Source organism: Erwinia sp. PME.40.26/001, from assembly GCF_055556675.1.
This window is the reverse complement of record NZ_JBVHNP010000003.1, coordinates 472,758-517,182: the sequence shown is the minus strand read 5'-3', so window position 1 is coordinate 517,182 and position 44,425 is coordinate 472,758. Positions and strand designations below refer to the sequence as shown.

Genomic DNA, 44,425 nt, shown 5'->3' with positions numbered 1-44,425 from the left:
CGGTTCAGAGACTTCCTGAACCTCCTGAGCCGCTGGCCTGTAAGCCGTTGTGCCGTCTCAGTGGTTGCGCATTATAGGGAGTTCTGGACGGGTGACAAGGGTTTATTGCAAAAAAATGACTAAGCGCGTCATTTTTCACCAGAAGCGTTAAAAGCATACGTATTCGGCGCAATAAATCAGCATTTCTGCCCATAAAACTGATAAAGCACCACGCTGAACGCTGAAAGGGAATGCTATGCTTTCTCTACTACATGGGCCTGCCCTGAACTTTCTTCCAAAATAAAGGGATAACAATGATTAAATCCGCGCGCAGTATGGCCGGACTCCCGTGGATTGCCGCTATGGCCTTCTTTATGCAGGCGCTGGATGCCACTATCCTGAACACGGCCCTACCCGCCATCGCTCACAGCCTGGAGCGCTCTCCGCTGGCGATGCAGTCTGCCGTGATCAGCTACACCCTGACCGTAGCGATGCTTATTCCGGTCAGTGGCTGGCTGGCAGACCGCTTCGGAACTCGCAAAGTCTTTATTGCCGCCGTGTTTCTTTTCTCCCTGGGATCGCTGGCCTGCGCACTGTCCGGCTCGCTGACGATGCTGGTTACGTCCCGCGTCATTCAGGGCGTGGGCGGCGCGATGATGATGCCGGTGGCTCGCCTTGCTCTGCTGCGGGCCTACCCGCGCAGTGAACTGCTGCCAGTGCTCAACTTTGTCACCATGCCAGGGCTGATTGGCCCGGTGCTGGGGCCTTTGCTCGGCGGTGTGCTGGTCACCTGGGCTACGTGGCACTGGATTTTCCTGATCAACATTCCGATTGGCATCCTCGGCATCATTTATGCCCGTAAATATATGCCGGACTTCACCACGCCAAAGCGGCGTTTCGATATGCTGGGGTTCCTGCTGTTTGGTTTAGGTCTGGTCGGTATCTCAAGCGGTATTGAGCTGTTCGGTGAACAGGTGGTTTCCAGCCTGATTGCCCTGGGCGTTTTACTGGCCGGCATTGTGCTGCTGCTTCTCTATATAGTGCATGCCCGTCGCCACCCTTCTCCCCTGCTGCCGTTACCGATGTTCAAGACCCGAACCTTCTCGGTAGGCATTGTCGGTAATATCGCCTCACGACTGGGCACGGGGTGTATTCCCTTCCTGATGCCGCTGATGCTTCAGGTCGGTTTTGGTTACACGGCCCTGCTGGCCGGGTGCATGGTTGCGCCAACCGCCCTCGGTTCCATTCTGGCGAAATCAACGGTCACTCAGGTACTGCGCTGGTTTGGCTACCGTAAAACCCTGGTCGGGATCAGTATGATTATTGGCGTACTGATCGCCACCTTTGCCCTCCAGGTGCCGGGCTGGAATATGCTGGCGCTGCTGATCCCCCTCTTTATTCTGGGTATGGCAATGTCAACGCAGTTTACCGCGATGAACACGATTACCCTGGCTGACCTGACGGATGCCAACGCCAGCAGCGGTAACAGTATGCTGGCGGTGACTCAGCAGCTGGCCATCGGTTTTGGCGTGGCGGTCAGCGCGGCTGTTCTGCGCTTCTATCAAAACTTTGATGGCACCACGCTTCAGCATTTCCACGCAACCTTCCTGACGATGGGGGGGATCACGATACTGTCCGCGCTGGTATTCCTGCTGCTGAAACCGGGAGATGGCCGCAATCTGATCAGCGACCGGGAGAAGAAAAAGCGCGAGGGGGCCGTGACGTAAGCGCTTACGCTTCGCGCAGATCGCCGACGGAGGCGCGTTCCATCAGTTCCGGCGTCAGCACCAGCAGCTGAGGACCGGCGCTGGGATCGGCCAGGCGGTGCAGCAGAGCGTCTATTGCCAGTTCGCCTAACTCATCTTTAGGCTGATGAACGGTGCTGAGGGGAGGCGTCATATAGCGCGCCAGCTCGATATCATCGTATCCGACGACGGCGATATCCTGCGGAATACTCATCCCTGCCAGATAGAGCGCATGATAGACCCCGACGGCCATCGCATCATTACAGGTAAATACGGCCTGCGGCCGCGGGTTGAGAGCCAGCAGCGTATTCATGGCGTTAAACCCGCCCTGGAACTCAAAGTCACTGCTGACTATATACTCTGCAGGAACCGTTAAACCGGCGCGGGCCATGGCCTGCTGATAGCCTTCAAGGCGCAGGCGCGCGGGCGTTTTGTCCTGAGGGCCGGCAATACAGGCAATGCGCGTATAACCACGAGAGATCAGATGCTGCGTGGCCATCTCCCCGCCCAGTAGTGAATTATCCTGGATAATGTCGCTACTGCCTTCGAACGGTGCCCAGTCCATCATCACAGAAGGGATGGACGGATATCGATGCAGCAGTTCTGCGGAAGGAAGATGGCTTTCGGTACACATAATCAGCAAGCCATCGACGCGCTTTTGCAACAGCGTCTCCAGGCTGCGGTTCATACGATCTTCATCACCCTCGGTATTACACAATACCAGGCTGTAGCCCCGTTCATAACAGCTACGCTCTACCCCCCTCACCACCTCAGAATAGAACGGGTTGCTGCTGGCGGTCAGTAACATGCCGATGGTGTGGGTCTGATTAAGCTTGAGGCTACGCGCCAGTGCAGAAGGCGCATAGTTCAGCTGGCTTACCGCTGAGGTCACTTTTTCACGTACCGCTTCACTGACGAAGCGGTTGTTATTAATGACGTGCGATACGGTGGAGGTCGAGACGCCCGCCAGGCGGGCGACATCTTTCATGGTTGCCACATCTACTCCTGCTGCTGCAAGAAGCGATCTATCTCTTCACGCCACGGGACGGAAGGTTGCGCACCGTGACGCGTGACGGCAATGGCGGCCGCCGCATGGGCAAAACGCACCGCTTCTGCCATTGGACGCTGTTCCAGCAGCGCGGTGATCAGCGCACCGTTGAAGGTGTCACCCGCCGCAATGGTATCCACCGCCTCCACGCGGAAGCCGGGAACACGCTGCCCTTCACCCTGCTCACTTAACCAGACACCACGGCTGCCGAGCGTGATCAGTACGGTACGGATGCCTTTATCATGCAGCACCGCAGCGGCCCGGGCCGCGTCTTCATCACTGTTGACCGCCACGCCGGTGAGGATCTGCGCTTCCGTTTCATTCGGGGTGATCATATCCACCAGCGAGAGCAGTTCATCAGAGAGCGCGGTTGCCGGGGCGGGATTTAATATCACCTGGGTCTGATGCTGATGCGCAATACGCGCGGCTGACAGCACGCTTTCCAGCGGCGACTCCAGCTGCATCAACAGGGCGGAAGCATCGGCAATCACCTGCTGATGCTGCTCAACGCGGACAGGCGTCAGAGCGGCATTCGCGCCGGCGTGAATACCAATCGTATTTTCACCTTCTCCGTTGACGAAGATCAGCGCCACGCCGGTTGATTCACCGGATACCACTTCGATTGGACTGACATCAATCCGGTCATTCATCAGCTGCTGGCGGATACGCTCGCCGGTATCGTCGTCACCCACACAGGCAATAAAAGCAATGTCTGCACCACTGCGTCCGGCGGCAACCGCCTGGTTCGCGCCTTTCCCACCAAATGCGACCTGATACTGCTTCCCGATCACCGTTTCACCCGGACGCGGAAAATGCGCCAGATTCAGAATATGATCGGCATTAATGCTACCGAGGACGGCCAGTTTGCCAGTTTTCATCATAAGGGGATTGTCCACATAAGTGCGCCACCCGAAGGGTGGCGCGTGCCATGCTTTTCTTTGATTTATTGGGTGACCAGCTTCAGATCAACCGGATTGATAGCTTTAACTTTCTCGCCTTTCAGCACTTTATCAGCCGTCTGAACGCCGATAACGCCAATCTGCTCCGGTAACTGAGCAACGGTCGCAGCCAGTTTGCCGCCTTCAACCGCTTTAATCCCATCAGGGGTGCCGTCGAAGCCCACAACTACCACATCAGATTTACCCGCAGTTTGCAACGCACGCAGGGCACCCAGCGCCATTTCGTCATTCTGAGCGAATACCGCCTGCACATCCGGGTGAGCCGTCAGCAGGTTCTGCATTACGTTCAGGCCCTTGGTACGGTCGAAATCAGCCGGCTGGCTGGCCAGGATGTTAAATTTGTGCGCATCGGCAGCCTGCTTGAAGCCTTCGCCACGTTCACGTGCCGCAGAGGTACCGGCAATGCCCTGCAGTTCAATGATTTTGGCATTATCGCCGACTTTCTTGGCGATGAAATTACCCGCCATTTTGCCGCCAAAGCGGTTATCAGAAGCAACGTGGCTCACCACGGTGCCCTGTGAGGCAACACGGTCCAGGGTGATCACCGGGATGTTAGCCTGGTTTGCCATTTTCACGGCATTACCTACCGCGTCAGAGTCGGTGGGGTTAATCAACATCAGTTTAGTGCCACGGACGGTGAGGTCCTGCACGTTCGCCAGCTCTTTCGCCGGGTTGTTCTGAGAATCCAGCACGACCAGGTTGTAACCCAGTTTGTCGGCTTCCTTCTGCGCACCGTCTTTCAGCGAGACAAAGAACGGGTTATTCAGGGTCGATACCACCAGAGCAATCGTGTCTTTTGCCAGCGCGTTAGCACTCAGGGTGGCGCCTAACAGTACAGCCAGTGCAGTCAGTTTTTTCATGTTCATATCCTGTAAGGGTAAAGAGTTTTATTTACTGCTTTTGTTATCTACCAGCACCGCCAGCAAAATCACCACAGCTTTGACGATCATTTGGTAGTAAGAGGAAACACCAAGCAAATTCAGCCCGTTATTCAGGAAGCCTAAGATCAGTGCACCAATCAGCGTGCCCATAATCCGGCCTTTACCGCCAGCGAGGCTGGTCCCACCCAGCACTACCGCGGCAATGGCATCCAGCTCATAGCCAGTCCCGGCGGTCGGCTGCGCCGAAGAAAGACGCGCAACTTCAATGGTCCCCGCCAGTGCCGCTAACATGCCACACAGCGCATAAACGATGATCTTGACGCGATTAACGCTGATACCGGACAGGCGCGTTGCTGCTTCGTTACCGCCCAACGCATAAATATAACGGCCAAGGCGAGTGTGATGCAGCATGTACCACGCGGCAAGGAACACCAGGCCCATTAACCACACTGGCGTCGGGATCCCCAACGGGCGACCAATGCCAAACCAGCCGAACAGATCGGCGTTCTCATTGAAGCCGGTATTTACCGGGCTGCCGTTGGTGTAGACCATCGTCACCCCGCGCAGCAGCAGCATCATCACCAGCGTGGCGATAAACGCCTGCACTTTACCTTTTGCCACAATCGAACCGGTAATCGCGCCAATAAAGGCACCCAGCGCCAGCGATGCGGCTACGGCAACCAGCGCATTCACTTCCAGCCCGACAATAGAAGCCGCAACCGCGCCGGTCAGTGCCAGCAGCGACCCGACAGAGAGGTCGATACCGGAGGTGAGGATCACCAGCGTCATGCCCACGGCCATAATGGCGTTAACCGAGGTCTGTTGCAGAATATTGAACAGGTTTGCCACGGTGAAGAAATTCGGACTCATGCTGGAAACGATGGCAATCAGTACCACCAGCGCAATCAGCGATTTCTGCTCAAGCAGCCATGCCTTACTGATCAGGCGGCGTGAAGGAATTGTTTGCGTACTCATAGTGTTGCCAGCTCCGCGCTGTAATGTTTACCCACTGCCGCCGCCATCAAAATTTCCTGCGAGGCTTGTTCAATCGGGAAGTCACCGCTCAGACGACCTTCGTGCATCACCAGCACGCGGTCACTCATACCCAGCACTTCCGGCATTTCGGACGAGACGAGAATGATGCTCAGCCCTTCCTGTTTAAACTGGTTAATCAGCTGATAGATCTCTTTTTTCGCACCCACGTCGACGCCGCGCGTCGGCTCATCAAGGATCAGCACTTTAGGACGCGTCATCAGCCCGCGGGCTATCGCGACTTTTTGCTGATTACCGCCGGAAAGCAGGCCAATGGGCTGGTTCATTGATGGGGTTTTAACGTTAAACAGCTTGATAAAGTCCCCGACCGCCAGCTGCTCTTCCGCATGTTTTAAACGGCCGCCGCCGTAGCTGAAGTAGTTAAGCGCGGTCAACGACATGTTCTCTTTAACCGTCATTCCCAGCACCAGACCATCGCGTTTACGATCTTCCGAGATATAGACGATACCGTTAGCCAGCCCCTCTTCCGGGGAACGGGCCACCACATTTTTGCCGTCCAGCGTCACCGTACCGCTGCGGCGGGATAATGCCCCGTAAAGCACTTTCATCAGTTCGGTACGTCCCGCGCCCATCAGCCCGGCCACACCCAATATTTCACCTTTGCGCAGCGTAAAGCTGACGTCCTCAACGCCGGAGCCACAGAGGTGTTCAACGTTAAGACGAACCTCACCTGGCGCCTTATCCAGACGCGGATATTGCTCTTCCAGCTTGCGGCCGACCATCATTTCAATCAGCGACTCTTCGGTCAGGGTGGCCACTTCACGCTCCGCGATAAACTGCCCGTCGCGGAAAATAGTGACATCGTCGCAAACCTCAAAAATCTCTTTCATGCGGTGGGAGATATAGACAATGCCGCAGCCCTGGGCTTTCAGCTCGTTGATCACCCGGAACAGCGAGGCGGTTTCGGTATCGGTCAGCGCATCCGTCGGTTCGTCCATGACGATCACCTTAGATTCGAAGCTCAGCACCTTGGCAATCTCCACCATCTGCTGGTCACCAATCGACAGGTCACCCACCAGCTTGTGGCTGTTGAAGCGCAGATTAAGGCGTTTCAGCAGCGCGTCTGCTTCTGCATACATTTTTTTCCACTGAATGCCGCCAAAACGATTAACGAACTCGCGGCCAAGGAAAATGTTTTCAGCAATACTCAGCTGTGGGATCAGGTTAAGTTCCTGATGGATAATGCCAATCCCGGCCGCCTGAGACTCTTTAGGTCCGTTAAAGGTGGTTTCCTTACCCAGCCATGCAAAAGACCCCGCATCACGGGCATAGATCCCGGTCAGCACTTTCATCATGGTGGATTTCCCCGCGCCGTTCTCACCGACCAGCGCCATCACGCGCCCCGGATACACCGAAATCGCCGCACCCGACAGCGCTTTCACGCCCGGGAAGGATTTGTCGATACCTTTTAATTGCAGTAAAGGTTGCATAACCGCCTCAGAAGGTCACGCCAGCGATCAGAATGACATTCGCATACGGGGAACACTCCCCGCTGCGAATGACTGCCTGACTGTGCTGTGTTTGTTGTTTGAACTGTTCGTGACTGACATAACAGATACTGATGGTATTACCCTGGTGTTGTTGCAGTAAGTCGAGCAGGGCGATCAGTTCACTGTGAAGCTGCGGATTATGCTGCTTAATTTCTTCCGCAATGATGGCACTCTCTACCTGCATCTCATGGGTGACCGCCTGGGCGACCTGTAAAAACGTCGGTATACCCTGCGTTACGGCCAGGTCAATACGCTGCGGACCCTGTGGGATCGGCAGACCGGCATCGCCAATTACAATGCTGTCAGTATGACCAAGCCGGGAAATCACGGATGAGATAGCAGAATTTAGTAAGGTGCCTTTTTTCATTATTCACTCCAGAGCGAAACGTTTCGCTGACAGGGAGTGTAAGAAATGCACAGGGGAAAACAATCATCGAATGTTGAAATTGTGATCGCCATCGAAACGTTTCGCTGACGCAGAGGAGGGATTTGTTTTAAGGATGAAAATGGCCCTCTACTGTTACCGGTAAAGGGCCAAAACAGGATTAATTAAAGACCATACCGCCATCAATAAGCAGTGACTGCCCGGTCATATAGTTCGAGTCCGGACCGGCAAGGAAGGCCACGCAGGCGGCAACATCTTCCGGTTCAGACAGACGGCCCAGCGTGATGTTTTTGGCAAACTCCGCCGTACCATAGCCGGCGGGTTTGCCTGCCGCTGCAGAGAACTGGCGGTCGATCTCGTCCCACATCGGGGTTTTTACTATGCCAGGGCAGTAGCCATTGACGGTTATCCCCAGCGATGCAAGATCCCGTGCAGCCGTTTGCGTCAGGCCGCGCACAGCGAATTTACTCGAGCTGTAGATTGCCAGCTCCGGATTCCCGACATGGCCCGCCTGCGAACAGGCATTGATGATTTTGCCGCCGTGACCTTCCGCTTTGAACGCCTTAACCGCCGCCTGGATGCCCCAGATCACCCCTTTAACGTTCACGGCATAAACCTTATCGATCACCTCTTCCGTAATCTCTTCGATCAGCGTGGTGGGGGCCACGCCGGCATTGTTGACGATGACGTTAAACCCTCCCAGCGTTTTACGCGCCTCTTCAACAGCGGCAAACACCTCATCGCGCTTTGAAACATCCACGGCGACCGCCAGTGATTTACCGCCTGCGCTGGCAATTTCATCAGCTACCTGGCGTGCTGTGTCCGGGTTAAAATCGGCGACGGCAACGGCAAAACCCTCCTTTGCCAGACGCAGGGCTATCGCACGTCCTATCCCCTGACCCGCACCGGTCACCAGGGCTACGTTGTTTTTCATATGAACTCCTTCTCGTTTAGGGTTAACAGAATTTACAAAATCTGGCTGAGGTGCAGCTGTCCCATCAGCAGCGGGTTATCGGCATAATCCACCGGGATCGCTACCACCGCCGGGCCCTGCACGTCCATGGCTTTCCGCAGCGTTGGCTCCAGCATCTCGGCACTTTCAACTGCGAATCCCGCTGCGCCAAAGGACTCCGCATAGGCTTTAAAATCAATCGGCCCGAATTTCACCCCGGAGACCCGCTGATATTTCTTCTCTTCCTGCATCGCCACCATGTTGTAGCACTCATCCACCCAGATGATATGCAGCAGGTTAGCACCCAGCCGTACCGCCGTTTCCAGCTCCATGCTCGACTGCAGGAAACCGCCATCACCGGAGACCGACACCACTTTGCGGGACGGGTCTACCAGCCAGGCACCGATTGCCCAGGGTAATGCCACGCCCATGGTTTGCTGACCGTTAGAGATCATGATCTGGCGGGCACGGAAGCTGTAGAGATAACGTGCGATCCAGATATGGAAGCTGCCCATGTCGACCGTCAGCGTAACGTCACTGTTAATGATGTCCTGCATGGCACGGACGATGCGTAACGGATGCAGGGCAAACTGATTAAGCTGATGGCCGCGCAGCGCCAGCAGTTCGCGCTGCTGCTGACGATCCTGCAGGATGGCTGCTGCCTGGGCGCTGAGGGTTAAGGGACCACCGATGCGCGCCGTCAGTTTGTCGAGCGTGGCTGCAATGTCGCCCACCAGCTCCGCATCCGGCTGGTAGCAGTTGTCAGTATCCGCCGGCAGCACGTCGATATGGACCAGGGTGGCCTTCCCGCTGTTCCACATGGCAGGCTCATATTCCACCGGGCTGTAGCCGATGGTGATAATCAGGTCGGCCTCACGCAGCAGACGGTCACCGGCCTGGTTATTAAACAATCCGACGCGTCCGGCAAAGCGGGAGAAGTGTTCCTGGCGCACCGCACCGGCCGCCTGGTAGGTGCTGGTGACCGGAATATGACTGCGCTCCAGCAGCCGGTGCAGCGCATCACTGTTCGCGGGCTGGCTGGCCATCAGACCCAGCAAGAGCACCGGATTTTTCGCCTGTGCGATTTGCTTTGCCACCGCCTCGATGGCCACATCGGGCGCTGCCCCCAGCAGCAGCTGACCGCTGGTATTCAGCAGATGGCCCCGCGCGGGTTCATTAACAATGTCCTGGGGCAGGCTGACAAAAGCCCCGCCGGGGCGTCCCTGTTCAGCGCTGCGGAACGCATTGGATAACACTTCGGCGATGGCATCGGACGATCCGACCTCAACCGCGTATTTGCTGACCGGACGGAACATCGCCACGGTATCCATGCTCTGGTGAACCTGTTTCGCACTGTCGGCGCGTTTAACCGCCCCACCCAGTGCTACCAGCGGATCCCCCTCGGTGGTCGCGGTTGCCATCCCGGTGATCAGGTTGGAACAGCCCGGCCCGGACGTCACCAGCGCCACCCCGGCCTTGCCAGTCAGTCTGCCGACCGCCGCTGCCATAAAAGCGGCATTGGCTTCGTGCCGCACCGGTATCGTCTGAATAGAGGTATCCAGCAGCGAATCAAACACTTTATCGATTTTAGCGCCGGGGATGCCAAAGACATGTTTCACCCCCTGCGCCTCTAACTGTGCCACCACCAGGTCGGCACCGTGTGCCCACTGCTGAACGTCGGTTACGTTTTTCATCTGTCTGCTCTTCCTTATTTCAGCTTTCTACGGAACGAATGGCGGAATCCAGATTATCCGGGCTGAGGTCGGCCCGCAGGAAATCGCTGTCTTCGGGCAGGTCAATCACCAGCTTGCTGATCTCACCAAAGGTGAGCGTGCCGCGATCGAGCTGATAATCCAGCAGATGCCCGCCCCCCTGGCGATCGTCAGTAATAAAGTGTTCATGGTAGCCAGCCACATTAATGCCCTGCATGTACTGCGGGGTGCGAAAACCAATCAGCACGCCGTTGCGCTGCTCAAAGTGAAAGGTCGGCTGCTGACCCAGGACTTCCGGCATCGATTTATACGGGCGGTGCTGGCAGGGAACAGTACGGGTTTCCGCACGGCTGAAGAGGCCATCAATACGCAGGGCGCAGAACTGGTTGTCGGAACGCACCTGCTGGTCGATCACCTGATGCACTTCAGCCCGGCTGGCAGGACCGGTGAAACGGTGCTGATACTGTGGGCGGAAGAAGGTCATTACCGCAAACGGCGATTTCTGATCGGGACTGGCCGCACGCGCGCTGCCATCCGAGCGCAGCTGGTACACCTCACGGTTAAAGGCGATCATTTCGCCGTCCAGTTGATTAAATGTCCCCAGACCAAAATCGCCTTTCTTCAACAGGTCGGCCACGGTGGTGGTGCCGTCATAAACACCACTGAGTAACGCACTCATCAAAGAGGTCTGATAGATTACACTTTCTGGCCTTTCTCTCTGCATCTCTTTGACCGTGGTGGTCAGCTGTTCCGTACATGAACAATCAGTTACAGAATGTGTCATTGCCCTCTTCCCCGCTAAACTGTTAAGAAGTATTGAATCAATGTTGACTCGATTCAGTCCGGGATTCCAATATAGAACACCCCCCACTTTGAGACGTTTTCGATATGGAACTGCGGTATCTACGTTATTTCGTTGCGGTCGCTGAGACGAAGCACTTCACAAAGGCGGCGGAAAGACTCGGCATCTCACAGCCACCGCTGAGTCAGCAAATCAAAAAACTGGAAGAGGAGATCGGTACACCGCTGCTGAAAAGGCTGACGCGCGGGGTGGAACTGACGGATGCGGGAGAAGCCTTCTATCAGGATGCGTGCCAGATACTGGCATTAACCGGCCACGCCCTGGAGAAAGCCAAAGGGATTGCACGCGGTATCAGCGGGCAACTGTCGATTGGTTTTGCCAGCTCTAATGCCTTTCATCCGCAGATATTCCAGCTGCTGCGCCGTTTTCAGCATCGTTTTCCGGCCATCACCCTGCTGCCGCAGGAGGAAAGTATGGCAACACTGATGCACAATCTGGAGGAGGGTTTACTGGATGCCGCCTTTGTCCGCCTGCCCTGTGAGAGCAGTAAGGCGTTTAATCTGAAGGTAATTGCGACGGAGAAGATGGCGCTGGTGCTGCCGGCCGGACACCCGCTGGGCGGAATGCCCTGCCTGCCGCTGGCACAGCTGCGGGAGGAGCCGCTGATCCTCTTTCCGCGAGAGGTCGCCCCCAGCCTGTATGAAGTGATCATCAGCGCCTGCCTGCGTGCCGGATTCCAGCCGGATGGCGTTCAGCAGTCCCCGCAGATTTCATCGGGCATCAGTATGGTCGCTGCCGGGTTTGGCATTACCATCGTGCCCGATTCCCTGCGCTGTATCAGCCTGCCCGGCGTCAGCTTCCATCAGATTGAGGATGCTGCGCTGGGCAGTGATGTCGCCCTGGCCTGGCGGCGCTGGGATCGCTCCCCCGCCGTCCATCACCTGGTGTCTATGCTGGCGGGTGATTAACCACCGATTTTACGCACCTGCTTGACGTCGAGCTCCAGCGAGTTAAAGTCTTTATCCAGCTTACCCTGCAGTTCAACGTTATCTTTCGGGCCAATGTTCTGACCGTCCCAGCGCTTATCGTCGATCTCCACGGTCATGGTGCCGGTCGCATCGCGGAACTGATAGTTCTCATCACCCACGCGTTTTTCAATGTGACCGCGCATTGTTACCCAGGCATCGTCGCTCATATCCTGAGCCTGTTTTACGGTTGCCACCGTGCCGTTCGGGCCGCTAAAGCCGCCTTTCTGTACCTGGGCTGTCGGCGCGTCGGGGTCAACAAAACCACCGGTCTGTGTGGCCAGTACGGGCATTGACATCAGGGCAGTGATCGCCAGTAACGCAGCTGTCTTCTTCATCATGTTCAATTTTCCTTATGGCGGTGGGCAGTTCGTTCTGCCCGTGAATGTCTGTCGGTAAGTATTACAGCAAAAGGTTCTTAACAGGATCTTAAGGCCACCGGCATCCTCACTTTATTGTGTAAAATTGACGAAAAGTCACGAATATCGCCGATCCTTGCTGTACAAGCCGCATCATGATTCCGTATAACTCGGTGAACTGCGAGGGATAAGCCAATGCGAATTTTATTAATTGAAGATGACCGCCTGATTGGCGACGGTATTAAAGCCGGGTTAAGCAAACTGGGATTTAGCATCGACTGGTTTACCCTGGGTAAAGAGGGGCTGCGGGCGCTGAGTGCCGCTCCCTACGATGCGGTGGTGCTGGATCTCAGCCTGCCGGAAATCGACGGACTGGATATTCTGCGCCAGTGGCGACAGCAGGGTCAGGATGAGCCGGTGCTGATCCTGACGGCGCGCGATGCGCTGGAACAACGCATCAACGGGTTACAGCTGGGAGCAGATGACTACCTGTGTAAACCCTTTGCCCTCAGCGAAGTGGCCGCTCGCTTACAGGCACTGATCCGCCGTCGCCACGGTCAACTACAGCCCACGCTGAAACACGGCAGCGTGATCATGGAGCCCGGCTCACATACCGTGACGCTGAACGGCGAACCGCTGGTACTGAAAGCGCGTGAAATCGCGCTGCTGGAACTCTTTCTGCTGAACGCCGGGCGCGTCCTGACCCGTTCCCAGCTGGAAGAGAAACTCTATGGCTGGGATGATGAAGTGTCCAGTAATGCCGTAGAAGTACACATCCATCACCTGCGTAAAAAACTGGGCAGCGAGTTTATCCGTACCATTCACGGCGTGGGATACACTCTGGGGGCGGCACCATGATCCAGCGCAGCCTGCGCGTACGCCTGATGCTGGGTTTTTTACTGCTCAGCCTGCTGTGCTGGGGGGCGGCGGCCGTGGGTTCCTGGTGGCAGACACGTAACAATATCAACGAACTGTTTGATACTCAGCAGATGCTGTTCGCGAAACGCCTGCTGCGCCTGACGCCTGAACAGTTCAGCCCGCAGCTCCCGCTGCCCAAAAGCAAAAAAATGCTGCGCCATCACCACGGCGATCAGGATGACGATGTGCTGGCCTTTGCCGTCTTTACCCGCGAGGGAAAAATGGTGCTCAATGATGGCGACAAGGGAAAGGATTTTATCTTTAATTATCAGCGTGATGGTTTTCTTGACGGGCGACTGAAAGATGACGATGACCGCTGGCGCATGGTCTGGCTGCATACGCTGGATGACCGGTATGTGGTGGTGGTCGGCCAGGAGTGGGAGTATCGCGATGATATGACCCGCGACCTGGTCAAAACTAATCTGATGCCGTGGCTGGTGGCACTGCCGGTGATGCTGATGCTGATGCTGTGGCTGGTCACGCATGAACTCTCGCCGCTAAAACACATTGCTCACCAGCTGCGACAGCGCGCCCCGGATGAAATTACGCCCCTCACCGCCCGCCGTGTCCCCCAGGAAGTGCGTCCCCTGCTGACGGAGCTCAACCAGCTGTTTGGCCGCATTGGCGACCTGCTGCTGCGCGAACGCCGCTTTACCTCGGATGCGGCCCACGAGTTGCGCAGCCCGCTGGCCGCGTTGAAAGTACAGACCGAAGTCGCTCAGTTAGCCCATGATGATTCGGTCGTGCGTCACCATGCGCTGTCCAGCCTCGATGCCGGGATCGACCGCGCCACCCGGCTGGTGGATCAGCTACTGACGCTGTCGCGCCTGGACGTCGGGGAGGATCTGGAAAAACAGGGCGTGCAGTGGCAGCAGATCGTCCGGCAGGCAGTGGTCGATCAGTATGCCGCCGCGCAGGCGGCTGGCGTGGAACTGGCACTGGATGCGCCCGATGCGCCCGTCATTCAGCAGGGTAACCCGCTGCTGCTGACGCTGCTGGTCCGCAATCTGCTGGATAACGCCATTCGCTACAGCCCGCCGGGCAGTGAAGTCTGGCTGAAGCTGGAACCGGGCCGTTTGCAGGTGCTGGACAGCGGTCCCGGCGTGACACCTGAAGCGCTGGCACGCATTGGCGAACGCTTTTATCGTCCGCCCGGTCAGCAGCAGTCCGGTAGTGGATTGGGCCTGTCGATCGTTCATCATATTGCGCACCTGCATGGCATGAAGGTGACAATGAATAATCGGGCTGAAGGCGGGTTTGCGGTGACTATAACACTGTAGGATTCGCCCTTCTGTTTCGGTCAGGCTTTTCAGCAGCGTGCAGGGCGATGAGGATACCCGGCCCGCCACGACGAAAGAAAGGGACGTGGGGGGCAGGATGCCCCCCGTTGCGGACTAAATTTCGACCTGGGTGCCCAGCTCAATGACGCGGTTAGGCGGGATTTTGAACTGGTCAGGTGCGCGCAGGGCGTTACGCTGCAGCGCAAGGAACAGCTTGCCGCGCAGGCGCAGATACCACGGACGTTTACCGATAATGAGTGATTCATGCGACATAAAGAACGAGGTTTCCATCATCCGGCAGCTTAAGCCTTCCAGCCCGCAGCGGTGGAAAATCTCCTCGACGTTAGGCGTTTCACGCCAGCCATAGCTTGCCACCACGCGCCAGAAGGTCGGCGAAAGCTGCTCGATGGTCACGCGCTTCACATTGTGCACATAAGGCGCATCTTCAGTGCGCAGCGTCAGCAGCACCACCCGTTCATGCAGCACCTTGTTGTGCTTCAGGTTATGCAGCATGGCAAACGGGATCACATTCAGCGCGCGGGACATGTACACGGCGGTGCCCGGTACGCGCACCGGCGGGGATTTCTCCAGGGAAGCGATCATCGCCTCCAGGGAGTTACCGTGTTCATGCATCCGGCGCAGCAGACGGAAACGCTCACTTTTCCAGGTGGTCATCACCACAAACATCACCAGCGCCAGCGACAGCGGCAGCCAGCCTCCGGCGAACACCTTCACCAGGTTTGCTGAGAACAGAGACACGTCGATACACAGCATGCCGATCAGCAGCGCGATCACCAGATAGCGATTCCAGTGCCAGTTTTTAATCGCCACAACGCTGCACAGGATCGCGGTCAGCACCATGGTTCCGGTCACGGCAATGCCGTAAGCGGCCGCCAGGTTGCTGGAGTGTTCAAAGCCGACAATGACGATCACCACCGAGACAAACAGCAGCCAGTTAATCACCGGAATGTAGATCTGACCCGACTCCTCTTCTGAGGTGTAGACGATACGCATCGGCGGCAGATAGCCCAAGCGCACGGCCTGACGCGTCAGGGAAAAGACCCCGGAAATCACGGCCTGCGAGGCAATGACCGTCGCCAGCGTAGCCAGAATCAGCATCGGGATCAGCGCCCAGTCGGGAGCCAGCAGGAAGAAGGGATTTTTTATGGCCTCAGGATTTTTCAGCAGCAGAGCCCCCTGACCAAAATAGTTCAGCACCAGCGAGGGCAGCACCACAATAAACCAGGCCAGGCGAATAGGGTATTTACCAAAGTGACCCATGTCCGCATACAGCGCCTCGACCCCGGTGATGGCCAGCACCACCGCGCCCAGCGCAAAGAAGGAAACCATTTTATATTCAATGAAGAAATGCACCGCCCAGTAAGGGTTCATTGCATGCAGCACTTCAGGGTTGCTGATGATGCCACGGGCACCCAGTACGGCCAGCACAATGAACCACAGCAGCATCACCGGTGCAAACAGCTTACCGACCAGCCCTGTGCCGTGTTTCTGGATCACAAACAGCAGCGTCAGTACACCAATCGCCAGCGGCACAATAAAGCGGTCCAGCGATGGCGCGGCGATCTCCAGACCCTCAATAGCCGACAGCACCGAAACCGCCGGGGTGATCACCACCTCTCCGTAAAAGAAGCTGCCGCCAATCAGGCCCATAATCACCAGCACCGCCGTAGAACGCGCGCCAGTATTACGTCCCGCCAGCGACATCAGCGTCAGGATCCCGCCTTCCCCGGCGTTGTCGGCACGCATCACGTAACTGATATATTTCAGCGATACAGTGAGCAAAAGCAGCCAGAAAATCAGCGACAGAAAGCCAAATACCGCATCACGCTCCACGCCAAAACCAAACTGCCCGGAGAGACACTCGCGCAGGGTATAAAGCGGGCTGGTACCAATATCACCATACACGACACCAATGGCAGCCAGCGTAACGGCGCCCAGGGACTGCTTCTTTTCTGAACTCATAGACTTGTCTTTTGTTGCGGTAGACTGACGCGGGATTGCGCACGGCTCAACGGCCCGTCAAAACGCGCACAGTATGCACGATTAAGCATGAATGCCTATCCTTAATTGCCGGTTAAATGACAACATCAATGGTCAGTGTCACCCTTTGATAATAAAAAAGCTGACTGCAATCAACTCTTTCAAGCATCATAGCCAGTAGTGTTTGCGCTCGCCAGACAGCAATCTGGCCTGACCGTAGAAAAAGGATGAATGTTTGATTATGGCCCACTCTCAATTACTGGCGGAACGCATCGCCCGCCTCAGCAATGCCTTAGAGAAAGGACTTTACGAACGCCATCATGCGATTCGCCTTTGCCTGCTCGCCGCGCTGTGCGGCGAAAGTGTCTTTTTACTCGGCCCACCGGGCATTGCTAAAAGCCTGATCGCCCGTCGACTCAAGTTTGCTTTCCAGCATTCACGCGCTTTTGAATACCTGATGACGCGCTTTTCCACCCCGGAAGAAGTGTTTGGCCCCCTCTCTATTCAGGCACTAAAAGACGAAGGGCGCTACCAGCGTCTGACGAAAGGTTATCTGCCTGATGCGGAGATCGTGTTTCTCGACGAAATCTGGAAAGCCGGCCCGGCCATTCTGAATACGCTGCTGACGGCAATTAACGAACGCCGATTCCGTAACGGTGACAGCGAAGAAAAAATCCCGATGCGCCTGCTGGTCACCGCCTCCAATGAACTGCCGGAGGCCGACAGCGGACTGGAAGCCCTGTATGACCGTATGCTGATCCGGCTGTGGCTGGACAATGTTCACGAAAAACAGAACTTCCGCAGCCTGCTCACCCACCAGCAGGACGAGAATCAAAATCCGGTCTCTGATTCACTCTGCATCAGCGATGAAGAGTATCTTGAATGGCAGCAGGGTATCAGCAAAGTCAGCCTGCCCGATGATGTTTTTGAGCTGATTTTTCAACTGCGTCAGTGCCTGGAAAATCAGCCTGAAGCCCCCTATATTTCGGATCGTCGCTGGAAAAAAGCTATTCATCTGCTGCAGGCCAGCGCCTTCTACAGCGGCCGCAACACCATCGCGCCCATCGATCTGATCCTGCTGAAAGACTGCCTGTGGCATGACGTCGGATCAATGAAGCTGCTGGATCGTGAGCTGGATAACCTGATCACCCAGCAGGCCTGGCAGCAGCAGCCCATGCTGTTCAGACTCCAGCAAATTAATACCCGCCGTCTGGCCCTGCAGCAGCAGCAAAGCGTCGAACAGGCGATCCGCCTGGAGAAACATGGCGGGATGTTCAGCCGCAAACCGCACTTTGACCTTCCCGCCACGCTGGCCGCAGATGCGTTAACGCTGATGCTGCAAAAACCGCTAACCCTGCACGAGATTCAGGTCACGCACATCACCCTCGCCCGTGAGGCGCTGCACCACTGGCTGCAGAAAGGCGGGGAAGTCCGCGGGAAGCTCAATGGGATTGGCTTTGCCCAGACGCTGGATCTGCACGTCGATGGCCAGGACTGCCTGACCCTGCGTGATGTCAGCCTGCAGGCCACCCGCCTGATGCTGCCGGGAAAACCTCAGCAGGGACTGCCGGAAGAGATTACGCTGGCACTGGATGAATTAGAGACTCAGCTTCGCGCCCAGCGCACCCTGTTCAGCCAGCATCACCGCTGCCTGTTCATCAGCGATGACTGGCTGGCGCGCGTGGAAGAGAGCCTGCAACAGGTGGCAGAGCAGCTGAAGCAGGCGCGGCAGTGATCTCCCTTGATACCCTGAGTATGTTTCTGGCGGTCAGCGAAAATGAGCTGATTGAAGAGCTGGTGATCGGGCTGCTGGCGTCCCCCCAGCTGGTGGCCTTTTTTGAAAAATTTCCCAAACTGAAAAACGCGCTTACCCGCGACCTTCCTCACTGGAAGGCAGAGATCCTGCAACAGATAAAATCCACTCCGGTGCCGGAGGATCTGGCGGAGGAATTCAGCCGCTTTCAGCAGTGTCAGACGCTGCGATTGCCCGATTTCAGCGCACAGATGCCCGCCCTGCTGAGCTGGCTCGAACAACAGCACTCGCCGTTTGCGGAAAAAGCGCGAACGCTGGTCGACAGTCATGAGGGGCAGCCGCTCAACAGCGCCCGGCAAACGCTTTTTTTACAGCGCTGGCGACTGAGCCTGACGCTGCAAACGCTGACGCTTAACCAGCAACTGCTCGATCGTGAACGCGACAGGCTGCTGGCCGAACTGCAACAGCGGCTGGCAATGAGCGGCCAGCTTGCGCCGGTGCTGACCGGTGATGACGACGCCGCCGCCGGCCGGCTGTGGGATCTGACCCGCAGTTCGCTCCAGCGCAGCGACTATCAGCTTATCGTGCAGTATGGCGATTTTCTCGCCAGCCAGCCGGAGCTGCTGAAACTGGCGGAACAGCTGGGCCGCAGCCGTGAAGCAAAGGCGGTACGGTCAGAAGAAGCTCCGCCGGAGGTCTTCCACCAGCTGGTACGTGAGCCGGAAAGCGTACCGGAAGAGGTCAACGGGCTTCATCAGAGTGACGATATTCTGCGCCTGCTGCCGCCGGAGCTGGCGACGCTAGGCATCAGCGAACTGGAGATGGAATTTTACCGACGCCTGGTGGAAAAACGCCTGCTGACCTATCGTCTGCAGGGTGAGAGCTGGCATGACAAAGTCACGCTGCGCCCGGTGGCCCACCAGCATCACGATGAACAGCCGCGCGGTCCGTTTATTATCTGCGTTGATACGTCCGGCTCAATGGGCGGCTTTAACGAGCGCTGCGCCAAAGCGTTCTGCCTGGCCCTGCTGAAAGTCGCGCTGGCGGATAACCGTCGCTGCTACATCATGCTGTTCGCTCACGAGGTCGTTGGCTATGAGCTGACGGCAGAAGATGGTATCAGCCAGGCCATTCGTTTTCTCAGCCAGCGTTTTCGCGGCGGCACCGATCTGGCCGCCTGCCTCGATGCGGTACTGCAAAAACTTGCCGGCCCGCTGTGGCAGGATGCGGATGCAGTTATCCTTTCTGACTTTATCGCCCAGCGCCTGCCCGATACGCTGGTTAAACGCGTACGCGACCACCAGAGTCAGCAGCTTCAGCGCTTCCATGCCGTTGCCATGTCCGATCATGGAAAACCCGGCATCATGCGTATCTTCGACCATATCTGGCGTTTCGATACCGGGCTGAAAAGCCGCCTGCTTCGCCGCTGGAAACGCTAACCCCGTCTTTCGCCTCGTCCCGCAAAGCTTATTTGCTATAGTGATGTATACGCTTTAGCCAAATGGCAAGATGGGAGCACCACGTGACTTTGCAACAACACCAGACAGGATTACCAGCGCCAACCTGCACGCCGCTGTTAAGCGGCAACGATCCAGAACAAAAACGTCAGGAGCTGCTCAACTACTTCCGCCAAACGTGGGAGTTATATGAAAGCCTGTTTGACTGCCTGGCAGATGAACGGGCGTGGACGACGAAGGCCATTTCGCTGCGTCACCCGCTGATCTTTTATTACGGCCATACCGCCACCTTCTACATTAACAAGCTGATGGCGGGCCGTCTTATCGACAGCCGGCTTGACGACGGTATCGAAGCGATGATGGCGATTGGCGTGGACGAGATGAGCTGGGATGACCTTGATAACAGCCACTACGCCTGGCCGTCGGTTGCCGAACTCCGCGACTACCGTGGCAAAGTGCGCACGCGCATTGAACAGTTTATTCGTGAAATGCCGCTGACGCTGCCCATTGGCTGGGACAGCCCGGCCTGGGTGGTGCTGATGGGGATTGAACATGAGCGCATCCATCTGGAAACCTCCAGCGTGCTGATCCGTCAGTTACCGCTGGCATGGGTAAAACCTCAGCCCCACTGGCCGGCGTGTCCGGATGCCCGTAGCGATCGTCAGACCGTGCCGCACAACAGCCTGATCCCGGTGGCTGGCGGACAGATTGTCCTGGGTAAAACCGATGACACTTACGGCTGGGATAACGAGTACGGTAGCCGTATCAGTGTGGTGAACGCCTTTGAGGCCAGCAAAATGCTGGTCAGTAATGCGGAGTTCTATGAGTTTGTAACGGCAGGAGGCTATCAGACGCCGCGCTGGTGGGATGATGAAGGCGGGAACTGGCGTGAATTCGCCCAGGCCAGCCAGCCCACCTTCTGGGTCGGCAGTGCTGCACAGCCGGATGCACTTAAGTTAAGGCTGCTGGCTGAAGAAGTGCCGATGCCCTGGGACTGGCCTGCTGAAGTTAACCAGCTGGAAGCGGCTGCCTTCTGCCGCTGGAAGGCGGAAATTACCGGCCAGTCAGTCCAGCTACCGGCAGAGAGCGAATGGATGCTGCTGCGGGAAAAGGTAGACGGCGATCAGCCCGACTGGAACGATGCGCCAGGCAATATCAACCTTTCCCGCTGGGCCTCCTCCTGCCCGGTCGATCGGTTTGCCCAGGGTGACTTTTACGACCTGGTCGGCAACGTCTGGCAGTGGACCACGACACCGATTAACGGCTTTGAAGGCTTCCGCGTTCATCCCTTATACGATGACTTCTCTACGCCGACGTTTGACGGTAAGCACGCGCAGATCAAAGGGGGAAGCTGGATTTCAACCGGTAATGAAGCACTGAAGTCGGCACGCTATGCGTTCCGCCGCCACTTCTTCCAGCACGCCGGTTTCCGTTACGTGGTATCAGACCATCAGGAAAGCATGGTCAGTAACCCGTACGAAACCGACAGCATGGTGTCGCAGTATCTCGACTTCCAGTATGGGCCGGAATATTTCGGCGTTGCCAACTATGCGAAGGCACTGGTGGAGATCGCCTGCGGTGTCACCAGCCGTCGCGAGCGGGCGCTGGATATCGGTTGTGCTACCGGCCGGGCAAGCTTTGAACTGGCTCGTCACTTCGACCAGGTGGTGGGCATGGACTACTCCGCGCGCTTTATCGATGTGGCCCTACAGTTGACCAGCGGTGAAGACTTCCGCTATGTCACTCAGGAAGAGGGTGAGCTGGTGGAATACCGTCAGGTAAGACTGAAGGATATTGGTCTCGGCCCTGAACAGGCCAGTCGCATTCAGTTCCTGCAGGGAGATGCCTGCAACCTGAAACCTCAGGCACAGCCTTATGACCTGGTGCTGGCTTCCAACCTGATTGACCGTCTGCGCCAGCCACAGCGTTTTCTGCAGGACATCACGCGGATGATCCGTACCGGCGGCGTGCTGGTCCTCTCCTCGCCATATACCTGGCTGGAAGAGTTCACACCTAAAGAAAACTGGCTGGGCGGGATCCGGGAAAATGGCGAAGCACTCTCGACGTATCAGGCCCTGCAGCGACTGCTGGCCGCAGACTTTGAAGAGATCGCACCGGCGCAGGATGTGCCGTTTGTCATTCGTGAAACCGCGCGAAAATATCAGCATACCGTTGCCCAACTGACGCTGTGGCGTAAACGCTAATCCTGCCTCACAGCGGGTGCCCTCCGGTGCCCGCTGTCCTGTTCTCACGCCGATTGCCATTAGGTTCACGATCCCGCACATTATCATGCTATTCATTGTGAGTAATTCAATCAGAGAGCCACCATGCCTGACAATATGCAGCCCGACAGCCTCGACCGCGGGATCCTGAATGCGCTGATGGAAAATGCCCGTACCGCCTATGCCGAGCTGGCTAAGCAGTTTAACGTCAGCCCGGGGACCATCCACGTCCGCGTCGAGAAGATGAAACAGGCAGGGATCATCAAGGGTACGCGCGTGGAGATCGACCCTAAACAGCTGGGTTATGACGTCTGCTGTTTTATTGGCATTATCCTCAAAAGCGCGAGGGACTACCCGGCTGCGGTGGCGAAGCTGGAGCAGCTGGAAGAAGTGGTGGAAGCCTGGTATACCACCGGTCACTACAGCATTTTCATCAAAGTCATGTGCAGGTCTATCGATGCCCTGCAGCTGGTATTGATCAATAAGATCCAGACCATCGACGAAATCCAGTCAACCGAAACCCTGATTTCCCTGCAGAACCCAATTATGCGCACGATAAAACCGTGATCTGTGCATAAGGTTATCCACAGCAGAGTATTTTCACTTTTTCATCGCGATGTGTTTCGTCACAGTCAGTTTTGAAACGGCCGGCGCACAAAAAACGGAGCGTACAGGCGTACGTGAGGATTTTGAGCCCTGCCCGGATCGAAAATGGCAACTAAGAGAGCCTCCCATCATTCATCATAAATCCCCTACTTTTCCACAGGTAGATCCCAGGGTGATCACAGAGTACAATACTGCCCTCAATGACTCCGGGATCCCATCATGGCCGACATTACCTTAATCAGTGGCAGTACCTTAGGCAGCTCAGAATATGTAGCGGATCACCTGGCTGAGAAGCTGGAAGAGGCAGGGCATACCACAGCAACCCTGCACGGGCCTGAGCTGGAAGAGCTGAAGACGGAAGGCATCTGGATTGTGGTCTGTTCTACACACGGTGCAGGCGAACTGCCGGACAATATTCAGCCGCTGTTTGATGCCATAAAGGAACAGCAGCCCGATCTGAGCCATCTTCGCTTTGGCGCGGTCGGTCTGGGTAACCGGGAATACGATCTTTTCTGCGGTGCCATTGAACAGTTTGACCAGCTGCTGATCTCGCTGGGCGCACAGCGTATCGGCGATCGTCTGGATATCGATGTACTGCAGCATGAGATTCCGGAAGATCCTGCAGGCGTGTGGGTCGAAAGTTGGGAAAAACAGATCTAATTCGGACGGGATCGGCAAGCGATCGTCGATCCGATCCGCAAAAAAATGCTTTTCTGGCTCTGAGTTTTGTAAATATTGCTCTTTTTAGCCTGGTTTTAACGCATCCAACTGTGGATAACATAGCTCAATACCCGGTAATAACCGGTGTTTATCCCAATAACAACTTTGGTACTTGCCGGTACCTGTGGATAACATGCCATTTAGATCCCAGCTTATACGGCGCAGGATCACCGATCATTCACAGCTAATGATCCTCTCTAATTAGTTGATCCTTATCAGCAAAAAAGGCTTATCCACAGAGATCGTCGATCCTAATAGAAGATCTAATAAAGAGATCTCTAAATAAAAAAGATCTTCTTTTTAATACACGAAGATCCCGGCGCTTTCGCCATCGTCTAAAGTTGAGTAGAATCCACGCCCTCAGCAACACTCCCTTAATTCGCACAAACCGCGAGGTGCAGTACCATGTTTTATCCAGATCCTTTTGACGTCATCGTAATCGGTGGTGGTCATGCGGGAACGGAAGCCGCGATGGCCGCTGCCCGTATGGGTCAACAAACCCTGTTATTAACCCATAACATCGACACGCTGGGACAAATGTCCTGCAATCCGGCGATCGGCGGCATCGGGAAAGGACATCTGGTAAAAGAAGTGGATGCACTGGGTGGGCTGATGGCCCATGCCATTGACCAGGCCGGTATTCAGTTTAGGATACTAAACGCCAGCAAAGGACCTGCGGTACGGGCGACCCGTGCTCAGGCCGATCGCGTGTTGTACCGGCAGGCTGTTCGCACCGCACTGGAGAATCAGCCTAACCTGATGATCTTCCAGCAGGCGGTCGAGGATCTTATTGTCGAAAACGATCGTGTCGTGGGTGCTGTCACCCAGATGGGTCTGAAGTTCCGTGCCAAAGCCGTTGTACTGACTGTCGGCACGTTCCTCGATGGAAAAATTCATATCGGAATGGATAACTACAGCGGTGGCCGTGCAGGCGATCCGCCGTCGATCTCGTTATCACAGCGTCTGCGTGAGCTGCCTCTGCGTGTCGGACGTCTGAAGACCGGTACACCGCCACGCATTGATGCCCGCACCATTGATTTCAGCGTACTGGCTCCGCAACATGGCGATACGCCAATGCCGGTATTCTCGTTTATGGGCAATGTCAGCCAGCATCCTCAGCAGGTGCCGTGCTACATCACCTACACCAACGAGAAAACCCATGATGTGATCCGCAATAACCTCGATCGCAGCCCGATGTATGCCGGTGTGATCGAAGGCATTGGACCACGTTACTGCCCGTCGATCGAAGACAAGGTGATGCGCTTTGCCGATCGTAACGCACATCAGATCTTCCTTGAGCCGGAAGGCCTGACCAGCAACGAAATCTATCCTAACGGCATTTCTACCAGTCTGCCGTTTGATGTTCAGATGCAGATCGTTCGCTCAATGCAGGGAATGGAAAACGCCAAAATTGTGCGCCCTGGCTATGCCATTGAGTATGATTTCTTCGATCCCCGCGATCTGAAGCCCACGCTGGAAAGCAAATTTATCGAGGGTCTGTTCTTTGCCGGACAGATCAACGGCACCACCGGTTACGAGGAAGCGGCCGCTCAGGGCCTGCTGGCGGGCCTGAACGCCGGTCGTCTCTCTGCGGACAAAGAAACCTGGGCACCGCGTCGTGACCAGGCCTATCTCGGCGTGCTGGTTGATGATCTCTGCACCCTTGGCACCAAAGAGCCGTACCGCATGTTTACCTCACGGGCTGAATATCGTCTGATGCTGCGTGAAGACAATGCCGATCTTCGTCTGACCGCGGCAGGCCGTGAGCTGGGTCTGGTGGACGATGCCCGCTGGGCACGCTTTAACGAGAAGCTGGAAAGTATTGAGCTTGAACGTCAGCGCCTGCGCGATATCTGGGTGCACCCGAAGTCAGAGTGCGTGACAGAGGTCAATACGCTACTGAGCGCCGGCCTGACGAAAGAAGCCAGCGGCGAAGATCTGCTGCGCCGTCCGGAGATGACCTATCAGAATCTGATGACACTCAGCAGCTTTGGTCCGGCGCTGGCCGATCCACAGGCAGCAGAACAGGTTGAGATTCAGGTCAAATACGAAGGGTACATCGTCCGGCAGCAGGAAGAGATCGATCGCCAGTTGCGTAACGAAAACACCCTCCTGCCTGTGGATCTCGATTACCGTCAGGTGAGTGGCCTGTCTAACGAAGTGATCGCCAAACTGAACGATCACAAACCGGGATCGATTGGTCAGGCATCACGGATTTCCGGTATTACGCCGGCCGCCATCTCAATTTTACTTATTTACCTCAAAAAACAGGGCCTGCTGCGCAAAAGCGCCTGACCTGACATTCGGGTCGGGCTTGCCCGACCCTACAGGACCTCTTCGTGATTAATAAACTCTCCGCCCTGCTGAAAAGCGCGCAAATATCCCTGTCCGATCAGCAGAAAGAGCAGCTGGTTGGGTACGTTTCCATGCTGCATAAGTGGAACAAAGCCTACAACCTGACGTCAGTGCGCGATCCGGAGCAGATGCTCATCCGCCATATTCTTGACAGCATTGTAGTGGAGCCGCATCTGGTGGGGGAGCGGTTTATCGATGTCGGCACAGGCCCTGGTCTGCCAGGTATCCCGCTGGCCATTGTCCGCCCTCAGGCGCACTTTACGCTGCTGGACAGCCTGGGCAAGCGTGTCCGCTTCCTGAAGCAGGTGCAGCATGAGTTGAAGCTGAGCAATGTTGAGCCGGTACAAAGCCGGGTAGAGGACTTTCCCGCCGAGCCCCCCTTTGATGGCGTGATCAGCCGGGCTTTTGCCTCGCTGACCGATATGGTGAACTGGTGCCACCATCTGCCGGGCAGCCAGGGACGTTTTTATGCCTTGAAAGGCGTTATGCCAGCAGATGAAATCGCCACCTTACCTGCCGGTTTTCGGGTGGAAAATGTCAGTCCGCTACGCGTTCCACAGCTGGAAGGTGAGCGGCATCTGGTGGTAATTGTCCCCAGTCGATGAGTCAGGGTCGTAATGTCTGTGCCCGTCAGCCTATTTTTTCACCGCTGGCGGGTTTATTTTACGGTAAAACCCCAATTACAGTGGGCCTATGTGCAGATTTAATTGATAGTTAACCACTGAAATTATATGGTTTTTTTGTGTGGAAGAACCCTGAGATTAGTACGAGTATTCCTAATGTGCGGTCCTGGGGATGTTTTTTGTGAAAATTTGCCTGGACGGAGCTGTTACCATCAGGTTAAATCACGGGTCAGTCATTCTCTGACAATCTCTGTTACATTTAACGTTATTTTCACATTTAGTTATCACTTGAGTCATATTTCTTCCGATATTTTAGGGTGAAAATAGTCACCGACGAAAATATCTCTTCCTGATAAATTGGCGTAAGTAACGGCCTGCTTGATGTTAAATATTTGCTACAGATGTCAACAAGACCTTTTAATCAAGATAAGCGTCTGTTTTTACAAATAACGCGACTATCCTTATGAATTTATAGAATTTTTAAATTAGATGTCACTCAGATTCATCCAGATGTCTGTTTAATTGTTCTCCGTTACATTACTAATTTGTGATCTTCCGCACGCTTTGCAAGCAAGGAATGTCGCGCATTGCAGAAAAAAGTCGATAAGCTTCCTTTGTCATTGGTTTTGGAAAATAGGTTGCTGGAAAGAAATTTAAATAATTGTTCACCTTTTCTCTACTTATCGATTGAAATCACAGGTGCGCACCGTATAATTTGCACGGTTTTTGCTGCTTGACTCAAAAGAGCAAAGGCAGTTTTATACGACACGCGACATACCCCCATCGGGGCAGGAGAGTTTCAGCGTCATGTCAGTGTCCCTTTACAGAGTGAAATTTGCCCGAACCATCCTGTTGTTACAGTTGGTGACCTTCGTCGTAATCGGTGCGCTGTTTGCCCTTAAAGATCTGACCTGGGGCGTGTCCGCCCTTGCGGGTGGACTGGCAGCCTGGCTGCCAAACGTGTTGTTTATGATTTTTGCCTGGCGTCACCAGGCGGGGCACGAAGTGACGGGGCGGCTTGCCTGGACTTTTGCGTTAGGTGAAGCGCTAAAGGTTCTCGTTACGATTCTCGTGATTATTGTGGCGCTGGGAGTGTTTAAGGCGGCGTTTACGCCGCTGGGACTGGCCTGGTTATCGGTGCTGATTGTGCAAATCGTCGCACCGGCTGTAATTAACAACAAAGGGTAAGAGGCATCATGGCTGCAGGAGAAATCTCTACGCCGCAAGAATACATAGGTCATCATCTGAAAAACCTTCAGCTTGACCTGCGTACCTTCGAGCTAGTGAATCCGCACGACGCTCCGTCGTTCTGGGTATTAAATATCGACTCCATGTTTTTCTCTGTGGTGCTGGGACTGGTGTTCCTGGTGCTGTTTCGCAAAGTGGCGAAATCGGCGACCAGTGGCGTACCAGGTAAATTACAGGCCGCTGTTGAGTTAGTTGTTGGTTTCGTTGACGACAACGTGCGCGACATGTACCACGGTAAAAGCAAACTTATCGCTCCGCTGGCTCTGACGATTTTTGTCTGGGTGTTCCTGATGAACTTCATGGACTTGCTGCCTATCGATTTGCTGCCGTATATCGGTGAGCATTATCTGGGTCTGCCAGCGTTGCGTGTGGTGCCTTCTGCTGACGTGAATGTCACGTTGTCGATGGCCCTTGGCGTATTTATTTTGATTCTGTTCTACAGCATCAAGATGAAAGGCATTGGCGGCTTTACGAAAGAGCTGACTCTGCAACCCTTCAACCACCCTGTGTTTATTCCGATCAACCTGATTCTGGAAGGTGTGAGCCTGCTGTCCAAACCGGTATCCCTGGGTCTGCGACTGTTCGGAAACATGTATGCGGGGGAATTGATTTTTATCCTGATTGCCGGTCTGTTGCCGTGGTGGTCACAGTGGATTCTGAATGTGCCTTGGGCCATTTTCCACATACTGATCATCTCGTTGCAGGCTTTCATTTTCATGGTCTTAACGATTGTCTATCTGTCGATGGCATCTGAAGAACATTGATTTTTTTCTCAACACTACTGCGTTTTAACTGAAACAAACTGGAGACTGTCATGGAAAACCTGAATATGGATCTGCTGTACATGGCTGCCGCTGTGATGATGGGCCTGGCGGCAATCGGTGCTGCGATCGGTATCGGCATCCTCGGAGGCAAATTCCTGGAAGGCGCCGCACGCCAACCGGATCTGATTCCTCTGCTGCGTACGCAGTTCTTTGTTGTAATGGGTCTGGTGGATGCAATCCCGATGATCGCTGTTGGTCTGGGTCTGTACGTGATGTTTGCTGTCGCGTAAAACCGTTTGTTCATCGCTGTGTCAGTATGGCGATGAACGGCTTCTGCCGCTGTTAGTGACAGCGGCAGAAAACGTTAACTTAACAAGAGGCATTGTGCTGTGAACATTAACGCAACAATCCTCGGCCAGGCTATCGCGTTCATCCTGTTTGTAGCGTTCTGCATGAAGTACGTATGGCCGCCGCTTATGGCCGCTATCGAAAAGCGCCAGAAAGAAGTTGCCGAAGGCCTTGCTTCCGCTGAACGTGCCAAGAAAGATTTGGATCTCGCGCAGGCTAATGCGACCGATCAGCTGAAGAAAGCGAAAGAAGACGCTCAGGTCATCATCGAGCAGGCGAACAAACGCCGTGCGCAGATCCTGGACGAAGCGAAAGCTGAGGCTGAGCAGGAACGTAGCAAGATCGTCACTCAGGCGCAGGCAGAAATTGATGCCGAACGCAAACGTGCACGTGAAGAGCTGCGCAAGCAGGTCGCGATGCTGGCTGTTGCCGGCGCCGAGAAAATCATTGAACGTTCCGTGGATGAAGCTGCTAACAGCGACATCGTTGATAAACTGGTCGCTGAACTGTAAGGGAGGGGCTGATGTCTGAATTTACTACCGTAGCTCGCCCCTACGCTAAAGCCGCTTTTGACTTTGCGGTTGAACATCAAAGTATCGATCGCTGGCAGCAAATGCTGGCGTTTGCCGCCGAAGTGGCTGGCAATGAACAGGTATCCGAACTTCTTTCCGGCGCTCTGGCGCCGGAAGCGTTGTCTGGAGCGTTCATCGCAATCTGTGGTGACCAACTCGACGAAGCCGGTCAGAACCTGATTAAGGTGATGGCTGAAAACAAACGTTTGCCGGCGCTTGCCGATGTTTTGGAACAGTTCATCCAACTGCGTGCCGCACATGATGCGACCGCTGAGGTTGAAGTTATCTCTTCCACAGCATTGAGCGACGAACAGCTGACCAAAATCAGCAGCGCGATGGAGAAACGTCTGTCACGCAAAGTTAAGCTGAATTGCAAAATTGATAAGTCTGTAATGGCGGGCGTAATCATCCGAGCGGGTGATATGGTCATTGACGGCAGCGTACGCGGTCGTCTTGAACGCCTCGCAGACGTCTTGCAGTCTTAAGGGGACTGGAGCATATGCAACTGAATTCCACCGAAATCAGCGAACTGATCAAGCAGCGCATTGCTCAGTTCAATGTAGTGAGCGAAGCTCACAACGAAGGTACTATCGTTTCTGTAAGTGACGGTATCATCCGCGTCAACGGCCTGGCCGATGTGATGCAGGGTGAGATGATTGCCCTGCCGGGCAGCCGTTACGCAATCGCACTGAACCTGGAGCGTGACTCTGTAGGTGCAGTGGTGATGGGCCCATACGCTGACCTCGCCGAAGGTATGAAGGTGAAGTGTACTGGCCGTATCCTGGAAGTACCGGTTGGCCGTGGCCTGTTAGGTCGCGTGGTGAACACCCTGGGTGCACCTATCGATGGTAAAGGCGCAATCGACAACGACGGTTTCTCACCGATCGAAGTGATTGCACCTGGCGTTATCGATCGTCAGTCAGTCGACCAGCCTGTACAGACCGGCTACAAATCTGTCGATGCAATGATTCCAATCGGCCGTGGCCAGCGTGAGCTGATCATCGGTGACCGTCAGACCGGTAAAACCGCGATGGCGATCGATGCGATCATCAACCAGCGCGACTCAGGCATCAAATGTGTGTACGTCGCTATCGGTCAGAAAGCCTCTACTATCGCTAACGTGGTACGTAAGCTGGAAGAACACAACGCGCTGGCTAACACCATCGTTGTGGTTGCGACCGCATCAGAGTCTGCTGCACTGCAATACCTGGCACCGTATGCCGGTTGCGCGATGGGCGAATATTTCCGTGACCGTGGTGAAGACGCACTGATCGTATACGATGACCTGTCTAAACAGGCTGTTGCTTACCGTCAGGTTTCTCTGCTGCTGCGTCGTCCACCAGGCCGTGAAGCCTTCCCTGGCGACGTGTTCTACCTCCACTCCCGTCTGCTGGAGCGTGCTTCTCGTGTGAGCGCCGACTATGTTGAGCGTTTCACTAACGGTGAAGTTAAAGGTAAAACCGGTTCACTGACTGCGCTGCCTATCATTGAAACCCAGGCGGGTGACGTTTCTGCGTTTGTTCCAACCAACGTAATTTCGATTACTGATGGTCAGATCTTCCTGGAAACCAACCTGTTTAACTCCGGTATTCGTCCGGCGGTTAACCCGGGTATTTCGGTATCTCGTGTTGGTGGTGCTGCTCAGACCAAGATCATCAAGAAACTGTCCGGTGGTATTCGTACCGCGCTGGCACAGTATCGTGAACTGGCTGCGTTCTCTCAGTTCGCATCCGATCTGGATGAAGCCACCCGCAAACAGTTAAGCCATGGTCAGAAAGTGACCGAGTTGCTGAAACAGAAACAGTATGCGCCGATGTCTGTCGCACAGCAGGGTCTGGTACTGTTTGCTGCTGAACGCGGCTTCCTGAATGACGTCGAACTGGCGAAAATCGGTAGCTTCGAAGCGGCACTGCTGGCATTTGCCGATCGCGATCACGCAGAGCTGATGGCTGATATCAACCAGTCTGGTAACTATAACGGCGAAATCGAAGAGAAGCTGAAAGGCCTCCTCGAAACGTTTAAAGCAACCCAGTCCTGGTAATGTCTGGCGGCCTGTCCTTTCGGGGGCAGGCCGCAAGGCTTTGAGGAGAAGCTTATGGCCGGCGCAAAAGAGATACGTAGTAAGATCGGCAGCGTGCAAAACACGCAGAAGATCACCAAAGCGATGGAAATGGTCGCCGCCTCCAAAATGCGTAAATCGCAAGAACGCATGGCGGCCAGCCGTCCTTATGCAGAGACCATGCGCAAAGTGATTGGTCACATTGCGTTAGGTAATCTGGAATACAAGCACCCATACCTGGAAGAGCGTGACGTTAAACGCGTTGGCTATCTGGTCGTATCTACCGACCGCGGGCTGTGTGGTGGTTTGAACATTAACCTGTTCAAAAAAGTGCTGGCGGATATGAAAGCCTGGGCTGATAAAGGCGTCGAGAGCGATCTGGCGATTATTGGCTCTAAAGGTCTGTCATTCTTCAGTTCTGTCGGTGGCAACATTGTTGCTCAGGTAAACGGTATGGGCGATAAACCTGCCCTGTCTGACCTGATTGGCCCGGTCAAAGTGATGCTGCAAGCTTACGATGAAGGCCGTCTCGACAAGCTGTTCATTGTCAGCAACAAATTTATCAACACCATGTCTCAGTCTCCACAGATCGTACAGCTGCTGCCGTTACCGCCAGCAGATGATGCGGAAGGCGTTGTGAAGAAGAGTACCTGGGATTATCTGTATGAACCCGATCCGAAAGCGCTGCTGGACACATTACTGCGTCGCTACGTCGAGTCTCAGGTTTACCAGGGTGTTGTTGAAAACCTGGCCAGCGAGCAGGCCGCGCGAATGGTGGCGATGAAAGCCGCGACCGATAACGGCGGAAACCTGATCAAAGAGCTGCAGTTGGTATACAACAAGGCTCGTCAGGCCAGCATCACCCAGGAACTTACCGAGATTGTCGGTGGGGCCTCCGCGGTTTAACCAGGTATACCCTGCTGCGTTTCATGCGGGCGGGGTATAAACGAATTAGGTAGAGGATTCAAGATGGCTACTGGAAAGATTGTCCAGGTAATCGGCGCCGTAGTTGACGTCGAATTCCCTCAGGACGCAGTACCACAAGTGTACAGCGCCCTTGAGGTTAAAAATGGTGATGTTCGTCTGGTGCTGGAAGTTCAGCAGCAGCTGGGCGGCGGCGTGGTTCGTACCATCGCCATGGGTTCTTCCGATGGCCTGAAGCGTGGCCTGGAAACGGTTGACCTGAAGCACCCGATCGAAGTACCTGTTGGTGTGGCAACACTGGGCCGTATCATGAACGTGCTGGGTGAGCCAATCGATATGAAAGGCGACATCGGCGAAGAAGAGCGTTGGGCAATTCACCGCGCAGCACCTTCATACGAAGATCAGTCTAACTCTCAGGAACTGCTGGAAACCGGCATCAAGGTTATCGACCTGATGTGTCCGTTTGCCAAAGGCGGTAAAGTGGGACTGTTCGGTGGTGCCGGTGTGGGTAAAACCGTAAACATGATGGAGCTGATCCGTAACATCGCGGCAGAGCACTCAGGTTTCTCGGTATTTGCGGGCGTAGGTGAGCGTACTCGTGAGGGTAACGACTTCTACCACGAAATGACCGACTCCAACGTTATCGATAAAGTGTCCCTGGTCTATGGCCAGATGAATGAGCCACCAGGAAACCGTCTGCGCGTTGCGCTGACCGGCCTGACTATGGCTGAGAAGTTCCGTGACGAAGGTCGTGACGTACTTCTGTTCATCGATAACATCTATCGTTATACCCTGGCTGGTACGGAAGTCTCCGCTCTGCTGGGTCGTATGCCTTCTGCGGTAGGTTATCAGCCAACGCTGGCGGAAGAGATGGGCGTTCTGCAGGAACGTATCACCTCAACCAAAACCGGTTCAATCACTTCTGTACAGGCCGTTTACGTCCCTGCGGATGACTTGACTGACCCGTCACCAGCCACCACCTTTGCGCACCTTGATGCAACCGTGGTACTGAGCCGTCAGATCGCTTCCCTGGGTATCTACCCGGCGGTTGACCCACTGGATTCTACCAGCCGTCAGCTGGATCCACTGGTTGTTGGTCAGGAACACTATGACACTGCACGTGGCGTTCAGTCACTGCTGCAGCGTTATCAGGAACTGAAAGACATCATCGCCATCCTGGGTATGGACGAACTGTCAGAAGAAGACAAACTGGTGGTAGCACGCTCTCGTAAGATGCAGCGCTTCCTGTCCCAGCCGTTCTTCGTGGCAGAAGTCTTCACTGGTTCACCGGGCAAATACGTGTCGCTGAAAGATACCATCCGTGGCTTTAAAGGCATCATGGAAGGTGAATTCGACCATATGCCAGAGCAGGCTTTCTACATGGTGGGTTCTATCGAAGAAGCCGTGGAAAAAGCGAAGAAACTGTAATTCTGGTTTCTCAGGAGGTTAACAATGGCTATGACTTTTCACCTGGACGTTGTCAGCGCAGAACTGCAAATGTTCACAGGCACTGTGCAGAGCATCCAGGTTTCAGGTAGCGAAGGTGAGTTGGGTATTCGCCCAAATCATGCCCCGCTTCTGACCGCCATTAAGCCTGGTATGATTCGCATCGTTAAGCAGCACGGCGACGAAGAGGTGATTTATCTCTCTGGCGGCGTACTGGAAGTGCAGCCTGGTGCGGTCACCGTACTGGCTGACACAGCGATCCGCGGCAGCGATCTTGATGAAGCTCGCGCGCTGGAAGCGAAACGCAAAGCCGAAGAGCATATGAACAGCTCTCACGGTGACGTTGACTTCGCTATGGCGTCTGCGGAACTGGCTAAAGCGATCGCCAAACTGCGTGTGATCGAGTTAACCCGTAAAGCGATGTAATTCAGGTTTAAACAGTAAAATGCCAGTCAGGAAACTGACTGGCATTTTTTTATGCTTCACCTCAGCCACCCGTGGTTGTCAGCTTCCCTGCGATAGACCCGTCGCACACGCCACCATCGCCAGATCCCCTCACTTCCTGAACAGCACCAGACCATGAGGCTACCCATGCAGGAATCGCTCCCCCCCCTTTTTTTTACGCTGCGCATATTCGGTTTAATACTGCAGAACCGGAGCGATGAACTTAAAACGTCCGCTTTTAAACGGCGAAAAAACTGCACTGAGAGGGGCGGTTGAAGATGTTTTTTGCCGAAAAATATGTAGTAATTACACCCTTAAACCGCTTAACTTCGTTTAACTCAGAATTAGTCAGGATGTCTATGTCAAACCGCCCGATGAGCGTGGTGATCCTTGCCGCCGGTAAAGGAACCCGAATGTATTCCGAACTGCCAAAAGTGCTGCACGAGCTGGCAGGCAAACCGATGGTTCAGCACGTGATTGATGCGGTAAAAGCGCTTAATGCGCAGCGCATTAATCTGGTTTATGGCCACGGAGGCGATCTTCTTAAAAGTACTCTCAATGATGACTCGCTTAACTGGGTGCTTCAGTCCGAGCAGCTGGGTACCGGTCATGCAATGCAGCAGGCAGCGCCCTGTTTTGCCGATGACGAAGACATTCTGATGCTGTACGGCGATGTGCCGCTGATCTCTGTAGAGACACTGAGCCGTTTACAGATGGCGAAGCCGGAGGGCGGCATTGGCCTGCTGACGGTCATCCTCGATAACCCAACCGGTTACGGGCGCATCATTCGTGAACAGGGTCAGGTCGTGGGCATCGTTGAACATAAGGATGCTACGCCAGAACAGATGCTCATCACTGAGATTAATTCTGGCATCCTGGTGGCCAATGGTGCCGATCTTAAACGCTGGCTCAGTAAGCTGAACAACAATAATGCCCAGGGTGAATATTATATCACCGATATTATTGCCCTTGCCCATCAGGAAGGCCGCCAGATCAATGCGGTGCATCCTTCACGCGTGACGGAAACTGACGGCGTGAACAACCGCCTACAGCTGGCGACGCTGGAGCGTGTTTACCAGGCCGCGCAGGCAGAAAAGTTGCTGCTGGCCGGTGTGATGCTGCGGGATCCGGCACGCTTCGACCTGCGGGGGGAGCTGGTGCATGGCCGTGATGTGATTATCGACACCAATGTCATTATTGAAGGCAACGTGACGCTGGGCGATCGCGTCAGGATCGGCAGCGGTTGCGTGATTAAAAACAGCGTGATTGCTGATGACAGCGTGATCAGCCCTTACAGCGTCATTGAAGATGCGCAGCTGGCTCCGGGCTGTACTGTCGGGCCATTTGCCCGCCTGCGTCCGGGCAGTGAACTGGCCGAAGGGGCGCACGTCGGTAACTTTGTCGAGATGAAAAAGGCCCGACTGGGTAAAGGCTCGAAAGCAGGCCACCTGAGCTATCTCGGTGATGCGGAGATTGGGGCAAACGTCAATATTGGTGCCGGTACCATTACCTGTAATTATGACGGCATCAATAAATCGAAAACGATCATCGGTGATGACGTATTTGTCGGCTCGGATACCCAGCTGATTGCTCCGGTGACCGTGGCGGCGGGAGCCACCATTGCGGCCGGGACGACCATTATGAAAGATGTCCCGTCGGCAGGTCTGGCGTATAACCGTAAAGAGCAGCAACTGAATACCGGCTGGCAGCGCCCGGTTAAGAAAAAGTAAGTTTTCATCAGGTTGAACACGATTTCAGCCGGTAAAAAGGCAGTAAACATAAAAATAATCCCCACTCTACAAGGCTCGGGGAACCGGAATAACGCATTATCTTTCAGGCGGACAGGCGCTGACTGCACCCGTTTACCCAGGCACAGGATTTTCTGTGCTGCAGGGACGTCACGGACGTGCCGCCTGAATGAATGAGCGTATTACCGGAATATTCAGGTCAGAAGACAACGCTGATGCCGCTGAACGGCATCATGTCAGGAAATTAACTATGTGTGGAATTGTTGGTGCTGTAGCGCAGCGTGATATTGCGGAAATCCTGCTTGAAGGGTTGCGTCGTCTGGAGTATCGGGGCTATGACTCTGCGGGGCTTGCCGTGGTTGATCATCAGGGTCATGCCACCCGCCTTCGCCGCCTTGGTAAGGTACAAAACCTTGCTGAAGCAGCAGAGACTACCGCTCTGGTCGGGGGCACGGGTATTGCCCATACCCGCTGGGCTACCCACGGAGAGCCGTCGGAAGCGAATGCGCATCCGCATATCTCTGAGCAGATCATTATCGTGCACAACGGGATTATTGAGAATCACGAACCGCTGCGTGAGCAGCTTGTCAGCCGTGGCTATACCTTTGCCTCTGAAACTGACACCGAAGTGGTGGCGCATCTGGTCCACTGGGAGCAAAAGCAGGGCGGTTCACTGCGTGAGGTTGTGCAGCGCGTGATCCCTGCACTGCGCGGCGCATACGGTATGGTCATTATGGACAGCCGCGATCCGTCGACGGTTGTTGCGGCCCGCTCCGGCAGCCCGCTGGTGATTGGCCGTGGTGTGGGTGAAAACTTTATTGCTTCTGACCAGCTGGCGTTACTGCCGGTTACCCGCCGCTTTGTCTACCTGGAAGAGGGCGACATTGCGGAAATTACCCGCCGTGATGTGAGTATCTTCGACCGCAGCGGTGCGCAGGTGAAGCGGGCAGAGATCGAATCTACTGCTCAGTATGACGCCGGCGATAAAGGCGTTTACCGTCACTACATGCAGAAAGAAATCTACGAGCAGCCGGTCGCCATTAAAAATACCCTGAGCGGTCGCTTCAGCCACGGCGAAGTTGACCTTTCCGAGCTGGGGCCGCAGGCAGATACCCTGCTGGCAAACGTGGAACATATTCAGATCGTTGCCTGTGGCACTTCCTACAATTCCGGTATGGTTTCGCGTTACTGGTTTGAGTCACTGGCCAATGTACCCTGCGATGTCGAGATTGCTTCTGAATTCCGTTATCGCAAATCTGCGGTGCGTAAAAACAGCCTGCTGATCACCCTTTCTCAGTCGGGAGAAACGGCGGACACGCTGGCGGCACTGCGCCTGTCAAAAGAGCTGGGATATCTCGGCTCGCTGGCCATCTGTAACGTCGCTGGTTCCTCACTGGTGCGTGAGTCAGACCTGGCGCTGATGACCAAAGCGGGTACTGAGATTGGCGTCGCCTCCACGAAAGCGTTCACCACCCAGCTGACGGTACTGCTGATGCTGGTGGCCAAAATAGGCCGCCTGAAAGGCGTCGATCCGCAGGTGGAGCATGACATCGTGCACTCCCTGCAGGCGCTGCCAAGCCGCATCGAACAAATGCTGTCGCAGGATGAGCTGATTGCCTCGCTGGCGGAAGATTTCTCTGACAAGCATCATGCGCTGTTCCTGGGCCGTGGCGATCAGTATCCGATCGCGATGGAAGGGGCGCTGAAGCTGAAAGAGATCTCCTACATTCATGCGGAAGCTTACGCAGCCGGTGAACTGAAGCACGGGCCGCTGGCACTGATCGATGCGGATATGCCGGTGATTGTGGTGGCACCGAACAATGAGCTACTGGAAAAACTGAAGTCGAATATTGAAGAAGTGCGTGCCCGTGGCGGCCTGCTGTATGTCTTCGCCGATATTGATGCCGGTTTTACCAACAGCGAAGGCATGCGCATTATCCCTCTGCCGCACGTGGAAGACGTGATAGCACCGATTTTCTACACCGTGCCGTTACAGCTGCTGTCCTATCACGTTGCCCTGATCAAAGGCACCGACGTGGATCAGCCGCGTAACCTGGCGAAATCTGTTACGGTAGAATAATCCGGCATTCCGTACCGCTACCCCGCACAACAGTCCGGCATTACTGTAACAAACAGTATGCCGGACTTTTTTTGTCCAAATATCCCTATTCGCTTTCTTTAAGATGAACACCCACATCTGATTTTAAGGGAAGAGGATGAAAAAGAGTAAAGCCGGAGGGGTTCTGATGGTGCTGTGCGCGGTGACGGCGGGTATCGCTGCTACCGCCAGCGCGGCCTGCCCGGTTCCCCTGACCACCTGCCCGACCCCGCTGGATAAAACCCTGCCCGACGTAAAAAATATGCTCACCTGGACGCCTGACCAGCGTGTTATTGGTTTCCGTAACGACTATCGATCCTATCCGGGGGATATCTTCAGAGCAGGTAAACCCGCACCGTTACCGGTTGCCCGTCAGGATCTCTCCCGCGTCACCTTTACCTTTCGGGGACATCAGTACAGGCTGACGAACTACCTTAAGCGTAACAACGTGACCGGTTTTATGGTGATTAAAAACGGTAACATCGTCTGGGACTATTATGGCAAAGGCAATACAAAAACCACGCTCTGGACGTCACGCTCTGTCGGTAAATCGGTGGTGTCAACGCTGGTGGGGGTAGCCCTGAAGCAGGGTAAAATTGCCTCGCTGGATGATGAAGCCGGTAAATACAATCCTGCCCTGCGCGGTACGGCCTGGGAGCATGTACCGTTGCGCAGCCTGTTACAGCACACATCAGGGGTGACGTGGAATGAGGACTACACAGACCCGAGCTCTGATTTTGCCCGGCTGACGCAGTGTGAAGCGGGCAAGGACACCTATGCGTGCGTCAGCAAGCTGATATTGGATCCTCAGCGCAAAGCCTGTGCCAGACCTGGCCTGATCTGGTCTTACTCGTCTGGCGGAGCCTGGGTATTAGGTGACACGCTGGAAAAAGCCACTGGTGAAACGCTGGCCCGCTATCTGCAGGACACTATCTGGCAGCCTTACGGCATGGTGAATGATGGTGTCTGGCACAGCTACTTGCCCGGCAAACACGACGTCGGTGCTCACGGGTTTAATGCCACCCTTGAAGACTGGGGCAAGTTTGGGCTGTTCGTCATGAACAAGGGTGTTCTGCCTGATGGTACTAAAACCCTGCCCGATGGCTGGATAAAAGAGGCCACACGCTGGACCCGTGCGCAAAACTCAGTGACGGCCGATTATCCTCACGGCCAGTTCGGTTATCAGTGGTGGAACAGCAGCGTACCGCTGAGCACCAAAAAAGCGAGCCCTGTTGACGGGTTAACCCGCGATAAAGCACTGTCGGCTGAGGGTATTTTTGGTCAGATGATCGCCATCGATCAGCAGCAGAAACTGGTGATTGTTCAGTGGTCGACCTGGCCTCAGGCCGAGCCGGCGGCAAATAAGCAGCCGCTTGAAGCCTCCCTGATGTTTAACGCGATTGCGAATGCGCTGGCAGAAAAGAAGGTTAAGTAGCCTGACGGGAAAAAGAGGTCAGGCATCGGTAAGGCGAAGCCCCGGGCGGGGTGGCCCTTGAGTGTGGCGATGGTCAGGCAGACGGAGATGCTGCCTGACCATCGCTACCCTGTTTTTTTACGCGTAGTGACTTCGGATGCGTAAAAGCCTGGTAAGAAAACTCCCCGTGATAACAGCCCATCCCGGAGCCACCCACGCCGCCAAAAGGCAGATAAGGGGAAGCGGCATGAAGCAGCAGCGCGTTGATCCCGGCATCTCCCGATGGAATGGCGTCAATGATGGCGCGTGCGCGGTCAGTGTCGCGCGAAAAAACATACGCCGCCAGTGGCTGCGGATGGTGCGTATTGATATGCGTCGCAATGTCCTGTTCGCTGTCGAACGTCAGCACAGGGAAGATTGGGCCGAATAGCTCATCCTGCATGGTGCTGTCATCAAAGCTGACGTTATCCACGACCGCAGGGCCAAAAAAGCGCTGTGCTTTATCCGACCTTCCGCGCCAGACGATCTCCCCCTCGCTACGGGCGAGGATGTTTTCCAGGCGCGCATATGCTGCATCAGAGACAATCCTGCCGTTACTGCCCGCTATCCCAAACTGGCCGTTCAGCGCCCTGCACAGATGACTGACAATCTGCGGTTTAATCTGCCTGTCGATATACAGATAATCCGGTGCCACACAGGTTTGACCGCTGTTAATCAGCTTGCTGGCGATCAGCTCAGACACCACTAATTCCGGGTTGGCATCTTCCAGCACAATCGCCGGGCATTTACCGCCCAGCTCCAGCAGTACCGGGGTGAGATGCCTGGCGGCGGCGGCCATCACCACTTTCCCCACCGCTGGGCTGCCGGTGAAGAAAATCAGATTAAACGGCAGTGTCAGCAGGAATTCATTTTCCTCTTTTGCCCCCTGGCAGACATGGATGTAGTTCGATGCAAAGGTGCGACTGATGATCTTTTCAATCACGGTGGCGGTGGCCGGTGTGGCTTCAGAGGGCTTAATGATGGCAGTGTTGCCGCCGGCAATGGCACCAATCAGCGGGCAACAGCTGAGCAGTAGCGGGTAGTTAAACGGCCCGATGATATAGTTAACACCATAGCCCTCCCGTGTAATAAAGCTTTCACTGTTGCCCAGAGACGGCGGTGTCGGTACCTTTTTCTCAAGGGCCCATTCATCAAGATGGTCGAGGGCGCAGCTGATTTCATTCATTAGCGGCACGATCTCTGCCTGTTCCACGCCCGTTTCACTGCGGCCGAGATCGGCCCACATCGCCTGGCAGATTGCCTCTTTGTGGGCCAGCAGCGCGCTTTTCAGTTTTCGCAGCTGGTTTTTTTTAAACACATTGTCCCGGGTGATACCGGATAAAAAGAGAGCTTTCTGCTGGTGGAAAATCTCGAGTAATTCCCCTTTTGCTTTCGCATCCATGGCGCCTGCTCCTTTATATCCGGTAGCCTTTATCGACGATCAGCACGGGCTTGATGGTGACGCCGCTGGCGGAGTCCGCTCTTGCCTGATTGATGTCGGCAAAGTCATAGTATTTCACTAACTTCTCAAACGGGAACCACCCACGCTGATGCCACTCAATCAGCTTCGGCACGGAGACCTGAGGAATGGCGTTCCCCATCAGTATCCCGGCCACTCGCCTGCTGGACGCCACCAGGCTGCGCATCGGATTAAAGGTTAGATCGTGACGTGTGACGGCAAGTGGGACCAGCGTGCCGCCCGTCGCCAGCGCATCCAGCGCACTTTTCATCACCGCTGACAGGCCGGTGGTGTCGATGGCGTAATTGACCCCCTTGCCCTGGGTGAGGCTGGCAATAGCGCTGACCACCTCCTCTTTGCTGCTGTTGAGGATATCGGTCGCACCCAGTTCGCGCGCCAGCGACAGGCGGGTATCATGGATATCAATCGCGATGATGTGCCGGCATCCGGCAATTTTCGCCGCCATGATCGCCGCCATGCCAACCGCACCGGTGCCAAAAATCGCAATGTCTGAACCGGGCTGTGGCTTCAGTCCGTTGAATACCGTCGCTGAACCCGTTAACAACCCACAGCCCAGCGGGGCCACCAGACGCAGGTCTGCTGATTTATCCACGACGATCAGGTTATTGAGGCGGGTGTGGGTGTGAGTGGCGAAAGAGGACTGTGAAAACATCGTAGACACCTTGCCGCCGTCGGGCTTCAGCAGCACGGCGCTGCCATCGGTACGGAACCCTCCGGCGTTAAGCATTCCCCAGTGCTGGCAGTGAGAGGGCTGGCCCTGACGGCACCGATCGCAGCAACCGCAGTAAGCGTAAGACATCACAACGTGATCGCCCGTCGTCACCCCTTTCACCGAGCGGCCCACCTCCTCAACGATACCGGATCCTTCGTGGCCCAGTACGCCCGGAAAAAAATGTTCTTCATCACCCACGCGTAGCGCTTCGTCGGAATGACAGATCCCGGAGGCGACGACTTTTACCCGCACCTCATCGTCGCGTAAGGCCGTCAGCTCCAGTGGCTCCAGCTGATAGGGGGCATTGACGTGGTTGATGACCGCAGCCGTTATTTTCATGGTGGTTATCTCCTGTCCTGTGGAAGGGCAAAAGTAGCACCGTGGAAAATCAGCGCAGCGGCAGGAAGTGTGATCGCATTAAAAGCCCGTCGCGGGAGCAGGCAGACAATCTTACGATGATGAATATTTCGCTGGGGTGTGTCACAAAAGTGTCATATTTCGTACATTTTACTGTCACCAAACTGTCCTATTTTGCCTCCAGCAGCAATCATAATTATATCCTTCATACTTCAAGCTGCAGGTGCGTTGGCTACATTCGCTCACCCGAATCACTTACAACGGTAAGCGCATCGGGATTCGATCATTTGCCGCCTTCCTGCAACCCGAATTATTTTGGCTATAGACAAACACGGCAACTGGCCTGACTTTTTAATCCCGTGGAGGGAACATGACACTGATGCACAAAACCCTGGCTCAATTCGTCGCAGTAACCCTGTCTCTCAGCGCCGTTTCTGCCATGGCCGCGACCAACCTGACCGGCGCAGGCGGGACCTTCCCGGCACCGGTATACAACAAGTGGGCTGCAGAGTACAACACCGCAACGGGCAGCCAGGTTAACTATCAGGGTATCGGTTCATCCGGCGGCGTTAAGCAAATTATTGCTAAAACTGTAGACTTCGGTGCTTCAGATGCGCCGATGAAAGACGAAGATTTAGAAAAAAATGGCCTGTTCCAGTTTCCGACAGTTATTGGCGGGGTGGTACTGGCGGTTAATATTCCTGGTATCAAATCTGGACAGCTGACCCTGGACGGCAAGACCGTGGGCGATATCTATCTGGGCACCATCAAAAAGTGGAATGACCCGGCGATCGTCAAGCTGAACCCGGGCGTGAAACTGCCGGATTCCAACATCAACGTGGTGCGCCGCGCTGACGGCTCCGGGACGTCATTCGTGTTTACCAGCTACCTGTCCAAAGTGAACAGCGACTGGAGCAGCAAAGTTGGTAAAGGCAGCACCGTGAACTGGCCAACCGGTCTGGGCGGCAAGGGTAACGACGGCGTGGCCGCTTTCGTTCAGCGTCTGCCGGGTTCCATCGGTTACGTTGAGTATGCTTACGCTAAACAGAACAGCCTGGCGTACACCAAGCTGGTGGATGCGGACGGCAAAGCCATTGAGCCTGGCGAGCAGAGCTTTAGCGATGCGGCGAAAGGGGCTGACTGGAGCAAGTCATTTGCTCAGGACCTGACTTTCCAGAAAGGCGACAACGCGTGGCCAATCACCTCCACCACCTATATCCTAGTACACAAAGAGCAGGCTAACGCTGAGAAAGGTGCAGCTGTCCTGAAGTTCTTTGACTGGGCTTACAAAAACGGCGGCAAAACCACCGCGAGCCTGGATTATGCTTCTCTGCCCGATTCAGTGGTCGAGCAGATCCGTAGCGCCTGGAAAAAAGACGTAAAAGACAGCTCTGGCAAAGCCCTGTACTAAGCGATGGCAGTAACGCACCACCGCAGGTGGTGCGTATGACCCCCATGGGCAGGCAAGCCTTGCCCGATACGTATCTGCAGTAACAGACTCGAGAATTCTATGGCTGAAACCAAGCCGGCATTCAAGGCCCCCGGAAAACAGGGTGACATCATCTTCGGCGCACTGGTCAAACTGGCTGCGCTGATTGTGCTGTTGCTGCTCGGCGGCATCATTGTCTCCCTGATCATCTCCTCATGGCCGAGTATCCAGAAATTTGGCTTCTCGTTCCTGTGGAACAAAGAGTGGGATGCCCCTAACGAACAGTTTGGTGCGCTGGTGCCGATTTACGGTACCGTCGTGACCTCCATTATTGCCCTGCTTATCGCAGTCCCGGTGAGCTTCGGTATCGCCCTGTTCCTGACGGAACTGGCCCCGAACTGGCTGCGTCGTCCGCTGGGCGTGGCGATTGAACTGCTGGCTGCGATCCCCAGCATCGTTTACGGCATGTGGGGCCTGTTTATCTTTGCCCCGCTGTTCGCTACCTACTTCCAGCAGCCGGTCGGTGACGTACTGGCTAACGTACCGATTGTCGGCACGCTGTTCTCCGGCCCGGCCTTTGGTATCGGGATTCTGGCCGCCGGGATTATCCTCGCGATCATGATTATCCCTTACATCGCCTCGGTGATGCGCGACGTGTTTGAGCAGACACCGGTCATGATGAAAGAGTCCGCTTACGGCATCGGCTGCACCACCTGGGAAGTGATGTGGCGCGTGGTACTGCCTTTCACCAAGAATGGGGTGATTGGCGGCGTGATGCTGGGCCTGGGCCGTGCGCTGGGTGAAACCATGGCGGTGACCTTTATTATCGGTAACACCTACCAGCTCGACAGCGCATCGCTGTTTATGCCGGGCAACAGTATTACCTCTGCACTGGCCAACGAATTTGCTGAAGCTGAGTCTGGGGTGCATACCGCTGCGCTGATGGAGCTGGGGCTGATCCTGTTTGTGATCACCTTTATTGTGCTGGCCTGTTCGAAACTGATGATCCTGCGCCTGG

At 55.2% G+C, this 44,425-nt stretch carries 38 protein-coding genes (1 of these 38 running past the window's edge); 25 read left to right on the top strand and 13 right to left on the bottom strand.

The features are described from left to right. The first annotated feature begins 293 nt into the window (after window positions 1–293). Window positions 294–1,706 carry a multidrug transporter subunit MdtD gene (gene mdtD, locus ACZ3HG_RS12805; RefSeq protein ID WP_191935281.1) on the top strand — a complete coding sequence of 471 codons (1,413 nt, stop codon included), beginning with the start codon at window positions 294–296 and terminating at the stop codon, window positions 1,704–1,706. Window positions 1,707–1,710: 4 nt separating this feature from the next. Here the strand turns inward: mdtD and rbsR are convergent, their stop codons facing one another. The 9 genes from rbsR to budA all read right to left on the bottom strand — a co-directional run bounded on the left by rbsR (window position 1,711) and on the right by budA (window position 10,988). After that, window positions 1,711–2,721: a ribose operon transcriptional repressor RbsR gene (gene rbsR / locus ACZ3HG_RS12800; protein WP_191935280.1), complete on the bottom strand. Its 1,011-nt coding sequence runs from the start codon at window positions 2,719–2,721 to the stop codon at window positions 1,711–1,713. A gap of 2 nt (window positions 2,722–2,723) precedes the next feature. Next, the gene (gene rbsK / locus ACZ3HG_RS12795; RefSeq protein ID WP_191935279.1) at window positions 2,724–3,653 is read right to left on the bottom strand and encodes a ribokinase; all 930 of its coding nucleotides are present in this window, start codon (window positions 3,651–3,653) and stop codon (window positions 2,724–2,726) included. Between the two features lie 62 nt (window positions 3,654–3,715). Continuing rightward, window positions 3,716–4,597, bottom strand: a complete 882-nt coding sequence (gene rbsB, locus ACZ3HG_RS12790) for a ribose ABC transporter substrate-binding protein RbsB (protein ID WP_062744125.1) — start codon at window positions 4,595–4,597, stop codon at window positions 3,716–3,718. A gap of 21 nt (window positions 4,598–4,618) precedes the next feature. Beyond that, on the bottom strand, window positions 4,619–5,587 hold the full coding sequence (gene rbsC, locus ACZ3HG_RS12785) for a ribose ABC transporter permease (RefSeq protein WP_191935277.1): 969 nt from the start codon (window positions 5,585–5,587) through the stop codon (window positions 4,619–4,621). Then, window positions 5,584–7,095: a ribose ABC transporter ATP-binding protein RbsA gene (rbsA, locus tag ACZ3HG_RS12780; protein WP_191937115.1), complete on the bottom strand. Its 1,512-nt coding sequence runs from the start codon at window positions 7,093–7,095 to the stop codon at window positions 5,584–5,586. Before rbsA ends, rbsC begins: the two co-directional genes overlap by 4 nt. 7 nt (window positions 7,096–7,102) lie before the next feature. Then, window positions 7,103–7,522 carry a D-ribose pyranase gene (gene rbsD / locus ACZ3HG_RS12775; RefSeq protein WP_191935275.1) on the bottom strand — a complete coding sequence of 140 codons (420 nt, stop codon included), beginning with the start codon at window positions 7,520–7,522 and terminating at the stop codon, window positions 7,103–7,105. A gap of 178 nt (window positions 7,523–7,700) precedes the next feature. Beyond that, the gene (locus tag ACZ3HG_RS12770) at window positions 7,701–8,474 is read right to left on the bottom strand and encodes a (S)-acetoin forming diacetyl reductase (protein WP_465332976.1); all 774 of its coding nucleotides are present in this window, start codon (window positions 8,472–8,474) and stop codon (window positions 7,701–7,703) included. 32 nt (window positions 8,475–8,506) lie between these two features. Beyond that, window positions 8,507–10,186, bottom strand: a complete 1,680-nt coding sequence (gene alsS, locus ACZ3HG_RS12765; protein ID WP_191935273.1) for an acetolactate synthase AlsS — start codon at window positions 10,184–10,186, stop codon at window positions 8,507–8,509. Between the two features lie 19 nt (window positions 10,187–10,205). Beyond that, window positions 10,206–10,988, bottom strand: coding sequence for an acetolactate decarboxylase (gene budA, locus ACZ3HG_RS12760; RefSeq protein ID WP_465332975.1), 783 nt, complete (start codon window positions 10,986–10,988; stop codon window positions 10,206–10,208). Between the two features lie 104 nt (window positions 10,989–11,092). Between budA and ACZ3HG_RS12755 the strand changes: the two genes are divergently transcribed. Continuing rightward, window positions 11,093–11,974: a LysR family transcriptional regulator gene (locus ACZ3HG_RS12755; protein ID WP_191935271.1), complete on the top strand. Its 882-nt coding sequence runs from the start codon at window positions 11,093–11,095 to the stop codon at window positions 11,972–11,974. Here ACZ3HG_RS12755 and ACZ3HG_RS12750 read toward each other — a convergent pair. After that, window positions 11,971–12,369, bottom strand: a complete 399-nt coding sequence (locus ACZ3HG_RS12750; RefSeq protein WP_191935286.1) for a YgiW/YdeI family stress tolerance OB fold protein — start codon at window positions 12,367–12,369, stop codon at window positions 11,971–11,973. The genes ACZ3HG_RS12755 and ACZ3HG_RS12750 overlap by 4 nt on opposite strands. Window positions 12,370–12,585: 216 nt before the next feature. On the opposite strand from ACZ3HG_RS12750, the gene qseB reads away from it, so the two are divergent. After that, window positions 12,586–13,248, top strand: coding sequence for a quorum sensing response regulator transcription factor QseB (gene qseB, locus ACZ3HG_RS12745; protein WP_191935270.1), 663 nt, complete (start codon window positions 12,586–12,588; stop codon window positions 13,246–13,248). Beyond that, window positions 13,245–14,588, top strand: a complete 1,344-nt coding sequence (gene qseC / locus ACZ3HG_RS12740) for a quorum sensing histidine kinase QseC (RefSeq protein WP_465332974.1) — start codon at window positions 13,245–13,247, stop codon at window positions 14,586–14,588. The genes qseB and qseC overlap by 4 nt, the downstream gene beginning before the upstream one ends. Before the next feature lie 114 nt (window positions 14,589–14,702). On the opposite strand, the gene kup is transcribed toward qseC, so the two are convergent. Then, window positions 14,703–16,571: a low affinity potassium transporter Kup gene (gene kup / locus ACZ3HG_RS12735; RefSeq protein ID WP_191935268.1), complete on the bottom strand. Its 1,869-nt coding sequence runs from the start codon at window positions 16,569–16,571 to the stop codon at window positions 14,703–14,705. A gap of 259 nt (window positions 16,572–16,830) precedes the next feature. Between kup and ravA the strand changes: the two genes are divergently transcribed. The 19 genes from ravA to ACZ3HG_RS12640 all read left to right on the top strand — a co-directional run bounded on the left by ravA (window position 16,831) and on the right by ACZ3HG_RS12640 (window position 39,411). Continuing rightward, window positions 16,831–18,324, top strand: coding sequence for an ATPase RavA (gene ravA / locus ACZ3HG_RS12730; protein WP_191935267.1), 1,494 nt, complete (start codon window positions 16,831–16,833; stop codon window positions 18,322–18,324). Beyond that, window positions 18,321–19,781, top strand: a complete 1,461-nt coding sequence (gene viaA / locus ACZ3HG_RS12725; RefSeq protein WP_191935266.1) for an ATPase RavA stimulator ViaA — start codon at window positions 18,321–18,323, stop codon at window positions 19,779–19,781. Before ravA ends, viaA begins: the two co-directional genes overlap by 4 nt. Before the next feature lie 62 nt (window positions 19,782–19,843). Beyond that, the gene (gene ovoA, locus ACZ3HG_RS12720) at window positions 19,844–22,003 is read left to right on the top strand and encodes a 5-histidylcysteine sulfoxide synthase (RefSeq protein WP_465332973.1); all 2,160 of its coding nucleotides are present in this window, start codon (window positions 19,844–19,846) and stop codon (window positions 22,001–22,003) included. Window positions 22,004–22,126: 123 nt separating this feature from the next. Beyond that, window positions 22,127–22,588 carry a transcriptional regulator AsnC gene (gene asnC, locus ACZ3HG_RS12715; RefSeq protein WP_062744112.1) on the top strand — a complete coding sequence of 154 codons (462 nt, stop codon included), beginning with the start codon at window positions 22,127–22,129 and terminating at the stop codon, window positions 22,586–22,588. A gap of 258 nt (window positions 22,589–22,846) precedes the next feature. Continuing rightward, complete coding sequence (gene mioC, locus ACZ3HG_RS12710; RefSeq protein WP_191935264.1) at window positions 22,847–23,287, top strand: FMN-binding protein MioC; 441 nt, start codon at window positions 22,847–22,849, stop codon at window positions 23,285–23,287. Window positions 23,288–23,752: 465 nt separating this feature from the next. Further along, window positions 23,753–25,642, top strand: a complete 1,890-nt coding sequence (gene mnmG / locus ACZ3HG_RS12705) for a tRNA uridine-5-carboxymethylaminomethyl(34) synthesis enzyme MnmG (protein WP_118665135.1) — start codon at window positions 23,753–23,755, stop codon at window positions 25,640–25,642. Window positions 25,643–25,686: 44 nt separating this feature from the next. Continuing rightward, the gene (gene rsmG, locus ACZ3HG_RS12700; RefSeq protein ID WP_191935263.1) at window positions 25,687–26,307 is read left to right on the top strand and encodes a 16S rRNA (guanine(527)-N(7))-methyltransferase RsmG; all 621 of its coding nucleotides are present in this window, start codon (window positions 25,687–25,689) and stop codon (window positions 26,305–26,307) included. An 825-nt stretch (window positions 26,308–27,132) separates the two neighbouring features. Then, window positions 27,133–27,513, top strand: a complete 381-nt coding sequence (gene atpI / locus ACZ3HG_RS12695) for a F0F1 ATP synthase subunit I (protein WP_062744108.1) — start codon at window positions 27,133–27,135, stop codon at window positions 27,511–27,513. 8 nt (window positions 27,514–27,521) lie between these two features. After that, window positions 27,522–28,337, top strand: coding sequence for a F0F1 ATP synthase subunit A (gene atpB, locus ACZ3HG_RS12690; RefSeq protein WP_062744107.1), 816 nt, complete (start codon window positions 27,522–27,524; stop codon window positions 28,335–28,337). A gap of 50 nt (window positions 28,338–28,387) precedes the next feature. Beyond that, window positions 28,388–28,627 carry a F0F1 ATP synthase subunit C gene (gene atpE / locus ACZ3HG_RS12685; RefSeq protein WP_003849523.1) on the top strand — a complete coding sequence of 80 codons (240 nt, stop codon included), beginning with the start codon at window positions 28,388–28,390 and terminating at the stop codon, window positions 28,625–28,627. Window positions 28,628–28,726: 99 nt separating this feature from the next. Beyond that, a complete protein-coding gene (gene atpF / locus ACZ3HG_RS12680) occupies window positions 28,727–29,197 on the top strand; it encodes a F0F1 ATP synthase subunit B (RefSeq protein ID WP_062744106.1) in 471 nt (156 codons plus the stop codon). Between the two features lie 11 nt (window positions 29,198–29,208). Next, window positions 29,209–29,742, top strand: a complete 534-nt coding sequence (gene atpH / locus ACZ3HG_RS12675) for a F0F1 ATP synthase subunit delta (protein WP_191935262.1) — start codon at window positions 29,209–29,211, stop codon at window positions 29,740–29,742. A 14-nt stretch (window positions 29,743–29,756) separates the two neighbouring features. Next, window positions 29,757–31,298: a F0F1 ATP synthase subunit alpha gene (gene atpA, locus ACZ3HG_RS12670; protein ID WP_062744104.1), complete on the top strand. Its 1,542-nt coding sequence runs from the start codon at window positions 29,757–29,759 to the stop codon at window positions 31,296–31,298. 54 nt (window positions 31,299–31,352) lie between these two features. After that, window positions 31,353–32,222 (top strand): F0F1 ATP synthase subunit gamma, encoded by an 870-nt coding sequence (gene atpG / locus ACZ3HG_RS12665; RefSeq protein WP_062744103.1) that lies wholly within the window; start codon window positions 31,353–31,355, stop codon window positions 32,220–32,222. Between the two features lie 63 nt (window positions 32,223–32,285). Then, complete coding sequence (atpD, locus tag ACZ3HG_RS12660; RefSeq protein WP_062744102.1) at window positions 32,286–33,668, top strand: F0F1 ATP synthase subunit beta; 1,383 nt, start codon at window positions 32,286–32,288, stop codon at window positions 33,666–33,668. A 24-nt stretch (window positions 33,669–33,692) separates the two neighbouring features. Further along, complete coding sequence (locus ACZ3HG_RS12655) at window positions 33,693–34,112, top strand: F0F1 ATP synthase subunit epsilon (RefSeq protein WP_062744101.1); 420 nt, start codon at window positions 33,693–33,695, stop codon at window positions 34,110–34,112. 377 nt (window positions 34,113–34,489) lie between these two features. Further along, entirely contained in the window at window positions 34,490–35,860 is a 1,371-nt protein-coding gene (gene glmU, locus ACZ3HG_RS12650; RefSeq protein ID WP_465332986.1) for a bifunctional UDP-N-acetylglucosamine diphosphorylase/glucosamine-1-phosphate N-acetyltransferase GlmU, read from the top strand. 268 nt (window positions 35,861–36,128) lie between these two features. Further along, on the top strand, window positions 36,129–37,958 hold the full coding sequence (glmS, locus tag ACZ3HG_RS12645) for a glutamine--fructose-6-phosphate transaminase (isomerizing) (RefSeq protein ID WP_191935261.1): 1,830 nt from the start codon (window positions 36,129–36,131) through the stop codon (window positions 37,956–37,958). Between the two features lie 136 nt (window positions 37,959–38,094). Then, the gene (locus ACZ3HG_RS12640; protein ID WP_465332972.1) at window positions 38,095–39,411 is read left to right on the top strand and encodes a serine hydrolase domain-containing protein; all 1,317 of its coding nucleotides are present in this window, start codon (window positions 38,095–38,097) and stop codon (window positions 39,409–39,411) included. Between the two features lie 73 nt (window positions 39,412–39,484). On the opposite strand, the gene mdlD is transcribed toward ACZ3HG_RS12640, so the two are convergent. Further along, window positions 39,485–40,831: an NAD(P)-dependent benzaldehyde dehydrogenase MdlD gene (gene mdlD, locus ACZ3HG_RS12635; RefSeq protein WP_465332971.1), complete on the bottom strand. Its 1,347-nt coding sequence runs from the start codon at window positions 40,829–40,831 to the stop codon at window positions 39,485–39,487. 13 nt (window positions 40,832–40,844) lie between these two features. Beyond that, window positions 40,845–41,960 (bottom strand): NAD(P)-dependent alcohol dehydrogenase, encoded by a 1,116-nt coding sequence (locus ACZ3HG_RS12630; RefSeq protein ID WP_191935258.1) that lies wholly within the window; start codon window positions 41,958–41,960, stop codon window positions 40,845–40,847. A gap of 388 nt (window positions 41,961–42,348) precedes the next feature. Here ACZ3HG_RS12630 and pstS point away from each other — a divergent pair, with 388 nt between their 5' ends. Together pstS and pstC are read left to right on the top strand one after the other, a co-directional pair. After that, a complete protein-coding gene (gene pstS, locus ACZ3HG_RS12625; protein ID WP_191935257.1) occupies window positions 42,349–43,389 on the top strand; it encodes a phosphate ABC transporter substrate-binding protein PstS in 1,041 nt (346 codons plus the stop codon). Between the two features lie 99 nt (window positions 43,390–43,488). Beyond that, on the top strand, window positions 43,489–44,425 hold the 5' portion of the coding sequence (gene pstC, locus ACZ3HG_RS12620) for a phosphate ABC transporter permease PstC (protein WP_062744094.1). Its footprint extends 26 nt past the window's final position; only the first 937 of its 963 coding nucleotides appear in the window; the start codon lies at window positions 43,489–43,491; the stop codon falls past the right edge of the window.

Bases quoted from the DNA above. Each gene is read 5' to 3' on its own strand.
- mdtD (WP_191935281.1), top strand. From the start codon at position 294: ATGATTAAATCCGCGCGCAGTATGGCCGGACTCCCGTGGATTGCCGCT.
- rbsK (WP_191935279.1), bottom strand. From the start codon at position 3,653: ATGATGAAAACTGGCAAACTGGCCGTCCTCGGTAGCATTAATGCCGAT.
- rbsB (WP_062744125.1), bottom strand. From the start codon at position 4,597: ATGAACATGAAAAAACTGACTGCACTGGCTGTACTGTTAGGCGCCACC.
- rbsC (WP_191935277.1), bottom strand. From the start codon at position 5,587: ATGAGTACGCAAACAATTCCTTCACGCCGCCTGATCAGTAAGGCATGG.
- rbsA (WP_191937115.1), bottom strand. From the start codon at position 7,095: ATGCAACCTTTACTGCAATTAAAAGGTATCGACAAATCCTTCCCGGGC.
- rbsD (WP_191935275.1), bottom strand. From the start codon at position 7,522: ATGAAAAAAGGCACCTTACTAAATTCTGCTATCTCATCCGTGATTTCC.
- ACZ3HG_RS12770 (WP_465332976.1), bottom strand. From the start codon at position 8,474: ATGAAAAACAACGTAGCCCTGGTGACCGGTGCGGGTCAGGGGATAGGA.
- alsS (WP_191935273.1), bottom strand. From the start codon at position 10,186: ATGAAAAACGTAACCGACGTTCAGCAGTGGGCACACGGTGCCGACCTG.
- budA (WP_465332975.1), bottom strand. From the start codon at position 10,988: ATGACACATTCTGTAACTGATTGTTCATGTACGGAACAGCTGACCACC.
- ACZ3HG_RS12755 (WP_191935271.1), top strand. From the start codon at position 11,093: ATGGAACTGCGGTATCTACGTTATTTCGTTGCGGTCGCTGAGACGAAG.
- ACZ3HG_RS12750 (WP_191935286.1), bottom strand. From the start codon at position 12,369: ATGAAGAAGACAGCTGCGTTACTGGCGATCACTGCCCTGATGTCAATG.
- qseB (WP_191935270.1), top strand. From the start codon at position 12,586: ATGCGAATTTTATTAATTGAAGATGACCGCCTGATTGGCGACGGTATT.
- qseC (WP_465332974.1), top strand. From the start codon at position 13,245: ATGATCCAGCGCAGCCTGCGCGTACGCCTGATGCTGGGTTTTTTACTG.
- kup (WP_191935268.1), bottom strand. From the start codon at position 16,571: ATGAGTTCAGAAAAGAAGCAGTCCCTGGGCGCCGTTACGCTGGCTGCC.
- ravA (WP_191935267.1), top strand. From the start codon at position 16,831: ATGGCCCACTCTCAATTACTGGCGGAACGCATCGCCCGCCTCAGCAAT.
- ovoA (WP_465332973.1), top strand. From the start codon at position 19,844: ATGGCAAGATGGGAGCACCACGTGACTTTGCAACAACACCAGACAGGA.
- asnC (WP_062744112.1), top strand. From the start codon at position 22,127: ATGCCTGACAATATGCAGCCCGACAGCCTCGACCGCGGGATCCTGAAT.
- mioC (WP_191935264.1), top strand. From the start codon at position 22,847: ATGGCCGACATTACCTTAATCAGTGGCAGTACCTTAGGCAGCTCAGAA.
- mnmG (WP_118665135.1), top strand. From the start codon at position 23,753: ATGTTTTATCCAGATCCTTTTGACGTCATCGTAATCGGTGGTGGTCAT.
- atpI (WP_062744108.1), top strand. From the start codon at position 27,133: ATGTCAGTGTCCCTTTACAGAGTGAAATTTGCCCGAACCATCCTGTTG.
- atpB (WP_062744107.1), top strand. From the start codon at position 27,522: ATGGCTGCAGGAGAAATCTCTACGCCGCAAGAATACATAGGTCATCAT.
- atpE (WP_003849523.1), top strand. From the start codon at position 28,388: ATGGAAAACCTGAATATGGATCTGCTGTACATGGCTGCCGCTGTGATG.
- atpH (WP_191935262.1), top strand. From the start codon at position 29,209: ATGTCTGAATTTACTACCGTAGCTCGCCCCTACGCTAAAGCCGCTTTT.
- atpA (WP_062744104.1), top strand. From the start codon at position 29,757: ATGCAACTGAATTCCACCGAAATCAGCGAACTGATCAAGCAGCGCATT.
- atpG (WP_062744103.1), top strand. From the start codon at position 31,353: ATGGCCGGCGCAAAAGAGATACGTAGTAAGATCGGCAGCGTGCAAAAC.
- atpD (WP_062744102.1), top strand. From the start codon at position 32,286: ATGGCTACTGGAAAGATTGTCCAGGTAATCGGCGCCGTAGTTGACGTC.
- ACZ3HG_RS12655 (WP_062744101.1), top strand. From the start codon at position 33,693: ATGGCTATGACTTTTCACCTGGACGTTGTCAGCGCAGAACTGCAAATG.
- glmU (WP_465332986.1), top strand. From the start codon at position 34,490: ATGTCAAACCGCCCGATGAGCGTGGTGATCCTTGCCGCCGGTAAAGGA.
- glmS (WP_191935261.1), top strand. From the start codon at position 36,129: ATGTGTGGAATTGTTGGTGCTGTAGCGCAGCGTGATATTGCGGAAATC.
- ACZ3HG_RS12640 (WP_465332972.1), top strand. From the start codon at position 38,095: ATGAAAAAGAGTAAAGCCGGAGGGGTTCTGATGGTGCTGTGCGCGGTG.
- mdlD (WP_465332971.1), bottom strand. From the start codon at position 40,831: ATGGATGCGAAAGCAAAAGGGGAATTACTCGAGATTTTCCACCAGCAG.
- ACZ3HG_RS12630 (WP_191935258.1), bottom strand. From the start codon at position 41,960: ATGAAAATAACGGCTGCGGTCATCAACCACGTCAATGCCCCCTATCAG.
- pstS (WP_191935257.1), top strand. From the start codon at position 42,349: ATGACACTGATGCACAAAACCCTGGCTCAATTCGTCGCAGTAACCCTG.